The sequence below is a fragment of the Pandoraea sp. LA3 genome, from assembly GCF_022696215.1.
Lineage (GTDB): Bacteria > Pseudomonadota > Gammaproteobacteria > Burkholderiales > Burkholderiaceae > Pandoraea > Pandoraea capi.
Map to the genome: position 1 here is coordinate 57,387 of NZ_PTPY01000031.1, position 57,671 is coordinate 115,057.

Annotated in this window: 53 protein-coding genes (2 of these 53 cut by a window edge); 20 read left to right on the forward strand and 33 right to left on the reverse strand. The window is 62.4% G+C overall.

All coding sequences use genetic code 11. The features are described from left to right. Positions 1-199, reverse strand: partial view of a TetR/AcrR family transcriptional regulator gene (locus tag C5N93_RS12280; RefSeq protein WP_069341702.1) — the 5' portion only. The gene continues 440 nt to the left of window position 1, outside the view; 199 of the gene's 639 nt are visible here — the first part of the coding sequence; it begins with the start codon at positions 197-199; the stop codon falls past the left edge of the window. Positions 200-303: 104 nt separating this feature from the next. On the opposite strand from C5N93_RS12280, the gene rsxB reads away from it, so the two are divergent. Beyond that, positions 304-1,212, forward strand: a complete 909-nt coding sequence (gene rsxB, locus C5N93_RS12285; RefSeq protein ID WP_242559469.1) for an electron transport complex subunit RsxB — start codon at positions 304-306, stop codon at positions 1,210-1,212. Positions 1,213-1,284: 72 nt separating this feature from the next. Further along, a complete protein-coding gene (gene nth / locus C5N93_RS12290; RefSeq protein ID WP_150721452.1) occupies positions 1,285-1,929 on the forward strand; it encodes an endonuclease III in 645 nt (214 codons plus the stop codon). Positions 1,930-2,065: 136 nt separating this feature from the next. On the opposite strand, the gene C5N93_RS12295 is transcribed toward nth, so the two are convergent. Together C5N93_RS12295 and C5N93_RS12300 are read right to left on the reverse strand one after the other, a co-directional pair. Further along, complete coding sequence (locus C5N93_RS12295) at positions 2,066-2,659, reverse strand: malonic semialdehyde reductase (protein WP_242559470.1); 594 nt, start codon at positions 2,657-2,659, stop codon at positions 2,066-2,068. Between the two features lie 102 nt (positions 2,660-2,761). After that, positions 2,762-3,676: a DMT family transporter gene (locus tag C5N93_RS12300; RefSeq protein WP_242559471.1), complete on the reverse strand. Its 915-nt coding sequence runs from the start codon at positions 3,674-3,676 to the stop codon at positions 2,762-2,764. Between the two features lie 244 nt (positions 3,677-3,920). On the opposite strand from C5N93_RS12300, the gene C5N93_RS12305 reads away from it, so the two are divergent. Beyond that, positions 3,921-4,352 carry a DUF1841 family protein gene (locus C5N93_RS12305; protein WP_150721450.1) on the forward strand — a complete coding sequence of 144 codons (432 nt, stop codon included), beginning with the start codon at positions 3,921-3,923 and terminating at the stop codon, positions 4,350-4,352. 163 nt (positions 4,353-4,515) lie between these two features. Here the strand turns inward: C5N93_RS12305 and C5N93_RS12310 are convergent, their stop codons facing one another. Together C5N93_RS12310 and C5N93_RS12315 are read right to left on the reverse strand one after the other, a co-directional pair. Further along, on the reverse strand, positions 4,516-4,929 hold the full coding sequence (locus tag C5N93_RS12310; protein ID WP_242559472.1) for a c-type cytochrome: 414 nt from the start codon (positions 4,927-4,929) through the stop codon (positions 4,516-4,518). A gap of 25 nt (positions 4,930-4,954) precedes the next feature. Then, on the reverse strand, positions 4,955-5,314 hold the full coding sequence (locus tag C5N93_RS12315; RefSeq protein WP_069341708.1) for a cytochrome c: 360 nt from the start codon (positions 5,312-5,314) through the stop codon (positions 4,955-4,957). A gap of 281 nt (positions 5,315-5,595) precedes the next feature. Here C5N93_RS12315 and C5N93_RS12320 point away from each other — a divergent pair, with 281 nt between their 5' ends. From C5N93_RS12320 to C5N93_RS12335, 4 genes are all read left to right on the forward strand, one after another. Next, on the forward strand, positions 5,596-6,438 hold the full coding sequence (locus tag C5N93_RS12320) for a MoxR family ATPase (RefSeq protein WP_242559473.1): 843 nt from the start codon (positions 5,596-5,598) through the stop codon (positions 6,436-6,438). A gap of 13 nt (positions 6,439-6,451) precedes the next feature. Then, the gene (locus tag C5N93_RS12325) at positions 6,452-7,627 is read left to right on the forward strand and encodes a VWA domain-containing protein (RefSeq protein WP_242559474.1); all 1,176 of its coding nucleotides are present in this window, start codon (positions 6,452-6,454) and stop codon (positions 7,625-7,627) included. 137 nt (positions 7,628-7,764) lie between these two features. After that, the gene (locus C5N93_RS12330) at positions 7,765-8,967 is read left to right on the forward strand and encodes a benzoate/H(+) symporter BenE family transporter (RefSeq protein WP_242559475.1); all 1,203 of its coding nucleotides are present in this window, start codon (positions 7,765-7,767) and stop codon (positions 8,965-8,967) included. Between the two features lie 87 nt (positions 8,968-9,054). Beyond that, complete coding sequence (locus tag C5N93_RS12335) at positions 9,055-9,393, forward strand: DUF2322 family protein (protein ID WP_242559686.1); 339 nt, start codon at positions 9,055-9,057, stop codon at positions 9,391-9,393. A 114-nt stretch (positions 9,394-9,507) separates the two neighbouring features. Here C5N93_RS12335 and C5N93_RS12340 read toward each other — a convergent pair whose 3' ends face one another. The 5 genes from C5N93_RS12340 to C5N93_RS12360 form a co-directional block, all read right to left on the reverse strand. Further along, a complete protein-coding gene (locus C5N93_RS12340; protein WP_242559476.1) occupies positions 9,508-10,350 on the reverse strand; it encodes a spermidine synthase in 843 nt (280 codons plus the stop codon). Between the two features lie 118 nt (positions 10,351-10,468). After that, a complete protein-coding gene (locus C5N93_RS12345) occupies positions 10,469-11,011 on the reverse strand; it encodes a DNA-deoxyinosine glycosylase (protein ID WP_242559477.1) in 543 nt (180 codons plus the stop codon). A 5-nt stretch (positions 11,012-11,016) separates the two neighbouring features. Beyond that, the gene (locus C5N93_RS12350) at positions 11,017-11,613 is read right to left on the reverse strand and encodes a chorismate lyase (RefSeq protein ID WP_242559478.1); all 597 of its coding nucleotides are present in this window, start codon (positions 11,611-11,613) and stop codon (positions 11,017-11,019) included. 192 nt (positions 11,614-11,805) lie between these two features. Further along, positions 11,806-13,692 (reverse strand): molecular chaperone HtpG, encoded by a 1,887-nt coding sequence (gene htpG / locus C5N93_RS12355; protein WP_150721443.1) that lies wholly within the window; start codon positions 13,690-13,692, stop codon positions 11,806-11,808. A 368-nt stretch (positions 13,693-14,060) separates the two neighbouring features. Next, positions 14,061-15,506, reverse strand: a complete 1,446-nt coding sequence (locus C5N93_RS12360; protein WP_242559479.1) for a PLP-dependent aminotransferase family protein — start codon at positions 15,504-15,506, stop codon at positions 14,061-14,063. Positions 15,507-15,784: 278 nt separating this feature from the next. Between C5N93_RS12360 and C5N93_RS12365 the strand changes: the two genes are divergently transcribed. The 5 genes from C5N93_RS12365 (at position 15,785) to C5N93_RS12385 (ending at position 19,952) form a co-directional block, all read left to right on the forward strand. Beyond that, a complete protein-coding gene (locus tag C5N93_RS12365) occupies positions 15,785-16,147 on the forward strand; it encodes a DUF2917 domain-containing protein (RefSeq protein WP_242559480.1) in 363 nt (120 codons plus the stop codon). Between the two features lie 176 nt (positions 16,148-16,323). Next, positions 16,324-17,019, forward strand: a complete 696-nt coding sequence (locus C5N93_RS12370) for a VOC family protein (RefSeq protein ID WP_242559481.1) — start codon at positions 16,324-16,326, stop codon at positions 17,017-17,019. A 71-nt stretch (positions 17,020-17,090) separates the two neighbouring features. After that, positions 17,091-17,987 carry a DMT family transporter gene (locus tag C5N93_RS12375; RefSeq protein ID WP_242559482.1) on the forward strand — a complete coding sequence of 299 codons (897 nt, stop codon included), beginning with the start codon at positions 17,091-17,093 and terminating at the stop codon, positions 17,985-17,987. Between the two features lie 141 nt (positions 17,988-18,128). Next, entirely contained in the window at positions 18,129-19,319 is a 1,191-nt protein-coding gene (locus C5N93_RS12380) for a PLP-dependent aminotransferase family protein (protein ID WP_242559483.1), read from the forward strand. A gap of 177 nt (positions 19,320-19,496) precedes the next feature. Further along, positions 19,497-19,952, forward strand: coding sequence for a RidA family protein (locus tag C5N93_RS12385; RefSeq protein WP_069341721.1), 456 nt, complete (start codon positions 19,497-19,499; stop codon positions 19,950-19,952). A 199-nt stretch (positions 19,953-20,151) separates the two neighbouring features. Here C5N93_RS12385 and C5N93_RS12390 read toward each other — a convergent pair whose 3' ends face one another. Continuing rightward, complete coding sequence (locus tag C5N93_RS12390) at positions 20,152-21,420, reverse strand: MFS transporter (RefSeq protein ID WP_242559484.1); 1,269 nt, start codon at positions 21,418-21,420, stop codon at positions 20,152-20,154. Positions 21,421-21,551: 131 nt separating this feature from the next. Between C5N93_RS12390 and C5N93_RS12395 the strand changes: the two genes are divergently transcribed. After that, complete coding sequence (locus C5N93_RS12395) at positions 21,552-22,475, forward strand: LysR substrate-binding domain-containing protein (RefSeq protein WP_242559485.1); 924 nt, start codon at positions 21,552-21,554, stop codon at positions 22,473-22,475. Positions 22,476-22,526: 51 nt separating this feature from the next. Here C5N93_RS12395 and C5N93_RS12400 read toward each other — a convergent pair whose 3' ends face one another. From C5N93_RS12400 to C5N93_RS12440, 9 genes are all read right to left on the reverse strand, one after another. Continuing rightward, positions 22,527-22,979, reverse strand: a complete 453-nt coding sequence (locus C5N93_RS12400) for a CopD family protein (protein ID WP_069341724.1) — start codon at positions 22,977-22,979, stop codon at positions 22,527-22,529. 11 nt (positions 22,980-22,990) lie between these two features. Then, positions 22,991-25,327, reverse strand: coding sequence for a DNA topoisomerase IV subunit A (gene parC, locus C5N93_RS12405; protein WP_242559486.1), 2,337 nt, complete (start codon positions 25,325-25,327; stop codon positions 22,991-22,993). A gap of 217 nt (positions 25,328-25,544) precedes the next feature. Further along, positions 25,545-26,390, reverse strand: a complete 846-nt coding sequence (locus C5N93_RS12410) for a lytic transglycosylase domain-containing protein (RefSeq protein WP_242559487.1) — start codon at positions 26,388-26,390, stop codon at positions 25,545-25,547. A 73-nt stretch (positions 26,391-26,463) separates the two neighbouring features. After that, a complete protein-coding gene (locus tag C5N93_RS12415; protein WP_242559488.1) occupies positions 26,464-26,883 on the reverse strand; it encodes a DUF4399 domain-containing protein in 420 nt (139 codons plus the stop codon). Between the two features lie 160 nt (positions 26,884-27,043). After that, entirely contained in the window at positions 27,044-29,023 is a 1,980-nt protein-coding gene (locus tag C5N93_RS12420) for a DNA topoisomerase IV subunit B (RefSeq protein ID WP_069341727.1), read from the reverse strand. A 343-nt stretch (positions 29,024-29,366) separates the two neighbouring features. Further along, on the reverse strand, positions 29,367-31,298 hold the full coding sequence (locus C5N93_RS12425; protein WP_242559489.1) for an ATP-binding cassette domain-containing protein: 1,932 nt from the start codon (positions 31,296-31,298) through the stop codon (positions 29,367-29,369). 144 nt (positions 31,299-31,442) lie between these two features. Next, positions 31,443-31,916, reverse strand: coding sequence for a GNAT family N-acetyltransferase (locus C5N93_RS12430; protein WP_242559490.1), 474 nt, complete (start codon positions 31,914-31,916; stop codon positions 31,443-31,445). A gap of 166 nt (positions 31,917-32,082) precedes the next feature. Further along, positions 32,083-32,316: a hypothetical protein gene (locus tag C5N93_RS12435; protein WP_069341730.1), complete on the reverse strand. Its 234-nt coding sequence runs from the start codon at positions 32,314-32,316 to the stop codon at positions 32,083-32,085. 545 nt (positions 32,317-32,861) lie between these two features. Beyond that, positions 32,862-33,377, reverse strand: a complete 516-nt coding sequence (locus tag C5N93_RS12440) for a hypothetical protein (RefSeq protein ID WP_242559491.1) — start codon at positions 33,375-33,377, stop codon at positions 32,862-32,864. Positions 33,378-33,534: 157 nt separating this feature from the next. Here C5N93_RS12440 and C5N93_RS12445 point away from each other — a divergent pair, with 157 nt between their 5' ends. The 3 genes from C5N93_RS12445 (at position 33,535) to C5N93_RS12455 (ending at position 36,819) form a co-directional block, all read left to right on the forward strand. Further along, positions 33,535-33,735: a hypothetical protein gene (locus C5N93_RS12445; protein WP_242559492.1), complete on the forward strand. Its 201-nt coding sequence runs from the start codon at positions 33,535-33,537 to the stop codon at positions 33,733-33,735. A gap of 154 nt (positions 33,736-33,889) precedes the next feature. After that, on the forward strand, positions 33,890-35,608 hold the full coding sequence (locus C5N93_RS12450; protein WP_150721427.1) for a glutamine--tRNA ligase/YqeY domain fusion protein: 1,719 nt from the start codon (positions 33,890-33,892) through the stop codon (positions 35,606-35,608). Between the two features lie 125 nt (positions 35,609-35,733). Continuing rightward, complete coding sequence (locus C5N93_RS12455) at positions 35,734-36,819, forward strand: urea transporter (protein WP_242559493.1); 1,086 nt, start codon at positions 35,734-35,736, stop codon at positions 36,817-36,819. 339 nt (positions 36,820-37,158) lie between these two features. On the opposite strand, the gene C5N93_RS12460 is transcribed toward C5N93_RS12455, so the two are convergent. Continuing rightward, positions 37,159-38,649, reverse strand: coding sequence for a deoxyribodipyrimidine photo-lyase (locus tag C5N93_RS12460; protein ID WP_242559494.1), 1,491 nt, complete (start codon positions 38,647-38,649; stop codon positions 37,159-37,161). A 252-nt stretch (positions 38,650-38,901) separates the two neighbouring features. On the opposite strand from C5N93_RS12460, the gene C5N93_RS12465 reads away from it, so the two are divergent. After that, complete coding sequence (locus C5N93_RS12465) at positions 38,902-39,237, forward strand: hypothetical protein (RefSeq protein ID WP_242559495.1); 336 nt, start codon at positions 38,902-38,904, stop codon at positions 39,235-39,237. Between the two features lie 256 nt (positions 39,238-39,493). On the opposite strand, the gene C5N93_RS12470 is transcribed toward C5N93_RS12465, so the two are convergent. The 9 genes from C5N93_RS12470 to C5N93_RS12510 form a co-directional block, all read right to left on the reverse strand. Then, positions 39,494-40,003: an MgtC/SapB family protein gene (locus C5N93_RS12470; protein WP_069341737.1), complete on the reverse strand. Its 510-nt coding sequence runs from the start codon at positions 40,001-40,003 to the stop codon at positions 39,494-39,496. Positions 40,004-40,028: 25 nt separating this feature from the next. Next, entirely contained in the window at positions 40,029-41,222 is a 1,194-nt protein-coding gene (dinB, locus tag C5N93_RS12475; protein ID WP_242559496.1) for a DNA polymerase IV, read from the reverse strand. 71 nt (positions 41,223-41,293) lie between these two features. After that, entirely contained in the window at positions 41,294-42,022 is a 729-nt protein-coding gene (locus tag C5N93_RS12480; protein ID WP_242559497.1) for a hypothetical protein, read from the reverse strand. A gap of 279 nt (positions 42,023-42,301) precedes the next feature. Then, entirely contained in the window at positions 42,302-43,384 is a 1,083-nt protein-coding gene (locus C5N93_RS12485) for a CaiB/BaiF CoA-transferase family protein (protein WP_242559498.1), read from the reverse strand. 115 nt (positions 43,385-43,499) lie between these two features. Then, positions 43,500-44,783, reverse strand: coding sequence for a CaiB/BaiF CoA-transferase family protein (locus C5N93_RS12490; RefSeq protein ID WP_242559499.1), 1,284 nt, complete (start codon positions 44,781-44,783; stop codon positions 43,500-43,502). 3 nt (positions 44,784-44,786) lie between these two features. Next, entirely contained in the window at positions 44,787-46,814 is a 2,028-nt protein-coding gene (locus tag C5N93_RS12495; protein ID WP_242559500.1) for an aconitase family protein, read from the reverse strand. Positions 46,815-46,942: 128 nt separating this feature from the next. Further along, entirely contained in the window at positions 46,943-48,019 is a 1,077-nt protein-coding gene (locus C5N93_RS12500) for an ABC transporter substrate-binding protein (RefSeq protein ID WP_242559501.1), read from the reverse strand. Positions 48,020-48,209: 190 nt separating this feature from the next. Continuing rightward, positions 48,210-49,151 (reverse strand): LysR substrate-binding domain-containing protein, encoded by a 942-nt coding sequence (locus C5N93_RS12505; RefSeq protein WP_150721418.1) that lies wholly within the window; start codon positions 49,149-49,151, stop codon positions 48,210-48,212. A 598-nt stretch (positions 49,152-49,749) separates the two neighbouring features. Then, positions 49,750-51,339, reverse strand: coding sequence for an iron ABC transporter permease (locus C5N93_RS12510; protein WP_347403303.1), 1,590 nt, complete (start codon positions 51,337-51,339; stop codon positions 49,750-49,752). Between the two features lie 622 nt (positions 51,340-51,961). On the opposite strand from C5N93_RS12510, the gene C5N93_RS12515 reads away from it, so the two are divergent. Genes C5N93_RS12515 through C5N93_RS12525 form a run of 3 tightly spaced genes read left to right on the forward strand, consistent with a single transcriptional unit; the run spans position 51,962 to position 54,410 of the window. Continuing rightward, on the forward strand, positions 51,962-53,071 hold the full coding sequence (locus C5N93_RS12515) for an ABC transporter ATP-binding protein (protein WP_242559503.1): 1,110 nt from the start codon (positions 51,962-51,964) through the stop codon (positions 53,069-53,071). A 59-nt stretch (positions 53,072-53,130) separates the two neighbouring features. Continuing rightward, positions 53,131-53,925 (forward strand): thymidylate synthase, encoded by a 795-nt coding sequence (locus C5N93_RS12520; protein WP_242559504.1) that lies wholly within the window; start codon positions 53,131-53,133, stop codon positions 53,923-53,925. Continuing rightward, positions 53,922-54,410, forward strand: a complete 489-nt coding sequence (locus C5N93_RS12525) for a dihydrofolate reductase (protein WP_150721415.1) — start codon at positions 53,922-53,924, stop codon at positions 54,408-54,410. Before C5N93_RS12520 ends, C5N93_RS12525 begins: the two co-directional genes overlap by 4 nt. A gap of 28 nt (positions 54,411-54,438) precedes the next feature. Here the strand turns inward: C5N93_RS12525 and C5N93_RS12530 are convergent, their stop codons facing one another. From C5N93_RS12530 to C5N93_RS12540, 3 genes are all read right to left on the reverse strand, one after another. Next, positions 54,439-55,893: a sensor domain-containing diguanylate cyclase gene (locus tag C5N93_RS12530; RefSeq protein WP_242559505.1), complete on the reverse strand. Its 1,455-nt coding sequence runs from the start codon at positions 55,891-55,893 to the stop codon at positions 54,439-54,441. A 288-nt stretch (positions 55,894-56,181) separates the two neighbouring features. Further along, a complete protein-coding gene (locus tag C5N93_RS12535) occupies positions 56,182-56,895 on the reverse strand; it encodes an ABC transporter ATP-binding protein (RefSeq protein WP_069341746.1) in 714 nt (237 codons plus the stop codon). Further along, on the reverse strand, positions 56,892-57,671 hold the 3' portion of the coding sequence (locus C5N93_RS12540) for an ABC transporter ATP-binding protein (protein WP_069341747.1). 21 nt of this gene lie beyond the right edge of the window; 780 of the gene's 801 nt are visible here — the last part of the coding sequence; the start codon falls outside the window, past its right edge — the gene reads right to left on this strand; the stop codon is at positions 56,892-56,894. Before C5N93_RS12540 ends, C5N93_RS12535 begins: the two co-directional genes overlap by 4 nt.

Genomic DNA, 57,671 nt, shown 5'->3' on the forward strand with positions numbered 1-57,671 from the left:
CAAGCACTGCCAGATATAGCTGGTCCTTGTTGCCGAAGTAGTAATAGAGCATGCGCTCGTTGATCTCGGCTCGCCGTGCAATGCTGTCCACGCGCGCACCACTCGAACCACGTTCCGCAAACTCCTCGATCGCAGCGGCAAGAATCCGCTGGCGGGTGCGTTCCGGGTCACGTTTGATCTTGGTTTCTAGTGTTGTCATGATCGGCCGGTCGTTCTCATCGGGCGGAATTATGGCACAACGGTTTCAGTGTTTCTGCAAAATGCAGGATAATTCGACTTTCTGCCGAATCCCCCACAAAAGACGTGTCCGAAGTCAGCGCGCTCGCTCAGCGCATCGATGCCCTATTGCCCCAGACGCAATGCACCAAATGCGGTTACGCCGGTTGCCGTCCGTACGCCGACGCCATCGCCAGTGGGCAAGCCAGCTATAACCAGTGCCCGCCGGGCGGCGCCGAAGGCGTGGAACGTCTTGCGAAGCTGCTCGGCCGCCCCGTCATTCCGCTTAACCCGGAGAACGGCGTCGAGCGACCGCGTCCTCGTGCCGTCATCGACGAATCATTGTGCATCGGTTGCACATTGTGTATTCAGGCCTGCCCGGTCGACGCCATCGCCGGTGCCGCAAAACTGATGCATACGGTGATCGCCGATCGCTGCACGGGCTGCGATCTCTGCGTACCGCCCTGCCCGGTCGATTGCATCGAGATGGTACCGGTCACCGGGGATCGCACGGGCTGGGACGCCTGGTCGCCGGCACTGGCCGACGAGGCACGCACCCATTTCGAAGCGCATCAGGCGCGTCTGGCCAAAGACAAAGCCGAGCGCGAGGCGCGTCTCGCCGCACGGACAGCGCGTGTCGAACCGGGTGCAGCGGGTGCACCGACTCCACCGGCCACGCCCACCGCGTCGCCAGGAAACACGGTCGCAACGCAATCCACGCAGACCGCTGCGGCCGTACCAGTGGCACCACAAGGCACTTCGCAAACGCCCCCGGCGGCCGATGACGCTGCGGCAGCCGCCGCACGCAAGCAGGCGATCATTCAAGCGGCGCTGGAACGCGCCCGTCAGAAGAAGGCGGCACTGGCTGCCGAAGGTCTCGGCCCGAAGAACACCGAAAATGTTTCTGCATCGGTGCAGGCACAGATCGACGAGGCGCAAGCGCGTCGCAGGCGACTGGGGCTTGAAACCGACAGCCCGGACAACGACAAGGCCTGAACGAGCGGCACCACGCTTGGACGCCATCCCCATCAATAACAAGACAGACGCCACCCCACACGCGCCCCCGCCATGAACGACGCCAAACGCCGCGCCCTGTTCGAGACGCTGCAACAGCTCAATCCGACGCCGACGACCGAACTGGAATACACGTCGCCATTCGAACTGCTGATCGCCGTGCTGCTCTCGGCGCAGGCTACCGACGTCTCCGTGAACAAGGCGACGCGCAAGCTTTACGCCGTGGCGAACACCCCGGCCAAGATGCTTGCCCTCGGCGAAGCTGGCGTGTCTGATTTCATCAAGACGATCGGCCTGTATCGCACGAAGGCCAAAAACGTCATCGCGACCTGTCAGTTGCTGCTCGACGTGCATGGCGGTGAGGTACCGCGATCCCGCGAGGCGCTGGAATCATTGCCTGGGGTTGGCCGCAAGACCGCGAACGTCGTACTCAATACGGCGTTTGGCGAGGATACGATTGCCGTCGATACGCATATCTTCCGTGTCGCCAATCGTACCGGTCTGGCGCCTGGCAAGGATCCGCTGGCCGTGGAACTGGCGTTGGAGCGCTTCACCCCGCGCGAATTCAAGCACGACGCGCATCACTGGCTCATTCTGCACGGCCGCTACGTATGCAAGGCACGCAAACCGGAGTGCTGGCACTGCGCCATCGAACCGCTGTGCGACTTCCGGCCCAAGACGCCCGCCCCAAAGGTCTGATACGGCACCGGCGACGCGTCACGGCACAACGTACCCACGCACGAACCTTAAAACGACAACGGGCGGCCCGATAGCGGGACCGCCCGTTTTGTCTTGCACTCGCCCACGAAGTGCTGCGGCGTGCGCAGACAGCGCGTTAGATGATGCGTGCCGCTTCGTCGAACGACAGACGCGGATTGCGGGGGAACAGTTTGCTCTGATCGCCGTAGCCCAGATTACAGATGAAGTTCACACGCCATTCGGTGCCAGCAAAGAACGTATCGTTGACCTTCTGCGCGTCGAAGCCGGCCATCGGACCGCAATCGAGGCCCAGTGCACGTGCTGCGAGGATGAAATACCCACCTTGCAGCGAACTGTTCATGTGCGCCGCGCCGGCAGCCTTGGCGGCGTCCCCCGAGAACATCGGCACCATCTTTTCAGCACCGTTCGGGAACAGCTTGGGCAGGTGTTCGTAGAACTTCAGGTCATAAGCGATGATCGCCGTCACCGGCGCGGTACGCGTCTTGTCGACGTTGCCGGGCGCCATGCACTCGAGCAGCTTCGCCTTGGCTTCCGGACTCTTCACGAACACGATACGGGCGGGCGTGGTGTTGGCCGAGGTCGGCCCCCATTTCACGAGGTCATAGAGTTCGCGCAGCGTTTCGTCGCTGACCGGCTTGTCGAGCCACACGTTGTGCGTGCGGGCATCGGTGAACAGTTGGGCGACAGCTTCTTTGGCAATGGTGCTCATGACGGTTGACCTCTGGTGTTGAACGTCGAACGAATGGCAAACGATGGGCGATTGTACCGTCGTCGCATGGCAGGCGCTGGCGAGCCAAAAATCGCAGAAGGATCAGGCACTTGCGGTGTTCGTCGTGTCTGCCGAAGCACCTCGAGCCGAAAGCCAGACCACGCCGGCCAGAATCAGCGCCCCACCGCCCAACTGCGCGACGGTGAGCGTTTCACCCAGCAGCATGGCCGCGAGCAGCACGGTCACCACGGGCTCCAGCGTCGAGAGCATCGAGGCGCGTCCGGCGCCGAGGCGCTGCAAACCGGCGAAGAACGTCAGGATCGCGATGACCGTCGAGCACACAGCAATTGCGGTTAGCGCGGCCCACCCCATGGCGCCGTCCGGCCAGTGCAGCGGCAACCCACGCCAAGCCCGAACCGCCGCGATCGCACCAAACGACACCGTCGCCGCCAGGCAGACGAGCGTGGCAGTCGCCCGGGCATCCACGCCGCGCGTCACACGCGCGCCGACGACGATATACCCCGAATAAATCAAGGCCGACGCCACAGCCAGCGCCATACCGAGCGGTTGGCCGTGTCCGCCTCCGACCGTCAAGGCGGTGCCAAACGAGCACAGCACCAACGCGCCGATCTTTACCGGGGTGAGACGTTCATGTAGAAAAATCGCGGCCAGAATCGTTACGAAAACGGGGTACAGATACAACAGCAATGCGACGAGCGAAGCCTGCGCATACTGGAGCGCCCCGAAGAAACAAAGCGATTGCCCCACGTAGCCAATGCCCCCCATCAGGGCGATATGCAGCGACTGACGCCGCGAAGGGAAACGCACCTGCTGTATCCGGCACCAGACGAGCAGCAACACCGTTGCCACGAAAAAACGGAACAGCAGCATCGCGAACATGTCGGCGCCGGAAGCGGCCGCGCCGCGCGCAAAGATGGCCATGGCGCCGAACGCCGCCGCCGACACCGCAATCAGCGCAATGCCGCCGCGTGCGGATGGCGCTGGTGACGTAGGCACGGGCGGCGCATCGCCAAGCGCCGGGGGAGTGACTGGGCTGCGGGGGCTTTGCGGCATGATTGAGCAAATTGAGCGACAATACGGCGTGTTTTTCTTGCGTTATCGGCGTGATCCGGTCATTCCCGGACCGCCGGGCAGTTTGCGGCAATACGCGCACTGCGGCTCCCCGCGGGCGGATGCGCCATTGTAGTCACGGTAAGGCACGCCGCAAGATGCCCGAAAAAAGAACCCCCACGGAGTCCCCATGTTCAATCCGAGCCGCGACGAAGTCCGGCAATTCTTCTGCACCACCTGGCAAAAGCAGCGCAGCGGCGGCATTCTCACGCCGCTCGAAACGATTGCCGCCGACTGGATCCAGGAACATCCCGAATATCACGAAGCGCTCGCCGATACGGAAGACGCCAGCGGGCGCGATTACTCGCCGGAAGCCGGGCAGACCAACCCGTTCCTGCATCTGTCGATGCACCTGGCGATCAGCGAGCAGGTCTCGATCGACCAGCCGCCGGGCATCCGCGCGGCGTATGAAAAGCTGACCCATCGGCTCGACTCGCCGCACGAAGCACAGCACCGCATCATGGAATGCCTGGGACAAACGCTCTGGGAAGCACAGCGCAGCGGCCAACCGCCCGATTCAGACGCGTATCTGCAACGCATCGAACAACAGGCGTCGCGCTGAGCGAGCCCCTCGGCGTCACTCGGAACGACGGGAACCGCACCTACCGCAACCGACGCCGATGAATATGCGATAGACGTGATGCCCGGAAGGAAAGCAAACGACGGCTGCCGCTACGGCAACCGTCGTTTTTTTACGTCCGGCGCCATGACAGGCGCTCGCAAGCTTACTTCCTGGTGACGAGATCGCCCGGCAGCGATTCGATATAGGCCGAAATGTCCTTGAGTTCTTGCGACGTAAACGGACGCGGCTTGCCGTCCTTACCGATCGTCGCAGGATTGGACATGACCTGCGTCTTCATGATTGCGTTGCTACGCCCATACACGGTGCTGGTTTCGTTCTGATACGCACGCAAGGCGTTATAGACGTAGTCAGCGTACTGACCAGCCAGCTTGGGGTATTCGGGGGTAATGGGCGCGTTCAAATTGGCGCCGTGGCAGCTCGCACACATTCCCTTGTCGACGAGCGCCTTACCATTAGCGACGTTACCTGCGGCCATGGCCGAACCGCTAAGCGAAGCGAGCACCGCACCGAGCGTGAGCGACACCGCAGCAGCGGCCTTTGCCATCGAATGCTTCATCTTGTTCTCCTCAGCCACGCACGATTTACTTTTGGGGATTGACCGGCGACGACGCCGTCTGCGCAGCGTAGTACGCGGCGATGTTGACGATGTCCTGATCGCTCAGCGTCTGCGCAATGGCATGCATGGTCGAGAACTTGCGGTCGCCCTTCTTGTATTCGTTCAGTGCGTTCTCGATGTATTTGGCATTCTGCCCGCCGATACGCGGCACCCGGTAAACCTCGGGAAACGCGGTGCGATAGTCGGGAATGCCGTGGCAGCCAATGCACATGGCAACCTTGCTCTTCGCGGCGTCGAGATCGGGCTTGAGCTCTGCCGCATGCGCCGCAGACATCAGCGACGTGCTGCCAAGCGCCAGCGCCATCATCGTGAGGAACTTTTTCATGGTCTTCTTGGGAACGTTTTTGGTTGGAATACCGGCCCGCAACACGCAGGTCGACGTCCTGGCTCCAAGGCCGTCGACCCGTGAAAAAAGCAATCGATTGTAACCCACACCCTCCCGGGCGCAAACTCGGTGCTGACCCGCACAGTTCTCCGAAGTTTTTCTGCAAGCCTTTGATGTCAAAACACATTTTCAACGCCCGAGCGAGCCATATGCGCAATGTCTTATACTGAACTTTTTCCCTGCCCGGCCGGTTGGCCGGCTGTTTGCGGACGGCACCGACAATGCGCTTTGAAGGCTCTTCCCAATACGTCGCCACCGACGACCTCAAGCTCGCCGTGAACGCGGCATCCACGCTGCAACGACCGCTGCTCATCAAGGGCGAACCGGGCACCGGCAAGACCATGCTGGCGGAGGAAGTCGCTGCCGCGCTCGATATGCCGTTGCTGCAATGGCACGTCAAATCCACGACCAAGGCACAGCAAGGCCTGTACGAGTACGACGCCGTCTCGCGCCTGCGCGATTCGCAACTGGGCGACGAGCGTGTGCGCGACATCGCCAACTACATCGTCAAGGGCGTACTCTGGCAAGCCTTCGAGGCCGATCATCCGGTCGTGTTGCTCATCGACGAAATCGACAAGGCCGACATCGAGTTTCCGAACGACCTGCTGCGCGAACTCGACCGCATGGAGTTCTACGTTTACGAGACGCGTGAGCTGATCAAGGCACGTCACCGTCCGCTCGTCATCATCACGTCGAACAACGAAAAGGAGCTGCCGGACGCCTTCCTGCGCCGCTGCTTCTTCCACTACATCAAGTTCCCGGATCCGGCGACCATGCAGTCGATCATCGACGTGCATTTCCCCAATATCCGCCGCGAACTGGTGAGTGCGGCCATGGCCACGTTCTTCGAAGTGCGTGAAATTCCCGGACTGAAGAAGAAGCCATCGACGTCGGAACTCATCGACTGGCTCAAGCTGTTGATGGCCGAAGAGATCGACCCCGAAGCGTTGCGTAGCGCCGATAACAAGCTGGCGATCCCGCCGCTGGCCGGCGCGCTGCTCAAGAACGAACAGGACATGCATCTGTTCGAGCGACTCGTGTTCATGAATCGCGCCAACCGGTAAGCGTACCCACGTCATGCTGATCGACTTTTTCTACACATTGCGCGCGGCGAAACTGCCGGTCTCGGTGAAGGAGTATCTGACGTTGCTCGAAGCGTTGCAGCGTCAGGTCATCGCACCTTCGCTCGATGACTTCTACTATCTGGCGCGTCTCTCGCTCATCAAGGACGAGAAGCACTACGACAAGTTCGATCAGGCCTTCGGCGCCTACTTCAAAGGCGTACAGCAGATGGTGGATGCGTCGGGGGAAGTCCCGCTCGACTGGCTCAAGAAACGTATGCAACGCGAGTTGTCCCCGGAGGACAAGGCACGCATTCAGGCGCTAGGTGGGCTAGACAAGCTCATGGAACGTCTGCAGCAACTGTTCGACGAGCAGAAAGGCCGGCACGAAGGCGGCAACAAGTGGATCGGCACGGGGGGAACGTCGCCGTTCGGCAACGGCGGATTCAACCCGGAAGGCATTCGCATCGGCGGCGAAAGCAACGGCAATCGCTCCGCAGTCAAAGTATGGGACCAACGGACGTACCGCGACTACGACGACACCGTCGAACTCGGCACCCGCAACATCAAGGTCGCACTGCGGCGTCTACGCAAGTTTGCGCGTGAAGGCGCCGCCGAGGAACTGGATCTCGATGACACCATTCGCTCGACGGCAGCCAACGCGGGCTGGCTCGATCTGAAGCTCGTGCCCGAGCGCCACAACAACGTGAAAGTGTTGATGCTGCTCGACGTCGGCGGCTCGATGGACGATCACATCGCCCGCACGGAAGAACTGTTTTCGGCGGCGAAATCGGAATTCAAGCATCTCGAGTTCTACTACTTCCACAACTGCGTCTACGACTACCTGTGGCGGCAGAACCGACGCCGTCACAATGAGCGCTTCGAGACGTGGGACGTGCTGCGCAAGTACCCGTCGGATTACAAGCTGATCTTCGTGGGCGACGCGACGATGAGCCCGTACGAAGTGCTGCAGCCGGGCGGCTCGGTCGAGTACAACAACAAGGAAGCTGGCGCCGTCTGGCTGCGGCGCTTCATCGATCGCTTCCCGCATCACGCGTGGCTCAACCCGGAACCGGAAGGCATCTGGCAGTATCGCCAGTCGATTTCGGTGATCCGCCAGCTGTTTGCGAATCGCATGTATCCCATTACGCTGGCGGGACTGGAGTCGGCGATGCGGGTACTCAGCAAGTAACCGTCCCTCTTCCACTCCCGCCGAACCGATGCCGGACGCCTGTCCGGCACACGGGGCTTTTGCTGCCCGCCGCAAATCTGTATCGTTTGGCAAGCGGCAATCACAACAACAACGTAACGACAGAGACATACGCCATCATGACGTCCAGCACGACTCCCGTGACGCCGCCACCTTTGCGCCCCCTCGCGGACACCTCGCCGTCAGCCATCGTGGCCGGCTTCGTCGCGATGATGACGGGCTACACCAGCTCGCTCGTCCTCATGTTTCAGGCGGGGCAAGCCGCGCATCTTACGTCTGCGCAGATTTCATCGTGGATCTGGGCGCTGTCCATCGGCATGGGCGTGACGACTGTCGGGCTCTCGCTGCGGTACCGCACGCCGGTCGTCGTGGCGTGGTCGACCCCGGGCGCAGCACTCCTGATCACCTCACTGCCCGGCGTGCCGTACGGCGAGGCCATCGGGGCCTTCATCGTCTGCAATGCGCTCATTGCCATTTGCGGGCTGACAGGCGGTTTCGAGACGATCATGCGGCGCGTGCCGCCAGCGCTGGCGTCGGCCTTGCTCGCTGGCATTCTGTTCCGCATCGGACTCGAGATCTTCGTCGCGGCACAACATCAGACGGCACTGGTGTTGTCGATGTTCTTCACGTATCTCGTCATCAAGCGCTTCGCATCGCGTTACGCCATTCTGCTGGCCCTGATCGTGGGAACGGCCGTTGCCGGTGGGCTTGGCCTGCTCGACTTCAGCCACTTCGACATCTCGCTCGCGAAGCCGGTCTGGACCACGCCTGCGTTCTCGCTGTCGGCAACGATCAGCATCGCGATTCCGTTGTTCGTCGTGGCGATGGCCTCGCAGAATGTGCCAGGCCTGGCCGTGCTCCGGGCCGACGGCTACAAGGTGCCGGCGTCACCCTTGATTTCGACCACGGGAATTGCGTCGGTGCTGCTGGCGCCGTTCGGCTCGCACGGCATCCATCTGGCGGCCATCACGGCGGCCATCTGCACCGGAAGAGAGGCACACGAAGATCCGGCCAAGCGCTATACGGCTGCCGTGTGGTCCGGCGTCTTTTATCTGATCGCGGGCACGTTCGGCGCGACCATCGCTGCCCTGTTCGCCGCATTTCCCAAGGCGCTTGTGGTCTCCATTGCGGCGCTCGCGCTGTTCGGGTCGATCATGAACGGCCTGGCCAACGCCATGCACGACACTCGCCAGCGCGAAGCGGCGCTCATCACGTTCATGGTGACGGCGTCGGGCCTGACGCTGCTGTCCATCGGCTCCGCATTCTGGGGGTTGATTGCGGGCGTGGTGACGCTGGCGATTCTGGAATGGCGTCGCACGTGAACCCGCGCGGGCCGAGGTGATACCATTCGGCCCGCAACGTTTTCCAATCACTTTTGACGTAACCGCAGGAGCAGCAGAACCATGGCAGTGATCGAACCGACCCCGGTCTTCAAGGACAATCTGGCATTGATGGCCGCCATCGGCAGTGTCGAGGGTATCGCCCGTATCGATTTGCGCGACGGCAGCGGCGCCGTGGTGGGCACCATCGAAAACGCACCGGGCAAGCAAGGCTCGCTCGCCGTCTACCACTATCTGAAGCAAGCCTTCGGCACGCTTGACGCGAAGGCTGCCGAGCACGCGCTGGCCGTCTTTGGCGAGCACACTGCCGATGCCCGCAACCGTCCGGGCGCACACCCGAACGTCGACCGTCTGCTGGCTATCGTCGCTGGCGGCGAAGCGCTGACGATCGAGGAAGTCACGGCCTGATACCTGACACGTGGCGTCCAACGGGCAATAAAAAAGCCAGCCGATCGGCTGGCTTTTTTACGTACGCCACAAGCAAACGCCATCGGCGCAGTCATGCTTGGTACGCGATACGCGTCAGACCGTAAGTACCGGGCCACCGTCGCCGTTGGTCTCACGCAGTTGCTTGACCCAACGCTTGGCGGGCAGGCCGGTGGCCGCTTCCACGACCTTGGCGCGCGCTTCCACGTCCTTCCACTCCACCGACAGCAGCGGACCGTTGAAGGCCAGCACGATCACATTGCCGTCGTGGACTTCCGGAAACTCGATCACCCGATTGTCGAACGCCTGACGCAGACGACGGATGTTCTTCGGATAGCTGTCGTGATCGCCGAAAAGATTCATCGTCAGCATGCCCGGTTCGCGCAGCGCTGCGCGGCAGGCCTTGTAGAACGCGGGGGTGTCATGCACCGGGCCGCGGGCGGTGGCGTCGTACAGGTCGACTTGCAACACGTCGATGGTCCCGTGATTCGCGGCATTCGTGACGAAATCCCAGGCGTCGGCTTCAAGCACCTTCAGGCGGCGCGAATCGCTCGGCAGATCGAACATCGTCCGCGCGGCCACGACCACGGCCGGGTTCAGTTCGACAGCCGTGACTTGCGTGCGCGGGAACTGCTTGGCGGAAAACTTCGTGATCGAGCCCGTGCCCAGGCCGAGCTGCACCACGTGCTTCGGTACGTGCATGAACAGCAACCACGCCATCATCTGCTGCGCGTATTCCAGCTCGATGCGATCGGGCTTGGACAAACGCATCGCGCCTTGCACCCACTCCGTGCCGAAGTGCAGGTAACGCACGCCACCAATTTCGGAGAACGTCACCGGCGCGAAACGCGGCTTGTATGCGGGACGCGGGGAACGGGCGGCACGATCGTCGGCGACGAACGCTTCGGCTTCGATGGATTTGCGTTTGATGAGGGTCATGTGTCCTTCAGTAAAGCTCGGGAAATTCCGATGGGTTCGCATTGTACCGGGTTCGGGATCCAGTCCCGGCGGTGACAGTACGTTTGGTGCGCATACGCTCTGTGGTGGTGTCCGCAAATCATGCGGATGTCATCGATCCGGGCTCACCGAGCCACTCGCGCAACGCAAGCCAGGCGTCGCGCTTCGTAGCGAACGGAATCGTATAGGCCGGGCTGCTGGAAGGTAGCAACACCACCGGCAATGTCGCCCTGCCCCCGCCTTGCGCTAGCGCGCGTTGACCGATGCGGGCGGCGGTCCCGCCATTGAACGCCACGGCGCGCAACGACGGCAACGTCTCAATCAATCCGACGAGGTCACTCCCCGCATGCAAGCGGATATTGCTGTCGAGGCTCCCCTCGCGGCGCGCCTGCGCCACCACATCCCAAAGTCCAACGCCATGCGCGCGCAGCACGTCGAGCCGGGCCTCGTACGCCAGTGTCGGCAGCGGCACGCCGATCACGTCGCCGACCAGATGCCAGAAACGATTTTGCGGATGCGCGTAGTACTGCTGCTGCGCCAGCGACACTTCACCCGGCAGGCTGCCAAGAATCAGCACGCGTGTATTCGCATCCACGACGGGTGGAAAGTTGCGCTTCAGTGCCGGGATGGGAGATGTGGACATGCCGCTTAGTCCTTCACCGTCTCACGATGCGTGGCTTGAAGGCGGCGCCAGAAGCGCGGCAAGAACGCTTCCGTCACGAGCAATGGCGCGCCATGCCGCAGAAACACCGAGCGACGTGCCCACAGGCGCGCGTTCGGATGCGTACCCACCAGCGGGTCACGTGCATCACGACGCGCGCGAGTGTGCAGCAGATGTCGCGGCCCCAACGGGCTGGACACCAACACGGAGCGCGTGACGGTGGGGTCGTGATAAAGCAGATCGGCAAGCGGTCGTGTACGCAAGCGACGCATCGCCTGCCAGATCGAACGGCTGTAAGTGAGCGGCGTAACGCTGTGCGCGACGACAACGGGTTCGTCGTCCACAAGCAGAATGACGTCGCGCGCCCACATGGGGGTACGCAACGGCACGCCGATGGCACGGCACTGATCCGCATCGGCGGGCATGACCCGCTCAGCCACGACGCGCACGCTCACACGGCCTAGCGCGGACAGATGCCGCGTGAGTGCGCCGCCCCGGGTCAACCAGTCCTTGTGACGACGCGAAAGCGCCGGTGCCGGGACAGCCTGCCAGCGCCGCCCGCTTACTTCGAATCGGAAAGTCATGGCTCGGCATTATAAAGGCGTCACGCGACAACGCGCCGTGCACCATGGCGGCCGCGGATGTCCGCCCGACACCGCACAGTCAATGGCTGCGGACCGACGCGCCCCATGAAAAAACCCCCGCGACATTTCGTCACGGGGGCTTTTCATGGCACGGTGGAGCGACTTGGGTGCCGCTCAGCGGAACCGGTGAAATCAGCGCGCGGAGAGCAACAGTGCGTTGGTCCGCTTCACGAACGCCGCCGGGTCTTCCAGACTGCCGCCTTCAGCGAGCAATGCCTGATCGAACAGCAGTTGCGTCCAGTCCGCCAGATCGGCGCTCTCGGCATTCAGACGCTGGATCAGCGCGTGCTCCGGATTGATCTCGAGAATCGGGCGGAATTCGGGCATCTTCTGCCCGGCCGCCTTCATCAGACGCTGGAGCGTGCCGCTCATATCGTTCTCGTCCGACACCAGACAAGACGGCGAATCGGTCAGACGGAACGTGACACGCACGTCCTTCGCCTTGTCCGCGAGCACTTCCTTCATCTTTTCGACGAGCGGCTTGAGGTCGTCGCTGGTCTTCTCCTGCGCTTCCTTCTCACCGGCATCTTCCAGCGCGCCGAGGTCCAGATCGCCACGCGCTACGCTCACGAGCGCCTTGCCGTCGAAGTCGTGCACGTAGGACAACATCCACTCGTCTACGCGATCGGTCAGCAGCAGCACTTCCACCCCCTTCTTGCGGAACACCTCAAGATGCGGGCTGTGGCTTGCGGCCACCCAGCTCTCTGCCGTCACATAGTAGATCTTGTCCTGACCTTCCTTCATGCGGCCGACGTAATCCGCCAGCGACACGTTTTGTTCGGCCGAATCATTGTGCGTGCTGGCAAAGCGCAGCAGCTTGGCGATACGCTCGCGGTTGGCCTGATCCTCACCGGTGCCTTCCTTAAGTACCTGACCGAAGGCGCCCCAGAACTGGGTGTACTTGTCCTGCTGGTTCTCGGCCAGATCCTCGAGCAGGCCGAGCACACGCTTGGCACAGCCCTCGCGAATGGCCTTCACATCGCGGCTCTCCTGAAGGATTTCGCGCGAGACGTTCAACGGCAGATCGGCGGAATCGACGACCCCACGCACGAAGCGCAGGTAATTCGGAAGCAGCTGCTCGGCGTCGTCCATGATGAACACGCGCTTGACGTACAGTTTCAAGCCGCCTTGCGAATTACGGTCCCAGAGATCGTACGGCGCATGACCCGGCACATACAGCAGTTGCGTGTATTCGCTGCGGCCCTCTACGCGGTTATGAGTCCACGCAAGCGGCGGTTGCATGTCGTGGGCAATGTGCTGGTAGAACTGCGTGTACTGCTCGTCCGTAATCTCGCTCTTGCTGCGGGTCCACAGTGCGCTGGCCTGATTGACGGTTTCGTCGGCCTCGGCAGGCTCCATTGCCTGTTTTTCTTCGTTCCACGCTTCACCGCGCATCACGATGGGCAGTGAAATATGGTCCGAATACTTGCGGATGATCGACTGCAATTGCCACGACGAAAGCAGCTCGTCTTCGCCTTCGCGCAGATGCAGCGTGATCGCCGTGCCGCGCGGTGCGCGCTCGATGGTTTCGACCGAGAAGTCGCCTTCGCCCGTCGACGACCAGCGCACGCCCTCTGCGGCGGGCAGACCGGCACGGCGCGATTCGACCGTCATGCGATCGGCGACGATGAACCCCGAGTAGAAGCCCACGCCGAACTGCCCGATCAGGGCGGCGTCCTTTTGCTGATCGCCCGACAGACGCGAGAAAAACTCCTTGGTACCGGACTTGGCAATCGTGCCGAGGTGCGCGATGGCTTCCTCACGGCTCATGCCGATGCCGTTGTCTTCGATGGTGACAGTGCGGGCGTCCTTGTCGAACGACACGCGAATCTTGAGTTCCGGATCCTGCTCGTACAGCGCGCCGTCGTTGATCGCTTCGAAACGCAGCTTGTCAGCGGCATCCGAGGCGTTGGAGATCAGTTCGCGCAGGAAGATTTCCTTGTTGCTGTACAGCGAATGAATCATCAGTTGCAGAAGTTGTTTGACTTCTGCCTGAAAGCTCATGGTTTCTTGCGCCATGGTCGGGAACCCTCATGAATCGGTGAGATGGATGAAATGTCGACTCGGACCGCCGCCGGGCGCACTTGCGCGCGCGCTGCCGCAATGGCGGTACACGTCGGAACATGGGACTGGCCGGCTGCATTTCAAGGCCGACAGGAGGGTTATTTTGCCGATGCTGGCCCAACATGGTCGTGAAATGCGGCAAGACCCGGCAAAAACCCAAAGCGCTCGACCATGGGGCCAGCGCCAGAGACGACGTGAATACGGTGCCGCGAACGACAGGAACGGTGGAATCAGTGGAATCAGCCCGCACCCTGAGGATCATCGGTACGCAGGCACGCCCTACCAACCGATCGGTCGGCCCTCCGATCGCACCGTGGCGGATATCACGCCGCCAGTTCGAGCTGCCGCGACAGGAACGACAGCATCGACGGATCGCTGGAGCATGTGATGTTCATGCGCATCCACGTACTCGGCGTCTGTCGCGGCGAAAACAACGCACCGGGCGCAAACAGAAATCCTGCCTCGTGACCGGCAGCCGCAATGGCGTTCGTATCGATCCCCGTGTCGACCCAGAGAAACATGCCGGACGTCGGCTCCCCGAACATCCGCAATCCGATTCGCTCCAGATGCCGTCGCGTACCATCGCGCACCTCGTCGAGTCGCGTGCGCAAACGCTCGACGTGACGTCGATAGTGCCCCTCGGTCAACGCCTTGTAGACGATGCGCTCGTTGATCTCCGGCGTGGTCGAACTCGATAGCATTTTGTGATCGACAAACGTCTTCGCCAACTCCGGCGAACAGGCCACGAACGCCACGCGAAGATTGGCGGCGAGCGTCTTCGAGAAGCTGCCCATGTAGATCACGCGCTTGAGCTGATCCAGACTCGCCAGACGCGCCACCTGCTGATGCGGCGGACACAGATCGCAGTAGATGTCGTCCTCCAGCACCATGAAGTCGTACTGCTCCGCCAGCCGCAGAATCTGGAACGCACGCGCCGGGGTAAGCGACGTGCCGGTCGGGTTGTGAAGAATCGAATTGAGGATGAGCAACTTGGGGCGATGTTGCTGAACCAGTCGCTCCAGCGCCTGCATGTCGAGCCCATCCGGTGTGTACGGCACGCCGATCGTATGCGCGCCTTGCGACGCGATTCGTCCGAACATGACGAACCACGCGGGATCCCCCACGAGCACCGTATCCCCTGCGCTAACGTACAGCCGCAACAGGAAGTCCACTGCTTGCGTAATGCCCGACGTCAGCACGATCTGCTCCGGACGCGCGCCGATCTCGAGCTCCGCAAGCTGCGTCTGCAACTGCATGCGCAGCGGTAGAAAACCGTGCGGATTGCCGCTCTGAAGCAGATGCGCGCTCGACTGCCGGCTCATGGACCGCATGGCAGACGTCATCATGTCCGCATCGAGCCAGCCGGGCGGCAGGTACCCCATTCCCGGGCCGCGTTCGGGCGCGACCTGATGCAGCATGCTGCGGACCAGCCAGGCCACATCGAGCGGCCCTTGCGCCACCATCGGCGCCGCAACGTTCTGCGGCGGCACCGCCGGACGCTCACGCACGTAAAAGCCCGAACCCCGCCGTGCTTCGAGATAGCCCTGCGCGACCAGCCGCTCATACGCTTCCACGACCGAGAACCGCGATACGCCCTTGTCTTCGGCCAGCGAGCGGATCGACGGCATCCGCATGCCCGGCAGAAAGACGCGCTCCTCGATACGCAAGCGCGCCCAATGCACCAGTTGATCGACGAGCGTCATGCGCGCCGTATCGAGCGCTGCGTTGTCCGCCAGAATCAACGGAGAAATACGGTTCGTTGTCGTCATCGTCGTCCACCTTGTGGCGCGCCGCACGAGCGCAGCCATCCCTAACAGAACGCACCGGTCGTGCCGATGCGGACATTTGCGAAAGTCACCGATTGGCATCCCCCGCCAGGTTGACACGTTCCTATGCCAAAAGTGTCAGCCCGAAGTCGCTATGGGTCGCCACTCTACGCTAGTCAAATTCCCTGTCAATGCCGAACTGTACCGAAAACTCCCTCGACATCTGTATCGGTACTGTACCGGAGTTAACCGATAAAGTGTCCTCTCAACTGGAGACCGCCATGCGTGAAATCCGACTCTTCGAGCTAGACCCGGGACAGACCGTCTTCTGGCAAAGCCCGGCTATCGAACCGCCTCAGTCGCTGCAAGTGTTGCAGGGCGTACTGTGGCTGACCGTGGAAGGCGAACCGGTCGACCACTGGCTGCGTGCGGGCGAGAGCTTCGAGATTCGGGGTGGTCAGCGCGTGTGGCTCGGTACCTGGCAAGACGGCGCCCGCATGCGCGTGAGCCAGCCCGCCAAGACGCTTTGCGCGTCAGGTGGCAGCGGCCTGCTTCGTAACGGATGGCGTCTGGCATGGCGTGAAATCGCCGCCCGCGTACCGCGTCTGACGAATCGGCAGGCGACGCCACTTTCTCGCGGGTAAGACGGTGGTGCGCCACAACGCGTGGACAAGCGGATCGGCGCACGACATCGGCACGGATCGCCCAACGCACGCCCGACAAATCCCGGGATGCGCAAACCTCACGTAGCGGACATGTCACAGGTAAGCTATCGCCTTTGCGGCGCAGTTTTTGCCGCGCGACTTCGCCAGAACCGAATATGACCGCACTGAACGCCTCCGGGCCTTTGAAACTCGATCACCTCGTCGTTGCCGCACAAACGCTGGAAGCGGGGGAAGCGCATGTCATCGAGCAACTTGGCCTCACCGATGTCGTGCCGCAACGCGGCGGCAAGCATGCCCGGATGGGAACGCATAACAGCTTGCTGGGACTGTGGGGTGGCACGTATCTGGAGATCATCGCGATCGATCCGGACGCACCGGCCCCGAGTCGTGCGCGCTGGTTCGGACTTGACGACGAGACGGTACAGGCACGCCTTGCCCGGGGCCCGTACCTTGCGCACTGGGTGGCGCGCGTCGATCGACCGCGTTCGCTACCTCGCTGGCAAGCGCAATATCCGCAGCGGCTGGCGCCGGTAATGGCCATGCAGCGCGGGGCACTGACCTGGCAGATCGGTGTACCCGACGACGGCAGTCTTCCGTCGTGGCAAGGCGCAGGACAGGGGCTGCTGCCTACGCTGATCCAGTGGGATACGCAGCAGCATCCGGCCGATGCCTTGCCGCCCGCAGACTGCGCGGTCACATCGTTGCGTGGCTTTCACCCGCAGGCAACGGTGATCGCAGAACAACTGCAATGGCTGGGCGCCGATGCGCTCGTCAACGTGGAAGCGACATTGGTCGAGCCCTCGCTCGCCGCAGAAATCGAAACCCCGAACGGTCCTCGCACCTTGCGTTAGACCTTATCGATCCCAACGCCCGGCCACAGCGCATGGCGGGCGGATCATTACCAGAACCACGAGGCGACACCATGAATTCGCGTGAATCCCGGGGCATGCTGATCGGATTGATCGGCGTGCTCATCTTCAGTCTGACGTTGCCCATGACGCGCATCGTCGTAGCGGAAGTCAACCCGCTGCTCAATGGACTGGGACGCGCGCTGGTGGCAGCGGTATTCGCCGGGGCGTTGCTTTGGTGGCGCAAGGAGCCATGGCCCACCCGGTCGCAGCTCAAGAGTCTTGCCATCACTTCGCTCGGCGTCATCGTCGCCTTCCCGGTGTTCTCGGCTTGGGCGATGAAGACGATCCCGGCCTCACATGGCGCCGTCGTCAACGGCTTGCAGCCGTTCTTCGTCGCGATTTACGCTTACTGGCTCGGTGGCGAGCGCCCGTCGCGCGGCTTCTGGGTCTTCGCGCTGCTCGGCAGCGCACTGGTGATCGCTTTCGCGCTGCGCGCCGGGGGCGGTAGTCTGCATGCTGCGGACGGCCTGATGCTGCTCGCCGTCGTCATCGGCGCACTGGGCTACGCAGAAGGCGGCAAACTCGCCCGCGAGATGGGTGGCTGGCAAGTCATCTGCTGGGCACTCGTGGTGTCGACCCCGGTGCTGCTGTTGCCTGTGGGATGGCTTGCATGGCAGCAACCCTGGCCGGTGAGCGGCCGCGCCTGGGGCGCATTCGCCTACGTGACGCTCTTCTCCCAGTTCATCGGTTTCTTCGCCTGGTACGCCGGCCTCGCCATGGGCGGTATCGCGCGTGTCGGCCAAGTACAATTGCTACAGATTTTCTTCACGATTGCGCTGTCCGCCCTCTTTTTCGGCGAACAGGTCGATGCCGTCACGTGGCTGTTTGCCGCGGGCGTCGTGATGACGATCGCACTCGGCAAGAACATGAAGATCGGCGCTTCGCGACTCACGGGCAAACCGGTCTGACGACACACCACGGCGCATGCGATCCCTGCGCCGTGACGTGTCAGCCCCCTGGCGTTGCGCCTGCCCCCAAGCGCTCGGCACCCGCAACGCCCGATACTCGCGGCTCACGCAGAAAAGCCGCACATTCCAAGCGAGACCATCATGCACGATTGGCAATATTCCGAACGCGCCCGCAATCTGACCAGCTCGGCCATTCGCGAAATTCTCAAGGTCACCGAGCGCCCCGAAGTCATCTCGTTCGCTGGCGGCCTGCCCTCCCCGGCGACTTTCCCCGTCGCACAGATGCGTGCGGCCGCAGAGCGCGTTCTCACCGAGTCGCCGCAGACTGCGCTGCAATACAGCGCGACCGAGGGGTTTGCCCCGCTGCGCGAATGGATCGCCAGGCGTTACTCACGCGACGGCCTGACGCTCTCGCCCGACAACGTACTGATCACCACCGGATCGCAGCAAGGTCTCGATCTGATCGGCAAGATCTTCATCGATGAGGGCAGCCGGGTGCTCGTCGAAGCGCCGAGTTATCTGGGGGCACTGCAATCGTTCTCGCTGTTCGCGCCGAAATACGTGCCGGTGCCGACCGACGATCATGGCCTGCTTCCCGAGGCGCTCACGCCGGAACTGGTGAAAGGCGCCCGCTTCCTGTACGCCATGCCGAACTTCCAGAATCCGACGGGACGTCGCTTGCCCATGGCGCGTCGTGAAGCATTGGCGGCCGTGGCCAAGCGCGACGGTCTGGCGATCATCGAAGACGACCCCTATGGCGAACTTGACTACGAAGGCCAGCGCCTGCCGAGCCTCCTGTCGCTTGCGCCCGAGCATGTACTCCATATGGGCTCGTTCTCCAAGATTCTCGCCCCGGGGCTGCGACTCGGCTTCATCATCGGCCCGACGGCGGTGATTGCCAAGCTCGTCCAGGCCAAGCAGGCGGCGGACTTGCACACGCCCAGCGTCACGCAGCGCATCGCCTACGAAGTCGTGAAAGACGGTTTTCTCGACACGCATATCCCGTCGATTCGCACGCTTTACGCCGCACAGGCGCAAGCGATGCTCGCATCGCTGAAGCAGCACATGCCCGCCGGAGCCACGTGGACCACGCCTGCGGGCGGCATGTTCATCTGGTTGACATTGCCCGCTGGCATCGACACCATGCAGCTACTGGAAAAAGCGATTGCGCAGAATGTCGCGTTCGTGCCCGGCGCGCCGTTTTATGTCGGCACGCCGCAAACGAACACGCTGCGATTGTCGTTCGTGACGGTGCCGCCCGAGAAGATCGAGATCGGTATCGCACGCCTGGGGGCATTGATTGCAGACGCCGCGACCCGACGCGCTGCCTGATTCGCCACCCGCGCGGCAGCGACCCGTACCCCGACTTGCGCTGATTGGCCCGAGCCCGCCTCGGGCCAATTGCCAAGGGACCGACGGGAATCGCGCAACCCATCGCCGAACCAGCCCCACCGATCGCATCGATGAATCGATCGGCCCGATTTCACCGTATCTGCAAGGAAGCCGTACATGTCCGTCTACGACAAACTCAAGCAACTCGGTATCGAACTGCCGACCTCCGCCGCCCCGGCCGCTGCCTACGTCATGGCCGCTCAGACCGGCAACACCGTTTTCCTCTCGGGTCACCTGCCGAAGAAAGACGGCAAGGTCTGGACCGGCAAGCTCGGTCAGGACGTGAGCGTCGAAGACGGCAAGGCCGCCGCACGTGCTGTCGCGATCGAGCTGATCGCCACGCTGCATGCGCACACGGGTGACCTGAACAAGGTCAAGCGCATCGTGAAGCTGATGAGCCTCGTGAACTCGACGCAGGAATTCACCGACCAGCATCTGGTGACGAACGGTGCGTCGGAACTGTTCGGTGAAGTGTTCGGCGACGCCGGCAAGCACGCCCGTTCGGCATTTGGCGTCGCACAGATTCCGCTGGGCGCCTGTGTCGAGATCGAACTGATCGCCGAGCTCGCGTAAGCACTGCGTCCACCGTGCGCAGGCGTTCGCGGGACGGGCTAGAGGTAACGCTCTCGAGCGCGCCGACATGCTGCCGCGACGACGACATTCGATGTCGCACCGTCAGCGCAATCGACATCGTCGTCCCGCGAATATGACAACAGCCACCCTCGGGTGGCTGTTGTGTTTTGCAGCGGTGTCGAACTCGCTTCGACGTCGATCAGACCGGCTTGCCCGATCCGTACGCACGCCGCATCGCGATGGCGACGGCCAATGAAATCACCACCGCGACGCACAGCAAGGCGACCACACCGTGCCAGCCGTTCGACTTGAGCATCACACCAGAGAAGCTGCCGAGCAGGCTGGAGCCGAGGTAATAAAAGAACAGATACAACGCCGACGCGATCGCCCGCCCTTCTGTCGCGCGCCGTCCGACCCAACTGCTCGCAACGGTATGGGCACCGAAGAAGCCGAACGTAAAGATCGCCAGTCCGGCCACCACGCCCAGCACCTGCGGCGACAACATCGTCACAAGCCCGACCATCGCCAACGCCACGAGCGCCCAGAGCAGGCGTGGACCCCCCGCGCGATCCGAGAGCGGCCCCGCGATGAACGAGCCGGCCACCCCAATCAGATACATCGCGAAAATGGCGCCGATGGCCGCATGCGGCAGATGGAACGGGGCTGCCGACAAATGGAAGCCGAGATAGTTGTAGATGCTCACGAAGCTGCCCATCATCAGCCCGGCGAACAGATACAGGCCAAGCAGCGCCGGATCGCCCAGATGGCGGCGGGCATGACCGAGCGCCTCGCGCACGGGCATGTGGCGCGGCGTGAAGCGGCGTGAATGAGGCAAGCTGCGGGCGAATTCGAGTCCCATCGCCAGGCAGACGAGTCCGATCAGCGCGACGGACACACGCCACGAGAACATGTCGGCGACGAAAGCGGCCATTACCCGGCCCGCCATCCCGCCCAGAATGTTGCCGCCGATGTAGAGGCCCATCGACATGCCGAGCGAGCGTTGATCGATCTCTTCGCTGAGGTAGGCCATGGCAATGGCGGGCAAGCCCGACAGGGCGAGCCCCTTGAGCGCCGCCAGAATGACGATCGTCTCGAAGTTGGTCGAGAACGCACTCGCCAGCGTCAGCACCGACGAACTGAGCAACGCAATGGTCATCATGCGCTTGCGACTCACGCGGTCTGCGGCGACACACGTCACGAGCAGGCCAAGCGCCATCATCATCGTTGCCGCAGACACCGACCAACTCGCCTGCGCGGGACTGATGCCGAACGTCGTCGTCAGCAGCGGCAGCAGCGATTGCATGCAGTAGAGCTGCGCGAACGTTGAAAAACCGCCGAAAAAGAGCGCCCGGCTGATAACGGCGTATTCACGCGTGCCACGGGCGACGCCCGCAGGAAGTTTCGGGGCAGACGCGCCAGCGACGGACGCACCGCCGGTAGCAAGAGGGAGGGAATTCGTTGATGCCATGGAGATGGCTCGCCTCGCGCGAACCAAGGGTGAAATGTATACAACGAATGATAGGTTTGCCCTTACATCGCGTCCAATATATATTTAAGCGACTTTTCTATATATAAAACAGATCAATTGAGGCTCGAAGCATGGAACTGCGTCATCTCCGCTACTTCGTGACGGTCGCCGAGGAACTGCATTTCAGCCGTGCAGCCCAGAAGCTCAACATCGGGCAACCGCCGCTGTCGATGCAGATCCGCGCACTGGAAGATGAGTTGGGCGTGCCGCTCTTCGAGCGCTCGCAGCGACGCGTCTTCCTCACTGCCGCGGGGCGCGCGTTCCTCGTGCGGGCACGCCAGATTCTGGCCGATGCCGACGCTGCGCGCCTCGAAGTGCAGCAAATTGCCGGACTCGACGCCGGTGAGTTACGCATCGCCTTTACGACGTCGGCGCCGATGACGAATCTCATGAAACGCGTGCTCACGAGCTACCGTCAGCGGTATCCACGCGTCACGCTCACGCTGAGCGAGTCGCCCTCGGAGAATCAGCGCGAGGCACTGGTCGCTCGCACGCTCGACATCGGTCTGTTGCGCCAGGCAGAAGATGCGCCGCCGGTCGCAGGCCTGAGTTTCGAGACATTGATCGATGAGGCGCTGGTCGTGGTCTTGCATCAAGGGCATCGACTCGCGCGGCGGGCCAGCCTGTCGATTGCCGATCTGGCTGACGAAGCCTTCATCATGCATCCCCACGGCGTGGGCACGGCGATCGACGGTCAGATTCGGGGCATGTGCGAGCGCGCTGGTTTTACACCGCGTGTCGTGCAGGAGGCGCGCGAGTCCACGACGATTGTCGCGCTCGCGGCAAGTGGATTGGGTGTGGCGATCCTACCGGCAGCGGTGCGTTGCATCCAGATCGAAGGGGCGCACTTCATGGATGTCAGCGAACCCGATGCCCATGCACCGTTGCTCCTGGGAAAGCGCCGCGACGACAATAGCCCGCTTGTTCAGGCTTTCGTGGCGATGTGCCACGAAGTGGCCGGCCATCTCCGCGAGGAGCGTCAGCCAGCCACGTGATGCCGCCAATCTTGCGATCGGATGTGATCAGCGCGACTGGCATCAACCGTATCAGCCGCGCAGCGACGCCGCCAGACCGATCACCACGATCCCCAGCACGAGATTCAGAATCACGAGCCGGCGAATGCCGTTGACGGCCGCAGCCCCGTCGGGCCAGGACTGCGCCTGCACCGCGCGTTGCAGACGCGGGAACAGGGCGAAACGGATGTGCCCGAAGACCAGCATCATCAGCACACCGATCCCCGCCATGGCATGCACGGGCCAACGGGCATGCAAACCGCCCATGCCCATCATCATGTGCCCGCCGGAGAGCAGAATCAGCACGATGGCAACGCCGACCCACGTGAAAAAGCGCGTGAACGCCGCTTCCCACAACGGCAGACGTTGCTGGGGCGAGAGCTCCGACGACGCCGGACGCAGACACACCAGCGCGAAGAACATTCCACCGATCCAGACGGCGACACTGACCAGATGCAGGAACAGGCTGAAGGCGTAGACACTCATGCGTGATCCTCTCAGGATGCGGTAGGCACGGCCGGCAACACCGGCTCAAGCGAACGCGGTTTGAACGTCGCAAACTTCACTGCCGGTGCACGGCCCTTGCGAGCGCGCTTGCCGATGTTCGGTGCCAGCGATGCACCCGAGAGCGTCTCGGACTGCAACTTGCCACCCCGTACCTCACCGTACACCGTGACACCCGCTTCGCTGATCGGTACGACCGACACCAGCGTCTGCTTGCTTTCGAGACCGATCAGCGTGACACCACGTCCGCCCCCGGTGAGCGCCTTCATTTCGTCCATGCCGAATACGAGCAGACGTCCATCGCTCGACAGACAGGCCACGGCACTCGCCCCCTGCCAGATCGGCGTGGGCGCCAGCGGCTCGGCACCGTCATCGATCGTCATGAACGACTTGCCAGCCTTCACGCGGCTGACCATATCGCCCAGTTTGGTCGTGAAGCCAAAGCCAGCCGTCGTGGCCAGCAACAGCGGTTGCTCGCCCGAGGCCGCGTAGTAGTGCAACAGACGTGAACCCGATTCGAGTTCGATCAGCGAGGTCAGCGGCACGCCGTCGCCACGCCCCCCCGGCAAGAGCGCCACCGCGACCGAATAGACACGGCCGTTGCTGCCCCATGCAATCAACGGATCGACCGTCCGGCATTCGAAGGCGCCATACAGCGAGTCGCCCTGCTTGAACGAGAAACCCTGCGCGTCCAGGCCGTGGCCCTTGAGCGCCCGGACCCAACCCTTGGCAGAAACGACGACGGTCACCGGCTCATCGACGACGCGTGCTTCGGCCACCGCACGCTTCTCCTCCTGAATCAAGGTGCGACGCTCGTCGCCGAATTGCTTGGCGTCGGTTTCGATTTCCTTGATGATCAGGCGCTTCATCGTGCTCTCGTTGGCGAGCAGGTCTTCGAGCTTCGCCTTCTCGTCGCGCAACGACGCGAGTTCCTGCTCGATCTTGATCGCTTCCAGACGCGCCAACTGACGCAGGCGAATTTCCAGAATGTCTTCGGCCTGACGCTCGCTCAGCTTGAACGATGCCATCAGCGCGGCCTTCGGCTCGTCCGACTCGCGAATGATACGAATGACTTCGTCGATATTCAGGAAGACGATCATGCGGCCTTCGAGAATATGGATGCGGTCGTCGACCTTGCCCAGACGGTGACGCGTGCGACGCGTGACGGTCTCGAAGCGGAAGCCGATCCATTCGGTAATGATGTCGCGCAACGACTTCTGGCCCGGACGTCCATCGGCGCCCACCATCACAAGGTTCACCGACGCACTCGACTCCAGGCTCGTGTGCGCGAGCAGCATCGTGATGAATTCCTGCTGATCGATGCGGCTCGATTTCGGCTCGAACACGAGACGCACCGGGGCGTCCTTACCCGACTCGTCGCGCACGGCATCGAGCATTGCCAGCATCGATTGCTTCAGGTTCTGCTGCTCGGGCGTGAGCGACTTCTTGCCGAGCTTGACCTTCGGATTCGTCAGCTCCTCGATTTCCTCGAGCACCTTCTGACCGGAGGTATTCGGCGGCAATTCATACACCACCGCCTGCCACTGACCGCGCGCCATTTCTTCGATCTTCCAGCGCGCCCGCATCTTGAGACTGCCACGGCCGCTCTCGTAAGCGGCGCGAATCTCTGCCGCGCTCGAGATCAGTTGCCCGCCGCCCGGGAAGTCCGGCCCCTGCACGTGGGTCATCAGCTCGGCATCGTCGAGCTTGGGATTGCGGATCAGGGCGACGGCAGCCGACGCGACTTCGCGCAAGTTATGCGAGGGGATTTCCGTGGCCAGACCAACCGCGATCCCCGAGGCGCCGTTGAGCAGCACGAACGGCAGGCGTGCCGGCAACAAGCGCGGCTCCTCCGTGGAGCCGTCGTAGTTCGGCACGAAATCGACCGTGCCCGCATCGATCTCGTCGAGCAGCAGCTTCGCGATCGGCGTCAGACGCGCTTCGGTGTATCGCATTGCCGCCGCGCCGTCGCCATCGCGCGAGCCGAAGTTGCCCTGACCGTCGATGAGCGGATAGCGCATCGAGAAGTCCTGCGCGAGACGCACCAGGGCGTCATACGCGGACTGGTCGCCGTGCGGGTGGAATTTACCGAGCACATCGCCGACGACGCGTGCCGACTTCACCGGCTTGGCGTCGGACGCAAGGCCCATTTCGTTCATCGCGAACAGGATGCGGCGCTGTACCGGCTTCTGACCATCGCAGACGTCCGGCAGGGCGCGGCCCTTGACCACGCTGATCGCGTAGTCCAAATAAGCGCGCTCGGCATACGCGCCGAGCGTTAGCGTGTCGTCATCCGACGGTTGCGTAAAGAGATCTTCTACTTGTTCCATAAAACCTGTGGGTTTGCTGCGAACGTTTGACGAGAGTTCGGGAGGACGTTGACCGCGAGATCATACCAAGCTCGCCGGTACATTTCGGCAAAAACCCGTCCGAATGGCAAAGCGAGATGTGATTTTGGGATCGACGGCGGGTGAAACTACCGGAATTCCGACCGCGATTCGGAAGATTCCGAGCCGCCATGCGGCATGCCGCATGCGGGATGCGGCCTCAGTCGGTGGCGGGCGGCGCCGACAACCCGGAGGGTACCGATTCACGCCCGGAGGCGTTCGGCATAGTAGCAGGCACCACGGGCAGGCCTGTCGGTGCGCCCAGAATGACGTGTATGCGGCCGTCGCGCGAGCCGTTCACGCGGGCATTGCCGAACTTCCCGGCGCCGGTCCTGACGACATTCCCGCCCGGCATGCCGTCTGCTTCGGGATTGAAACGTCGATACAGTTCGAGCACGGCTGCCACGTAATCACGCGTTTCCGCATAAGGCGGAATCTGATCCGCGTGCCGGGCGACAGCGCCCTCACCTGCGTTGTACGACGCGAGCACCAGCTCGAGACGGTCGGGATATCGCGCTTGCAGGTCGCGCAAGTAGCGTGCGCCTGTCAGCACATTGGTACGCGGATCGGTGAGTTTCTGGGCCACCGTGCGGCGAGCGTCCGAACGTACCCCGTAACGCTCCCCGGTGGTCGGCAGCACCTGCATCAATCCCACCGCGCCTTTGGGTGACACGGCATCGCTATCGAATCCCGACTCAGCCGCAATCACGGCTTTCAGCAACGCGGCGTCGACATGAAATTTCTGCGCTGCCTGTGAGATCACGGGCGCCAGTTTTTTCAGATTGGGATGACGGGCAAGCGCGTCGTACAGACGCGAACGATCGGTGGTGCTGACCGCACCGCCCTGCTGCTGAGTGCGCAAATCGACGTCGCCGCCATTACCGACCACCAGCCGATAGCGCGCATCGAGCTTGCGCGCCGCCAGGTGAGCGACACCATTTTCGTCGACGTAACCGTAAAGCTCGGCGTGTGCGAGTGGCGTCGCGGCAAGCAGCAAAGCTGCCAACGCGGGACCTGCGAACTGCCGCAGAGAGAACTTTCGGCGGATCGCGCTAAGGCGCTCCGCCGTCGAAACTGGATTATTGCTGACCTTTGACATGCACCTTGATCGTCTGGCTCATGGCCGGACCGTACGACTGGTGCGCACCGTTGGCGAATTGCATCGTCAGGGTGTGATCGCCAGGCGTCAGATTGACGCTCGTCTCGGTCTGTCCTTTGCCGAAATGCAGGTGCGTGTCGTCGGTTGGAACGACCTGACCTGCCGGAACCGGATCGCCGTCGATGATGAGATGGTGATGGCCGGTGTCGGACGTCATGTCGCCCGCCGGTTTGATCGCCATTCCCGCGACGCCGAACTTGACCACGACCGGGTTCGAAACCGTCGCTCCATCAGCAGGGGCAACGAAGAAGACGCGCGGCTGGGCCGACTGTGCCAAGGCGGTAACGCTTGCACCAGCAAGCAACATCGGCACGAAAATGCAACGCATAGAACGCAACATAACGCGACTCCCGGTAGGGTGAAGGCTGGATTATCCCACTATGTGAGCGCTCACGCTGGTTTGCCCTGCGTGAGCGCGGCGAAAATGCGATGAATGGACACTTTCCGACACGCCGACACCCCACCCATCGCCCGCCAGACGCGGGCCTACGGCATTCCGCTCAGATATCGGCTTCCACTTCGTTGCCCTTGGCTTCGAGCCAGCTACGGCGCTGCGCCGCCTCGCCCTTGCCCATGAGCATGTTCATCCGGGACACGGTTGCGTCGAAATCGAGATGCCCCAGAGCCACGGGGCTCAAGCGCCGCGTGTCGGGATTCATCGTCGTCTCCCAGAGTTGCTCGGCACTCATCTCGCCCAGCCCCTTGAAGCGGCTGATGGACCATGCCGATTCGCGAACACCGTCCTTGCGCAGCTTGTCGAGAATCGCTTCGAGTTCGCCTTCGTCTAGCGCGTAGAGCTTTTGCGCGGGCTTCTTGCCGCGTGCCGGGGCGTCGACACGATACAACGGCGGGCGCGCCACGAACACGTGCCCCGTCGCGATCAGTTGCGGGAAGTGCCGGAAGAAGAGCGTCAGCAGCAGCACCTGAATGTGCGAGCCATCCACGTCCGCATCGGAGAGGATGCAGATCTTGCCATAACGCAAATTCGACAAATCGGGCGTGTCGTTCGCGCCATGCGGATCGACGCCGATCGCCACCGCGATATCGTGCACTTCGTTGTTCGCAAATAGCCGGTCGCGCTCGGTCTCCCACGTATTGAGGACCTTGCCGCGCAACGGCAGAATCGCCTGAAACTCTTTGTCACGCCCCATCTTCGCCGAACCACCCGCCGAGTCGCCCTCGACGAGGAACAGTTCGTTGCGCGTGATGTCTTCCGTCTCGCAATCCGTGAGCTTGCCCGGCAGAACGGCGACGCCCGAACTCTTTTTCTTTTCGATCTTCTGGCCGGCACGCGTACGCGCCTGCGCCTGACGAATCACGAGTTCGGCAAGCTTCTTGCCATGCTCGACGTGATGATTGAGCCACAACTCGAGCGCCGGGCGTGTAAAGGACGACACGAGACGCACCGCATCACGACTGTTCAGGCGCTCCTTGATCTGCCCCTGAAACTGCGGGTCGAGCACCTTTGCCGAGAGCACGAACGACACGCGCGAGAACACGTCTTCGGGCAGCAGCTTCACGCCCTTGGGCTGAAGATTGTGCAATTCGATAAAGCCGCGCACGGCCTGGAACAGCCCTTCGCGCAACCCTGATTCGTGCGTGCCGCCTGCGGGCGTCGGAATCAGGTTGACGTAGGACTCGCGCACCTGTGCGCCGTCCTCCGTCCAGGCCACGACCCACGCAGCGCCTTCGCCTTCGGCAAAACTGTCTTCGCTGCCGTCGGCAAAACGCTCGCCTTCGAAGAGCGGAATGAGCGGTTCTGCGCCACCCAGCGATTCGACGAGATAGCCGCGCAGGCCATGCTCGTAAAACCACGTCTGCTCTTCACCGTTCTTTTCCTGACGCAACGTCACACGCACGCCGGGCAGCAGCACGGCCTTCGAGCGCAGCAGACGTTGCAGCTCACCCAGCGGCAGCGCCGGGCTATCGAAGTACTTGGCGTCCGGCCACACGGTCACGCGCGTACCGCTCTTCTTCTCGCCGCGTTGCGCCGCACGCGAGTGGAGCGCGACGTCGACGTTGCCGCCGTCGGCAAATTCGAGTTCCGAGACCTGACCGTCACGCCAGACCGTCACGGCCAGTCGCGTCGCGAGTGCGTTCGTCACCGACACACCAACGCCGTGCAAGCCGCCCGAGAACGTGTAAGCGCCGCCCGCGGCCTTATCGAACTTGCCGCCCGCGTGCAGACGCGTGAACACGATTTCCACGACCGGCACACCCTCTTCCGGGTGGATGCCGACGGGAATGCCACGGCCATCGTCCTCGACACTCACCGAACCGTCTTTGTTCAGCGTGACGAGAATCTGCTTGCCATAGCCGCCAAGCGCTTCGTCAGAAGCGTTGTCGATGACTTCCTGAATGATGTGCAGCGGATTTTCGGTGCGGGTGTACATGCCCGGGCGCTGCTTGACCGGCTCAAGGCCCTTCAGGACCTTGATGGACGCTTCGCTGTACTGGGCAGGCGTATTTTTTTTCGACATAGCGTGACTGAATTGGGGTTCGACGCCCGGCGATTATCCACATTTCCTGTGGACAACCACGGGGAAAACCCATTAACACATGACAAAAGTGACGCCGGATCAACGACTTGTGTTGCGGCGCCCACATAATGGGCACTCGGGTGTTCGTGCGGCGACGGCCAATGCTCCGGCAGACGCCCGACGCCCGATGAATCGCGGCCTATTGTACTGTCACTCGCGGCGCGCTCAAGTGACATCGCCAGCCGCCTCATGACATCCATCGTGACACCCAACGAAACGCGGCCGGAAAACCGGCCGTCGTTTCAGTTGTCCGCGACACGGCGGTTCACGTGAGCCAACGGGCTTACGCGCCCTCGCCGCGCTGCTTGGCTTCGAGCACTTCCCAGCGTTCGAGCGCTTCGAGCAACTCCAGTTCAATCGCTTCGAAACGTTCGGACAACGCCGCACCCGCTGCCGGATCTTTCACAAAGATCGAACCGTCTTCGATCGTGGCTGCGGCCGCTTTCTGCTCGTTTTCGAGCGACGCAATGCGCTCCGGCAATCCATCGAGTTCGCGTTGCTCCTTGTAACTGAGCTTGACGGTACGATTCGTGCCCCGCTTGGGCGCGCTCGCCGTTTCCTTCGGCGTGTCGTCCGCCGGCGCACGTTGCGCGGCAAGAGCCGCCGAACGCTCGCTCTGCACCTGCCAGTCGGTAAAGCCACCGACATACTCCCGCCAGTTGCCGTCGCCCTCCGCAGCGATGACCGACGTCACCACGTTGTCGAGGAACGTACGGTCGTGGCTCACGAGGAACACCGTCCCGCTATATTCCTCAAGCAATTCTTCGAGCAGCTCAAGTGTCGGAATGTCGAGGTCGTTGGTCGGTTCGTCGAGCACCAGCACATTGGCCGGACGCGCGAACAACCGGGCAAGCAGCAAACGGTTGCGCTCACCGCCGGAAAGCGACTTCACCGGGGAGCGCGCGCGTTCCGGGGAAAACAGGAAGTCGCCGAGATAGCTCATGACGTGCTTGCGCGCGCCGTTGATCTCGATCCAGTCGCTGCCCGGGCTGATGGTGTCGAGCAGACTGCGCTCCGGATCGAGTTGCGCGCGCATCTGATCGAAGTACGCCACCTGAAGGTTCGTGCCGACGCGAATCTGGCCGCTGTCCGGCGTGATCTCTCCAAGGATGAGCTTGAGCATCGTCGTCTTGCCGACCCCGTTGGGGCCGACGAGACCGACCTTGTCGCCACGCATGAGCGTCGCGGAAAAGTCGCGCACGATGACGCGCCCGCCGTAGGCCTTCGTCACGTTGGTGAGTTCGGCCACGATCTTGCCCGACTTTTCCGCCTGCGCCACATCCATGCGCACGTTGCCCTGCTGCTCGCGACGTTCGGCACGTTCGCTGCGCATCGTCTTCAGACGTTCGATACGCGACACGCTTCGCGTGCGACGCGCCTCGACGCCCTTGCGAATCCACACTTCCTCCTGCGCGAGCAGCTTGTCGAACTTCGCGTTCTCCACGCGTTCGATTTCCAACTGCTCGGCCTTACGTTCCTGATACTGCGTAAAGTTGCCCGGGTACGAGAGCAAACGCCCCCGGTCGAGCTCGACGATGCGCGTGGCGACCCGATCCAGAAAGCTCCGGTCGTGGGTAATGAACAGCAACGCGCCGCGATAGTTGAGGAGCAACTCTTCAAGCCAGCGGATCGCGTCGAAATCGAGGTGGTTGGTCGGTTCGTCTAGCAGCAACACATCGGGCTTCGCGACCCACGCCTGCGCGAGCGAGACCCGCTTCTGCATCCCGCCGGAGAGCGCGCCGACGCGGGCGTGCCCGTCGAGTCCGAGCTGCGCGATGGTCGTCTCCACACGTGTCTTGAGTTGCCACGCATCGGCCGCATCGAGCGACGATTGCAGCGAGTTCAGACGGGCAAGCAGGGCATCATGTTCGGCACCCTCCGGGGCCACCGACAGCGCTTCTGCCGTGCGGTCGTATTCGGAGAGCAGGACGTGCGAGTCACCGAGCCCCAACGCGACGGCGTCGAACACCGACTGCTCGGGATCGAACTCCGGCTCCTGCTGGACGTAGACCGTATGCAGCCCGGCCTGACGCGCCACCAGACCGTCGTCCGGGGACGTGAGTCCGGCCACGATCTTGAGCAGCGACGACTTGCCGGCGCCGTTACGGCCGATAAGCCCGACGCGCTCACCGGCTTCGAGTGAAAAATCGGCATTGTCGAGCAATGCGTGGTGACCGAACGCCAGTTGGGCGCCGGTGATGGAGTACAAGGCCATGTGTCGGGGAAAGTCTCTGGAACGCGTGAACTGCGGTGGGAGATATTGTAGTGCCGGGCGCGATGGCCCGGCCGATAAAGCGTGATACTGCGCGAATATGTGCTCGGTGATGGCGACGGTGTTACCGCGCTCGCCGGCATCGAATCAGGCGTTGCGCGGTGCTGCACGCACCATTTCGATATGCATGATGCCGTCTTCATCGTAGGGCTCACTGGCTTTGACGAAGCCGAATCCGCCGTAAAACGCCTCTAGATGCGCCTGGGCACCGATACGCAACGCCGCCATCGGCCACTGCGCGTCGGCAATCGCGACGGCCCGCGCGAGCAGTTCCCGGCCAAGCCCGGTCCCCCGATGGGACGACGCCGTGATGACACGCCCGATCGAGGCCTCCTCATAGGCCAACCCGGGGGGCAGCAATCGCAGATAGGCAGCGATCTGCGCCCCATCCGAGGTGCTCGTCGTGGCTTGCGCCACCAGGTGGAGGCTTTGCGGATCACGTCCGTCGATGTCCTGGTACGGGCAGTTTTGCTCGACCACGAACACCGCGTTTCGTGCGGCCAGAATGCGATAGAGCAGCGCGCTGCCCAACTCATCGAACGACTTGCACATCCATTCCATTGCCGACGCTCCGCCCTTTGCCGAGGGAAATCGTGAGAAAGGCGGGACTATAGCACCGTCGCAAAGCGACGATGCCGGGATCGCGCACATGGGATGAATAGGGGGAAGACGAAAAAGACGAACGAGAAAAGCGAACGAGGCAGTCGAGCGGGGAATGTCCCGGGACTTACTGGTAAAAGACGATACCTTGCTCGATGTCGGCGCGGGCGTTGCGCTCGGCGTCGTCGAGGGCGTTACCCTGCGTGGCGAAGCCGTAGGCCGTCTGCACCTGATAGGCACCCACTTTTTCCAGACCCTTCTGGGTCGGACGATGAATCTCGTAGAACGCGTCCCAACGGGCATTGTCTCGCTCGATGGCATGGACGCTGTACTGGAATTCTTGATATTGCGTTGTTTTCATTTTGTATCCTTCTTTACTGCAAGAAAATTGACTAATAACTATCCCTCTCGAATCGGCTTACGGTGATGAGAGTGCAAATTTGCACAAATGTTTCCGTGAAGTGCACGCAGCGTAGCTGTCGAATATGACAGTCACGCGACAAAAAAGTGACTGACATACGACAACCGACGCGACTGAACGTTGCACACGGCGCAAGTCCGCATGCGCACCGACGACGCGAAAAAACAAGGCGCAATCCGGGCGTTCTGTACGACTTCCTGTTTCGGGGAACGGTGTCGTCCGTCCTTTCGGAACGGCGACTTGAACGACCAAGCGTTCAGGGTGACATGCGTCGGCACCGTACGTGCGACACATCTGTAGTGATTTTCGTGCCGCGCGTTTGGCCGACGCCGGGCAGATGTCTTATCTGCCGGGCATTTCATGCCACGAGAAACTGCCTCAAGCAAACCCGAAGTTGACGGGCGGATGAATGCAGTTGGCGAATGATAGCAGAAAACGATCCGGCTTGCACCAAAGTGCGCCAACGCCCGCCGGATGGCGCTGGACTACGGTGTCGACTTGTCGTCGTCCATTTGCCGCAATACCCAGTACATATACCCTGCGAACGCGCCGAAGATCACGTGACCCGCCACCATCGTCCACCCGCGCGACTCCATGAACCACGGGAACATCTGGGTCATCACATAGAAATTGACGACATAGACGATCAGGCCGAAGACGCCGCCGGCAATCGACACGGTCGCGACGTCGGAATCGAGCCGGAACGGCGCGATGATCGCCCCGAGCACCACGCCCAGCACGACACCGATGGCCGCATGCACCATCAATGCCATGGCGACGATCGACACGTCGAACGTGGCCGGCTGCGACAGAATGCCCGGCCCGAGCACGATGGCCGCCACCATACGGGGCGGCACCCATGGGCTCTGGCCCGAGACGAGCAGCACCATGAGCATTTCGACAGCGGAGAAGAAGGCGCAGGCCACAAAACCGGCAACGGCCGCAGCGGCCCAGTCCGGCGAGCGGTGCGTATAGCGATGCGAGCTGAGATGCAGTTCCATGATCTCCTCCATTGAGGGTCAGGCACAGAGCCGCCGGCCACGCCGACAGTGTTTCCAGCATAGGACACAATCCGGGAAACGTGTCCGCGCACACCGATCCCTTCCTTATACTTGCCCCTGGGCCTCGCATTGGGTGGGGCGCATAGGGAGATGTCTCATGGCTAATACGTCAAGCTTTCTCGCTCTACTCGTCAGCATCGTGCTGATCGGTGTCCCGGTGTGGCGCATTCTTCGACGGCTCGGCTTTTCCCCCTGGCTCACGGTGCTGGCCTTCATTCCGATCGTCAACATCATTTCACTCTGGCTGCTCTCGTACGCCAACTGGCCCAGCCAACGCGCCCCGACGCAAACGCCCTGATCCCACCGGTCAGGCCGCAGGAGGCAATAGGACGCGGCATCGCGGCTCGATGCCGTGTCCTGAATTGCGACGTCGCGTGGCGTGGAGATGACGCTCTCCCGTGGTGCAGTGCGGTACGGTAGAATATTCGCCAAACTCCGAACACTGGACAGGCATGAGCACAGAGCTGAGCGCGGCATCCAATTTCATCCGCAACATCATTGACGAAGACAATCGCTCGGGCAAATGGGGCCAGCGCGTCGAAACGCGCTTCCCGCCGGAGCCGAACGGCTATCTGCATATCGGTCACGCAAAAGCCATTTGTGTGAACTTCGGTATCGCCCGCGACTACGATGGCGTGTGCCATCTGCGCTTCGACGACACCAACCCCGAGAAAGAAGAAACCGAATACGTCGACTCGATCATCGACATGGTCAAGTGGCTCGGTTTCAGCTATCAGACGCCGCAGAAAGAACATCTCTACTTCGCGAGCGACTATTTCGAGCAGCTCTATCAAGCGGCCGAGATGCTGATTCAGCGCGGCAAGGCGTATGTCGACAGCCAGAGCGCCGACGACATGCGCGCCAATCGCGGCACGCTCGTCGAGCCCGGCAAGGACTCGCCGTTCCGCAATCGCACCGTCGAAGAAAACCTCGACCTGTTCCGCCGTATGCGTGCGGGCGAGTTCGCCGACGGTACGCATGTGCTGCGCGCGAAGATCGACATGGCGTCGCCCAACATCAACTTGCGCGACCCGGCCATCTATCGTATCCGTCACGCACATCACCATCGTACGGGCGACGCCTGGTGCATCTACCCGATGTACACGTACGCGCACCCGCTCGAAGACGCCATCGAGAACATCACCCACAGCTTGTGTACGCTGGAGTTCGAAGACCAGCGTCCGTTCTACGACTGGGTGCTCGGTGAGCTGGCAGACGCGGGCATGTTCAGCCGCCCCACGCCGCAGCAGATCGAATTCGCCCGTCTGCAACTGACCTACGCGATCACGAGCAAGCGCAAGCTGCGTCAGTTGGTGGACGAAAAGCACGTCGACGGCTGGGACGACCCGCGCATGCCGACGCTCGTAGGCCTGCGCCGTCGCGGCTTCTCGCCCGAGAGCCTGCAACTGTTCTGCGATCGTATCGGCGTGGCCAAGTCGGCGTCGTGGATCGACATGAGCATTCTCGAACAGGCCCTGCGCGACGACCTCGACCCGAAGGCGCCGCGCGCCACGGCAGTGCTCGATCCGCTCAAACTCATCATCGACAACTACCCGGAAGGCAAGCAGGAAGACTGTCAGGCACCGGTGCATCCGCACTTCCCTGAGCGCGGCGTGCGTACTTTCCCGATCTCGCGCGAGCTGTGGATCGAGCGCGAAGACTTCCAGGCCGAGCCGGTCAAAGGCTTCTTCCGTCTCTTCCCGGGCAACAAGGTTCGCCTGCGCTACGGGTACGTGGTGGAGTGCACTGGCTTCGATACCGATGCCGACGGCAACGTGAGCGCCGTGCATTGCAACTACTTCGAAGACAGCCGTTCGGGCACGCCGGGCGCTGACAACTACAAGGTCAAGGGCAACATTCACTGGGTGAGCGCGCCGCACGCACTGGCGGCGGAAGTGCGCATTTACGACCGTCTGTTCCTCGACCCGAACCCGGATGCCGGCGACAAGAATTTCCTCGACGCCATCAATCCGAACGCCAAGCGGGTCACGCAGGCTTATGTCGAGCCGGGCATGCTGAACTTCGCGCCGGAAGATCGCGTGCAGTTCGAGCGTCACGGTTACTTCGTGGCGGACCGTCACGATTCGGTGCCGGGCAAGCCGGTCTTCAACCGGATCGTCTCGCTCAAGGACAGCTGGGCAGTGAAACCGGCCAAGGGCGGCGGCAAGTAAGCTCTGCGCCTGACATCAGTTGAACAAAACCCGCGCCCTCGTGCGCGGGTTTTGCATTTCCGGGACGGTGGATCGGGGCTTTCGGCCGCTCAAATACCGACTATAACGAGGCCACATACCCGACGATGACGGTTCGGCGTAAGCTCGCCGCCATCGCTGCGTTGCTGTCACTGGCCGATCCGACGACCGCGCGCGAGCCTCCTCTCACGTCCGCCTACGTCGCTGTCGTTTCCCTCATGTCCGTGCCCCGCTCGCCCATCGTAACGCCCCCGCCCACGTCGAAAGCCTCATCGTCGCTGGCCAGCGAGCGTCGATGGATGATTGCAGAGATGCGTGGGGGCATGGCCAACTTCGCGCAAATCTACTTCATGCCGTCGCCCGGCATCGGTGCGTTGCTTCTGGCCGTGCTCGCGCTAGCCGACCTGTCGGCCGCCATGACGGGGTTGGCAGCGAGCGCGAGCGCCTCGGGTTTTGCCATCGCACTGCGGATGCCGCGAGACCGGCGTCGGGCGGGCCTGATCGGCTATAACGGGGCGCTGACCGGGATTGCCTTCGGCGCCTTGTGGCAACCGGATGCCAGCCTTGCCGCCTGGCTCACGCTATGCGTGGGCATGAGCGTCGTCGCGACGGCCATCCTCGCTCGATACCGGATTCCCGCGCTGACTGGCCCCTTTGTGGTCGCCATGACCATGACATGGGCCCTCCGACCCTGGCTGGATCTGCTCCCCCGCAGCGGCGCTCTGGCGTGCGATGCAGGCACGCCCGGCTTCGTCTTCTGCGCTGTCGGACAAGTCGTCTTCATCGCGCCGCTGGTGCTGGGTCTGCTCACCTGGTACGTGCTGGCGCTCGGGAATGTGCGTGCGACGCTCTGGGCGTTGATCGCTGCCATGACCGTCTGGATGATCTTTACCTTGATGGCAACGCCTTGGCCCTCCATGACTGTTCAGATGGGAGGCGCCGGCGTCAATGCCTTCCTTGCCGCGCTTGGATTAGGGGTTTTCGGGCGCCCTCCAAAGCTTCGCCTGCTTGGCGCGATGCTGGCCGCGACGATCTGCGTGGTACTGGGCACATGGCTCGCGCCATTGCGATGGCCATACTTCACCTTGCCGTTCAATCTGGCCGTCTGGCTTGTCCTTGGGATCGGCGCATGGCGTGGACATCAGGCGAAACAAAAGGCCAAACAAGAGACCAGGCAAAAAGCGACGGCATAAAAAAATGCCCGGAACGCTTACGTTCCGGGCACTCGCTCAACGCGAACCCCGTGGTTCGAAGCTGCCGTCTATGCGGCCAAGGATTAACTCCAGCTTCCCCGTGTGGTTTTGGCCTGCCCTTGCTCGTTTCAGAGCATTTTGAGCACATCTGCTGTTGTAGTACTGCTTCCTCCCTGACGCTCACTAACGCCCCCCGACGTTGCGAACCGATATCGAAGCCCAGGCCTCTTGCGTGCCATACCCGTATCAACGGCCGACCACGGAAAAAGTTGACCGGGGTATACACGTATCTGCGCACGTATCTGCGTGGATTCGCACTGGGCAGAATTTACCCCGCGATCATTCGTCTTCGGCCCCGGCCTCGCTGGACACCGCGGGCGTCTTCACCACGGCGTATCTCGCCAACGTTTCCTTGCGCGCCACGTCGTGCGCCACCAACGGGTGCGGATAGTCGCGTCCGAGCGTCACCTTGGCGTCTCGTAGTACTTCAGCGTCGACACGCCACGGTGCATGAATCGCCTTGTCCGACAAGTCGGCCAGTTCCGGGACGTATTTCCGGATAAAGCGGCCCTCCGGGTCGAACTTCTCCGACTGCGTGACCGGATTGAAAATTCGAAAGTACGGTTGCGCGTCGCAACCGGTAGAGGCGGCCCATTGCCAGCCCCCGTTGTTTGCCGCCAGATCGAAGTCGTTCAACTGACGCGCGAAGTACGCCTCCCCGCGCCGCCAGTCGATCCCGAGATCCTTGACCAGAAAGCTGGCCGTCACCATGCGCAGCCGATTGTGCATGTAACCGGTCTGATTGATCTGACGCATGGCCGCGTCTACCAGGGGGTAGCCCGTGCGCCCGTCGCACCACGCCTGAAAAAGTGCGTCGGCTGCCTTGCCGGACGCCCACTCGATCGCATCGTAGGCCGGCTTGAAGGCGTTACCGACGACATCCGGATGATGGTGCAGGATCATGAAATAGAACTCACGCCAGATCAGTTCGCTGAGCCACGTCTTCGCGCCATTCCCAGCGTCGCCGCCACGCAGCATGGCGGCATGCGCCTCACGCGCCAGCGTCCGGATCGATACCGTGCCGAAACGAAGATGCACCGACAGATAGCTCGGTCCCTTCACGGCCGGGTAATCGCGCCGCTCGTGGTAGTGCGACATGCGCGGCAGGAAGTCGTCGAGCAACTGGCGCGCCCCCGCCTCGCCCGCAGGCACCGCCATACGGCGTGACGTCGGCACGTCGAATCCGAGAGACGCCAGCGAAGGCAGTTTGCCGTGACCGTGCGGCGGCTTCGCCAGACGTTTCAGGTCTGTCGGGCGTCCATGCGGCGCCAGGTCGACCGGACGCACCTGCTTGAGCCAGGCGCGTGAATACGGCGTAAAGACGCTGTAGGGTTCGCCCTGCGCCGTCAGGATCTCGTTCATCTCGAAGATCACCTGATCCTTGACCAGTTCGAACGCCACGTCCGAATCCGCCAGGGTGCGGGCGACGGATCGGTCGCGAGCGACGGCGGCCGGCTCATAATCGCGGCCGGCAAATACCGCCTGCACCCCCAACGATTTGGCCAACGCCGGAATTTCCGTCGACGGATCACCATGCCGGACGATCAACCCACCGCCCGCGTCGGCGAAGGTCTTCGCCAACTCGCCGACGCTGTCGTGAATGAACGCAACGCGACGGTCGTCTCGCGGCAGTTCGTCGAGGATCGTCGTATCGAAAACGAATGCGACGTAGACCTCGCCACAGGTCGCTAGCGCTTGCGCCAGCGTCGCATTGTCAGAGCAACGCAGATCGCGTCGCAGCCATACCAGCCCTTTTTGGAATTCGCTCATGTCTGATTGGCGCGACAGGTGTGCGCCGTCATCGGGTTAAGTCGCAGGTGCCTTGCGGAATCCGGGACGAATCCGCCAAATCCCGTACCATAGCGAGATCATGAACTTTACGCCATCGGCCTCGATTACCTCATGACTCGGAAGTTTCCGATTTTGGCCTGTTCCCGCCACGTTGTACCGACCCTGTGCAGCGCCGTTGCCGTGCTGATCCTTGCAGGGTGTGCAACGCCTTCGAAGCCTCACGGCGATTCGATGACTACACGCCAGACGAGCCCGGACGCCGCGACGCTGCGTGAGCGGCATCTGGCCGCCGCCGATGCTGCCGCCGATCAGTACCGCACCTGCCTTTACGGTCACGTCGCCCGTTACGTCAATCTCGTGCCGGACCCGATCCGTCTGGCCGACGAAGCCACCACCGAATGCGCACCGATTACCGAGCGTTTTCGCCGCGAACGTCAGGCCGCCATCGTGACGTACACCTCAGCATCGGACGCCGCGCAACAAGCCGACGCCGCCACCGTCACCCTTCAGACCGACGGTCTTCGTGTCGCTCGCGCACGTGCCACCGAGTTGCGCGCGCTTCAATGACATGAAGCGCCTATTTCAATCGCGCGCTTCGGTTACGTAGTCACCCGAACGTGCTTTCCCTAATCGGGCAAGCCCCGATTGGCGAAACACAGGCAGGTGACCAAAATGAAATCGCCCTCTTACGTCCTTTTGGGGGTACTGCGACAACGTCATTTGCCCGCTTCGGCGGGCATTTTTCTTCGGCATCCACAAGAATATGCCCAGGACGTTCAGGGCGGGGAGACTGCGATGTGCGTCTTCTGCAAACGCGTCGACGTTACTTGTCGTCGTGCGCACGCGGCACCGTCGCGTCCGCGTCCGGTGAGTGCTTTTCCGGCTCGTCGTGTCCTAGCCAACGGTGCGCGAGCGATTCGATACGCCCGCCGAGCGCCAGCACGATAAGCAGCAGCACCATGGCCACCAACGCAATATGCCAGCGACCGAGGCCGCAAATGATGCCGATTCCGGTCGTGCTCCACAGCGCTGCGGCTGTCGTAAAACCATGGACCGAAGCCCCATGACTCGGCCGGATGATGCATCCCGCACCGAGGAACCCGATCCCCGCGACGATACCTTGCACGACGCGACTCACTGACGATCCGTCGTACGGCAGCGCCGTCCCCGGAAACGGCACCACGGCGAGCACGAACAACGCCGATCCGAAGGAAACGATAGCCAGTGTCCGCAGGCCGACCGACTTGTGATGCAGGTTCCGATTGAGCCCGACCAATCCGCCGAGGATCAACGCGGCAGTCAGCCGCAGTGTGACTTCGATGATCTCCGCCATCCCTCACCTCACGCGTCTATGCAGTTCAAGCCTGCGTGGGTGCATTATCGCCCGATGCAGACGATGAGTGCGTCGATTCATCCGGTCCATCATGGCCGTCGTCCCAATCGTCGAACAAGCGTAACTGGCGCGTTGCCTGCGCTTCAAGCAGCCGGACCCCAACGCCCATCAGCCGAACCGGACGGCGCTTTCGCCCCACGGCTTCAGCCAGCAATTCGCGGCACTGCCCCGGATCGACACCCAGCGCCCCCGCCTCCGCTGTCGTCCGTGAAAAGTCGGCAAAACGAATCTTGACGAACACCTTGGCAATCGCCAGCGGCTCATTGCGTCGGGCTCGACCAATTCGCTCGGTCAACTGACGAAGCAAGGGTTCGAGCGCCGTCTCGCACTCAGCCAATGTCCGCAGGTCACGCGTGTATGTCGTCTCGACGCTAATCGACTTGCGTTCGCGGTCCGGGCTGACCTCCCGGGTATCGATCCCGCGGCAGCGCTCGAACAAGCGCTGTCCGAACACACCAAAGCGCTCGGTGAGATCGGCCATCGAATGGCTGCGCAGGTCGGCGCACGAATCCACCCCAAGCGCACGAAGTTTCTCGGCCGTGACCTTGCCAACGCCGAATAGTCGCTCGACAGGCAGGACCGCAACGAAGGCATCGACTTCGGCAGGCTTCACGACGAACATACCGTCAGGCTTGCGCCAGTCGCTGGCAATCTTGGCGATGAATTTGTTGGGTGCGACGCCGGCCGATACCGTCAACCCAACCTCAGCGGCGACGCGCGCCCGGATCTCGCGGGCGATAAGCGTGGCAGATCCGCCGCAGTGCTCGCTGTCGGTGACATCGAGATACGCCTCGTCCAGCGACAACGGTTCGACCAGCTCCGTGTAGTCACGATAGATCGCCATGATCCGTTTGGACGCTTCCTGATAGCGCTGCATCGTCGGCGCAACGATGCGAAGCGTCGGGCAGAGTTTCATGGCCTGCGCGGAAGGCATGGCGGAACGCACGCCAAACGCGCGCGCCTCGTAGTTGCATGTCGCCACCACGCCGCGCTGATCCGGCTGACCGCCCACCGCCAGCGGAATCCCACGCAGCGACGGGTCGTCACGCATCTCTACGGAAGCGTAAAAACAATCGGCGTCGCAATGAATAATCTTGCGCAGAGGGGCTGAAGGGTCTGTCATGGCGGGTGGCGGAAACACTGTGCAAATATACAGCATTCGCACACATTCCGCGTCCCATCGGTAACGTTTGTCCGACCTATCTCATCCGCGCCACGAGCGTCGCCGGATCACCGTACCGGCAAGAACTGAAGGAACTGCGCCCCCAGCAAGTTCTGAACGTAGCCGATACCGGCCCGACGGTACTTCTCGTCGAGCATCTCGGCGAGAAGATCGAGCCGACCGATGATCTTGCCGAACTCACGCTCGAAACTCACATTGCGCACATCGCCGATTTCATTCGCCAGCAGCAGCGGCTTGCCCGTCATATCGCGACGGCTCGCCAGTAACCACGCAGCGATTTCTACATTACGGGCCGCGTTGAAAATGCGTTGCGCGTCCAATCCGTCGCTGAGATAGAACACCGTCGTGCCGCCATGCGCGGCGATGATCGTGTCCGACAGGCTGAAGACGAAAGCGGCGACCCGATCGCCGCTAAAGGTCGGATCCAGTGACAGCGACAAGGCCTTCACATCACGCAAATCCTTAAGTGCCGCCAGCGTACGACGTCCCTCGACGGCAGCACGCAACTGCGCCATGGCGTCGGCCTGCGTCGCCGCCCCGCCCTTGTGCCATTCACGGGGATTGCGCTTGTAGAGCTTGTCCGCGAGCAGATACAGGCTCTCGAGATTCGCCCGCATGCCCAGCGTCGCCATGCGGTTGATGTCCGTCTGCGCCAGATCGGCCGTCGTCATCGATGTCGAACGGACCTTGCCTCGATCCGTCGGCGCGTCCTGATACGACGCGCATCCAGCACACGTCACGATGGCAACCACAGCACTCGCGACGACGGTGCTCACCCACCGCTGTCGCGCAGTGGGGATCGGCCATTGCCGTGGTCTGAGCGAAGCAAGCCGTCGAGTCATAGCGGAGTGGTCTTTGGTCAGCAAAGACTCTACGCGATCGAAGCCCCCGACTCGCGTCTAGCGGCCATGAAAAATTGTGACATTCGGTAACGCCTCGCGGCGCTAACACCTGTCATCGCCAGCGTGCACTCGCTGGCATGTGCCCCTCGCCGCTACGATTGCGGCCCCATCCCTCCCTCGCACAACACCCCTCGCTCCCCTCTACTATCCGCATCACGGCAGCAGTGCCCCTCTCGTTTGCGCAAACAGCGGATGCTCGATCGCTTCCTCAAGCCGAAGTACAAGTGTCACACAACAATCGACGTCAGCAAAACGTGCGGTCCAGTCGGCTTGCGACGCACTGCCAAACACGGCAGCCAATTCGGCCTGAAGCGCCATAGCGTCCGAACCGCCGATCGTTTGCCCTAACGACCAGTGACGCGCCTTCCAATCGCTCCGTTCGAGCACATCGCACAACGTCTCCCAAAACTTCAGTTCGAGTGCGCCAACGGCCATGTGACGGTCATCGAGTGTGCGGTACACCCGATAGCACGGCACGCCGCCATTGAGCAGATCCTTGCCCGCGCGTGAAGCACTGCCCTGACGATGCAGCGCGACCGCTGGAACGATGTTCGAGCGAAACACTTCGTGTGTCATCGAGATGTCCAGCCAACGCCCGCGTCCGGTGCGTTGCGCCGCGACGAGCGCCGCCAGCACTGCTTGTACTGCAGCCTGCCCGCCGCCATAAAGGTCGCCGATCTGGAAGTTCGGAACGATTGGCGCGTCGCTCGCGTCGGCCAGTTGATCGAGTACGCCCGCATAACCGATGTAGTTGATATCGTGTCCGGCCGCTTGCGACATCGGTCCCTGTTGTCCGTAACCGGAGATCGATGCCATCACCAACGATGGCCGCACCCCTACGAGCGTTTCGAAATCGAACCCCAGACGCGCCATCACACCGGGCCGGAACCCTTCAAGCAGGACGTCCGCGCGGGCAACATGCGCAAGAAAACGCGTGCGATCTCCCGCATTCTTGAGATCCAGCCGCTCGACAGTTTTTCCACGATTCAGGAGTCGCCAGAATGCTCCGGGTGCCGACTCCCCCTCTCTGAGCATCATCTCGCGGGCATAATCGCCCGCGCCCGTGTCCTCGATCTTGATGACGTGCGCCCCCATTTCCGCGAGGCGCTGACCGGCGAGAGGTCCCGGCAGCAGCCGCGTCAGATCGAGCACGGTTACGCCGGATAACGGTTTGTCTGAGGCGTCAGGCAATGCGGACGTTTGACGGGCGTTCTGGGCATCGAGCGTGTCGGTCATAGCGTGATGGTGGAGGCAAGGTGACGGTGGATGTCCATACCGTACCGCGCTCGCCCATCGAGCCGCAAGCAGACAACACGCCGACGCGCCTCGGAAAACTCCGAGAAATCGGCGCTCACCCCTGATTCGCGCCGTCTTTCCACAAAACGGGACCGGCGGGGTCGCCCGCGCCGGATGCATCGTCCGGCGTCGATCCGTCCACCGGTCCCGCCACCACCCCCTCGCTCAACAGACGCGCAATCTGGCTATCGGGATATCCCAGATCGCGCAAAATCTCGTTCGTATGCTCGCCCGATGTCGGCAACGGGCGCCGCGCGGGCAGACGCTGCCCGGCCATCGTGATCGGCAGCAATGGCACCTGCGTCTGCTCGCCGTCATCGGTCGTCAGATCGCCCAGTCCGCCACTTGCGAGCAAATGCGGATCGTCGAACAACGCTTCCGGTTTGACGATCGGCGCGAATGGCAAGCCGTGGCGCTCGAATGCCGCCGCGAGATAGCTGGCGTCGAAACCCTGCATCATGTCCCGCAACATCGGCAGCAACCAGTCGCGCGCCATCACGCGATCGTTATTGGTTGCCAGACGGGGATCGTCCGCCAGGTCGTGCCGCCCGAACACGTCGCAGAAAATGCGCCACTGGCTGTCACTCACGACGGCCAGGAAAATCTGCACACCGTCGCGCGCCGTGAAGACGTCGTACACGCCCCACGCAGACACGCGTGCCGGCATCGGATCGGGTGCGACACCGGTGACAGCGTACTGTTGCATGTGTTGCGCCGCGAGCAGCACGCAATTCTCGAAAAGCGCACCCTGTACTTCCTGCCCGCGTCCCGTCGTCTTGCGTTCGTAAAGCGCCGCCAACGCAGCGAGCGCACCGAACACGCCGCCCATGATGTCGTTGACCGACGTCCCCGCACGCAACGGTTGGCCCGGCGGCCCCGTCATGTACGCAAGTCCCGCCATCATCTGCACGACCTCATCGAGTGCCGTACGAACTGCGTATGGCCCCGGCAGGAAACCTTTGAGAGAGACGTAGACAAGGGCCGGATTCAAGCGAGACAACGTGGCGTAATCCAGCCCGATCTGGCGCATGCGCCCCGGCTTGAAGTTCTCCGTGAGCACGTCGGCGGTACTGACCAACCGCAAGATAAGTTCACGGCCTTCGGGGCGCGTCACGTCGACGGCGAGGCTACGCTTGTTACGGTTGAATGTTCGGAAAAAGCCAGCACCGGTGCCGAGCAAGCGCCGCGTAGCGTCTCCCCCGACCGGCTCTACCTTGATGACGTCGGCGCCGAGATCGCCTAGCACCATGCCGCATGCCGGGCCCATCACCATATGCGAAAACTCCACGACACGAATGCCTTTGAGCGGCATCGGCGCCGTGGGGAATGCGTCCTGCATCGGCTAACCTCCGGAACTGACTCGCGAGGCCTCGCCCCCACACCGCGGCGACACGCGCGCCAGGTGGGTCGCGAATCCGTCGCGTCGTAATTGATCGAAGCCCACGATGTACCCCGCCAAGGCACTCGCCGCCACCGTGGCCGGACTGCCCAGCCACATTTGTCCCGGCCCGGATCGACCGGGGAAATTACGGTTCTGGGCGCTGATGACTACGTCGTCCGCTGCCGTCGACACGCCGGGACCTGCGTTGACACAAGCACCGCAACCGGGCGAGAGCATCGTCACGCCTGCGGCCCTGAACACTTCCGCGTAACCCTGTGCTTCGCACCAGCGACGCACGTCTTCGCTTCCATATTGCAGATAGAAGCGCACGCCATCGGCGACACGATGCCCCTGCGACAGGCCCCATGACAGCACGTCGTGACACGCGCGCAGATCGTCGCGCTTGCTGCCCGTACACGAGCCACCGTACGCAATGTCGATGGGCACGGCGGCCGACAGCTCGGTGAGCGCGACACCGTTGCCCGGATCCCCCGGACTCGCCACCATCGCGCCGACCCGCCCGCAGTCAATCTCGATCACATGCGCATACGACGCCTGCGTATCACTCGTCATCCACGTATCTAACGTGACATCGATACCGCGTCGCTCGCGCAAGTAGCGTACGGTCTCGTGATCCGGTACGACCAACCCCGTCAGCCCGCCGATCTCGGCCACCATGTTGGTGAGCGTGGCCCGTTCATCGGTCGACAAGTGCGCCACCGCTTCGCCGGAAAATTCGATGATCTGCCCGATGGCGCGGCCATCGCGGATGTACGGTAAGTGCAGCAGATGCAGGGCGAGATCCTTGGCGCCGACGCCCGTCGGCAAGCGAGAACGGAGGTGGACGAGGCACGTACCCGGCACCGCAAGTCGTGCGTCTCCCGTCAACCAGGCATTCGCCATCTCCGTGGCGCCCACGCCAAAGGCGAAGGCGCCGACCGCGCCGCAATGGGGCGTGTGAGAGTCCGTACCGACGATGATCTGCCCCGGTAACGCATAGCGTTCCAGCATCAGCGCATGGCAGATCCCCTCGGAGCCGCCGCCCGCTGCACGTCCGTGCAAACGCACGTCGTGCTGCGTACAGAACTCGCGCTGAACGGTGCCCAACCGCCGAGCGGCGTCTACGATTTGCGTTGAGCGGCTGCCATTGGCGGACAGCGCGTCGAGATGCGTCAAATGATCTTCGAAGCAAAGAACGGTCGACGGATCATGCAACGCCGGTATTTCGTCTCCAAAAGCGTGACGCAGGAAGCTGACGGCCATCGGTGTCACGTACTCGTGGGAGAAGCGCCAGCTTGCGGGGACGAACACCGCATCTCCCGCCCGTACGCGGTCAACGCCCAGTGCTCGCGCGATGATTTTTTCGCCGTAAGTCATGGCGCCCGGCGCATGCGCAGGTTGCGGCGGCACGATGTCTCCGGACAGTCTGCGGCGCGTATAGCCGAACAACCCGCCGCTACGGACAATGGCCTCGCCCAACGGATCGCAGTCTTCGAGAAACGCCTCGATGGGAATCGCCTCGCCGCGCTGCAAGCGCTCGGCAAGGGCAAGATCGGTGGACATCAGGAGACCGAGATTCTGGCAATTCTGCGCATAGATGCGCTCGAAACTCTCGGCAATCACGATACGGATGCCGGCACACCACTCGGCGAATGGGCTGGCCTCGCGCGACGACCCTTTGCCGCGACGCAACCCCGCCACCGACAACGCGAAGCCCCCTTCACGCACCGCCTTTGGCTTGACCGGGAAGACGCCCGTCGGATCGGCCGTGTCCTCGCTGCATCGCAAACCCGCATAAACGTAATCGCCAAGCGATTCGTCGAATGCAAGACATGCCCGGGCGGGCGTCATTTCGTCGGTGGATATCTGATCGCGCAGCGGACTCGCTTCGGCACGCGTCAGGTCTTCCCCCGCCAGTTGACGGACCATCGCATCGGCCCGGTCGCTCAACCACAGTACCCGGCCGTTCAATTGCACGGTGGCTTGCATAAGATCGCTCCTCGAATGTTCCCGCATGGGTTCACCCGTTTCGATCGCAAGTTGCGTGCCGAGGCAGCCGGCGACAGCGAGGAAAAAGTGAGGTCATGACATCCAAACGCGTGTTCGTCGACCGACGCTCAGGGATACTGGCGATTCGCCTGTGCGGCAAACGTATTCGTCCACGTATCCCCCAGGCGGATTTGCGACGGTTTGACCTCCGGGGAGAACGAGGCCAGCGCTTTGAGTGCTGTCGCCGGTCCATCGGTCGGCATCAGACCATCCGGAGAGAACGCCTCGCGGCAGTTGGCGAAGGCTTTCAGGTAGAGCGTCTTGTCACCGAGCAGATAGGGTTCGGGCACCGTTTTGAGCAACTGCGCGGCCGTGGCCCGCTGTAACCACTTGTCGGCTCGCACGATGGCATTGGCCAGTGCCTGGACCGTTCTCGGATTCTTCTGGATGAAGTTCTGGGGCGCATACATGACAGCCGCAGGCATCGGACCGCCGAACATTGCGCGGGTCCCGGCTTGCGTACGCGTATCGATCAGCACCTTCACGTCGCCCGACTCCTGGAGCAACGTCATCATCGGATCCACGTTGGAAACGGCATCGATTTGTCCATTGCGGGTCGCGCCAATGACCGTGGCGTTGCTTCCGACGCCAACGATCGACACATCGGTCGGCTTGAGCCCGGCCTTCGTCAGCGCAACACTCACCAGCATGTGCGTACTTGAGCCGGGCGCGCTGACGCCTACCCGCATCCCTTTCAGGTCCTTGACCGACTTCACCTCTGCCGCCTTGCTCTTGACGACGCCCAGCACAAGTTGCGGCGCCGCACCAAGCACGACGAACGACTGGTAGGTCATGCCTTTGGTCTGCATGAGCAGCGTATGTTCGAAGGCGCCGGTGCCCACATCGGCACTCCCGCCAACGACCGCCTGCAACGCCTTCGACCCACCGGCAAAATCATCGATGGTGACGTCGAGCCCCTCGTCCTTGAAATAGCCGAGTTGCTCTGCGATCGTGAGGGGCAGGTAGTAGAGGCCGGGCTTTCCGCCGACGGCGATGGTGATCTTTGGTTTTTCGAGCGGTTGGGCCGGTGCAGCGGAGGCGCCGGCGCTCAGACTGAGTGCTATGAGGCCTAACGCCATCAGCGTAAGGACGAGAATCAGGCGTCCCACGGCTTCGCGCACGCGGCGCGCTTCGGCATGTGTCATCGCGTGTCTCCTCCCGCACTATGCGAGATACAGGCGCGCCCCGGCTCGTCGGCCGGAATCGCTATCGGCATCCAGAGCATCCGCTGACCGTGACATGGCGGCAAGTTGTGTTTCGGCATGCCAGACATCGCAGTTCACGATGCCTGCCTGCGAGGACTCGCACCCGCCGTAAGGACATGTCGCCTTTCCGTCACGCTTCGCCCGCCTCCGGCACGTTCCCCCCCGTTACGTTACGGGCGCACAAATGGTCCACCAGCATGCGGGACGCGACGGGCAACGCGTCGTAGCGGCGAACGCAGACGACCAGACGGCGCGCCGCCCACGGGTCGGTCAGCGGCACGATTCGCAAAGCTTCGCCGTCCGTCACCTGCGAATAAATACCAACGGCTTCCTTGGGCGCGATGGCAAGCCCGAGTTGAGCCCGCACCATGCGGCAGACCGCTTCGAACGTCGAGACGTGAATCCGAAACTTGACGGTTTTACCCTGCTCTGCGGCTAAGCGCCGGAATACGGTGTACATCGCGCTGTCCGGGTGAACGCCGATCTGATCGAAGTCCAGCGTTTCGATGAACGATAGCTGCGGTGCGCAGGCGAGTGGATGGTCGCGGTGGAGCACTGTCACGATCTGGTCGTGACGGTAAGGGAAGACTTCGACGTCACGCGTATCGACGGCATCCCAACAAATGCCGATATCAGTGGCCCCGTCGGCCACGCCGCGCACGACCTGAGCGCTGGTGTGCTCCTCCAGATCGACTTTCACGCCCTCGTGACGCCGCAGAAAGGCGCCAAGCTCGTCGGGCAATGTTTCGACAATCGAGGAAACGTTGGCGAAGATGCGGATGTGCCCACGTACGCCACTTGTGTACTCCGACAGGTCACCCTGCATCTTCTCAAGGCTGCGTAGTACGTTGCGCGCGTGATGCAGCAGCGCTTCGCCGGCGGGTGTGGCTCTGACACCCCACTTGTGACGCTGCAAGAGCGCGGAGCCGACCAGCGATTCAAGGTCGTTGATCCGCTTGCTGACGGCCGAAGGTGCAATGAACTCACGCTCCGCCGCCCGAGCGATGCTGCTCTCTTCGCAAACCGCGACGAACAACCGTAACGAGACGAGATCGATCCGCCATAGCGCCATGCCTATCTCCCGAAGGCACTGCATTGACAGCGATTTTGCGGCGCACGCGACAAAAACGTCACTCGGGGCCGCCCCTGACGATACGTGAAAACAACACTCAATTGACACGCAACGTCCGCGAACCCACGCGAACGGCCCCAAACGGAGCCACAACTGGCTGATAACGCATCAACCGTCGCGGGAGACAACCCTGAGCGGACGGCATCGTCAAAGGCGCAACGGTGCCGACATGACACGGAACCGACAGGGTCTCCTCAGGTTGCACGCTTCCCCCGGACGTCCTGCGTCCGGTGAAATGTCCTTGCGCCGATCCCTCCCAGGACAACCGCCTAGCGCATCGCCCCCGTCAGCAAAACGGCACTCCAGCCGCCGTCAGCCGTGTTGAGCGGTGCCTCGGGCGGTGGTGCCGTCGCCAAGGCCATGAACAGCCAACATTTGCAAATGATGATCGCAATCATTTTGTTGACGCTCAATCATCCCAGCTCGGTCGCCGGGTCTGATTTGACTATAGTGCGACGCTATCGACGCGGCAACTGTGAAACGTTTCTAGATTTAACAAAGCGGCACCGCGATGACGCACGCGGCGCATTTTGAGACCTCAAGGGCGACGTGCGATCGTGCGCGCCAGCACGAGTACCGGCAACAGTCCGACGAGAACCAGCGTCAAAGCGGGCACTGCCGCCTCAGCCAGACGCTCATCAGCGGCCAGGTGACTCGTGACCACAGCCAGCGTATCCATATTGAAAGGTCGCAACGCAAGCGTGGCGGGCAGCTCCTTCATGACGTCGACAAACACCAGCAAGGCGGCCGTCAGCACGCTCCCCCGCAACAATGGCAGATGAACCCGGCGCAACATCGCCCATCCCCCCACCCCGAGACTCCGGGCGCTGGCGTCGAGATTCGGTGCAATTCTGGCGAAGCCGGCATCCACGCTCTGGAGCGCGGCGGGCAGGAATCGAACCAGATAGGCATAAATCAACACGCCGCCGGTCCCGGCAAGCACCAGACCGTTAGCACCGAACGCATTGCCCAGCCAGGTATCCAGATGCAGAACCGGCGTGAGAATGCCTAACGCAATGACCGCCCCGGGAATCGCGTACCCCACCCCGACCAGCCGCACGGCGATACGCGTGATGCGCCCCGGCGCCAGTCGCTGCGCATAGCCAAGGACCAGCGCGAATACGCAAGCTACGACTGCGGCCACCGCCGCGAGCCGCACCGTATTGAAGACCCATTCGCCATAGCGCGGCCAGGGCACCTGATCCAGCTCGGACACCGCCAGTCGCACCATGATGAGTGCCGGAAGCACAAAGCCAATGACAAGCGGTAGCGCGCAAACGAGGGTCGCCAGACTGCCACGCAGCCCCTTGAGACGCGTACGGCGCGACGTTGTCGGCGCGCGTCCCGGCGCGCCGTAATAGCGCAGGCGCGTCCGGCTGCGTGCCTCGGCGACCAGAAGCAGCATGACCGCGAACAGCAAGCACGCGGACAGCTGTGCCGCCGCCACTCGGTCTCCCATCGAGAGCCAGGCGCGGTAAATACCTGTCGTGAAAGTGGGCACGCCGAAGTACGCCACGGCCCCGTAATCGGCCAGCGTCTCCATGAGGACCAATGCCACCCCGGCGACCAACGCCGGGCGCGCGAGCGGCAGTGCGACGCACACCAACGCACGAAGCGGCGTGCATCCCAGCGTACGCGCCGCTTCGAAGAAGCGTTGGCTGTGCTCCGTGAAGGCCGTACGGGCCAGCAAATACACGTAGGGATAGAAGGCACCGGCAAAGACCCAGGCCGCGCCATACCAGGAACGGATTTCGGGGAACCATGCCAGACGGTCGACCGCCAGCATCTGCCGCAAGCCCGTCTGCACCGGTCCCGCGAACTGGAGGAAGTCGGTGTACGCATAAGCGGTGACATACGCAGGCATCGCCAGTGGCAGGATGAGCGCCCACTCCAGCACGCGTCGTCCCGGAAAGGCGTAGTGCACGACCAGCCATGCGCTCGCCACGCCCATCACCAGCACGCCACCGCTCACTGCCAGCGAGATGCGTAGTGAATTCAGCGCGTACTCCGGTAACACCGTATCGACCATGTGCGTCAGGACCGCTCGGGTGTCAGCATCCCCCGCCCCCAGGGCCGCCAGAATGCCGAACATCGGCACGAGCACGATCAACGCCGGAATCCATGCCACCAGTCGCCAACCTGAAGCACTGAAAAGCCGATGGTGACGGCGGCGCGGCACGCGATGCGTCTCAAAATGGGTGGGTGACGTCGGCTGAGTCTGCGCGACGGGGTCAGGCGTGAGCGATGGTCGCCTTTGTGTCGCTTCCGGAGGCAATTCAGCGGGTAGCGTATCGGTAACGGCGCGTGACGGAGGCGTCGATGACATCGGCAAATCGTGGTTGGAGGCGGTAAGAGGAGTCCCGGGATCTAGGGGGTTCCGGAGATTTCGGGAAGTACAGCGTCAATCAGGATGCATCGTGGCTAGACAAATAGCGCTGCGCGGCAACGGTGCGTCAGCGCTGCGAAATGTGACCGTGGGTCACCACGACCCGACGCCCTTTGCGTATTACTGAACGGAACCGAAAATCATTCTCTGGTCTAAAGCGTTGTAAATTATACGCATTCCCATCTGCGCCTCTGACGCGGCCACGCCCGGAAAGTGCCCGATAAGCAAAAGTCGCCAACGAACCTACCAATCCACCAACGATGTCGAAGACGGCAAGTACGAGACCGTGTCCCGTACGCTAGCGCCGCTAACGCAACCAGCGTAACTAACGGTCAACCGCCCAGCGCAAACCTTCATCACGCCGATGCCACTGCCCTATCTACTGCTCGATCACATCTCCGTCAGCTATGACACCGCAGGACACGTCCACACAGCCGTACGCGACCTGTCGCTGTCCCTTGCGCGCGGGGAGATCGGGTGCCTTTTGGGCCCGTCTGGCTGCGGCAAGACGACCGTACTTCGGGCTGTCTGCGGCTTCGAACCGTTGGTCGGCGGAAGGATCGTGCTCGACGGTCATGAAGTCGCGAATGCCCAAATCAGCGAGCCGCCGGAGCGCCGCCACGTGGGCGTGGTGTTTCAGGACTATGCCCTATTCCCGCACCTGAACGTGACGCAGAACATCGGCTTCGGTCTGGGCCGCACACCACGCGGGGAACGTAAGGCCCGCGTCGAGATGCTTGCCGAACGTGTCGGTCTGTCAGGCGCACTGCGAAAATATCCCCACGAGTTGTCGGGCGGCCAGCAACAACGTGTGGCGCTTGCTCGCGCGCTGGCGCCCGCACCGGCGTTGCTGCTGCTGGACGAGCCCTTCTCGAATCTCGACCTCGATCTGCGTGAGCGCCTGGCCGTCGAAGTCCGCGAAATCATCCGTGCAAGCGGTGCCACGGCTATTCTGGTCACACACGATCAGCATGAGGCGTTCGCCATGGCCGACCGCATCGGTGTGATGCACGCGGGGGCGATTGCCCAGTGGTCTCCCGCGCGCGAACTCTGGCGCACGCCCGCCAATCGCGTGGTCGCGGACTTCATCGGTCGCGGGGCTCTGATTCCGGGTACGTTCCGCGGCAATGCGGACGGCGGCGGCATTTCGATGGAGCTAGGGGAAATTTCCGTTTCACCGGCGATAGCCGGCAAACTGCTGCGCAATGCCGCGAAAGACACCTATCCCGTCCATGTCGACGTCCTGCTGCGTGCAGACGACATCGCGCACGACCCGGCAAGCCCGTTCGAAGCCACGCTCGTACGACGCGCGTTTCGCGGCGCTGATCAGTTGTACACGCTGCGTCTGGCGTCCGGTATTGAGGTCATAGCGCGGGTCGATGGCGAGCTCGCGCACGAGGCAGGCGATCGCGTGGGACTGCGGCTCACGGTGCAACACCCGGTAGCATTCACCGCGAGTCCTGCCGTGGTCTGAGGCCCGGGAAGGACACTGTTACGCAGAGGCTGGTAAAATCCGGCAAAACGGATGGGCCTATGAAACAGTACCTCGACTTCATGCGCCATGTACTTGAACATGGCACAGACAAGACTGACCGCACCGGCACGGGCACACGCTCGGTGTTCGGCTATCAGATGCGCTTCGACCTGCAGGCAGGATTCCCGCTCGTCACCACGAAAAAAGTGCACATCAAGTCCATCGTGCACGAACTCCTCTGGTTCTTGCAGGGCAGCACCAATGTGCGCTATTTGCAGGAAAACGGTGTTTCCATCTGGAACGAATGGGCCGATGCCGACGGCGAACTCGGTCCGGTCTATGGCGCGCAATGGCGCTCGTGGCCGACACCGGATGGCGGCCATATCGACCAGATCACGCAGATCGTGGATCAGATTCGCTCGACGCCCGATTCGCGTCGCCTGATCGTATCCGCATGGAACGTCGGTGAGATCCCGCGAATGGCGTTGCCGCCGTGTCACGCGTTCTTCCAGTTCTACGTTGCAGACGGCAAGTTGTCCTGCCAGCTCTACCAACGTAGTGCCGACATCTTCCTCGGTGTGCCGTTCAACATCGCCAGCTACGCATTGCTCACGCACATGGTGGCGCAGCAAACCGGGCTGGACGTGGGCGATTTCATCTGGACCGGCGGCGACTGTCACCTGTACAACAACCACCTCGATCAGGTGCGCACGCAGCTCGAACGTGAACCGTTCCCGCTGCCGAAGCTTGAAATCGCGCGCAAGCCCGACTCAATCTTCGACTACAAATTCGAGGACTTCCATATCACCGGATACGAAGCGCATCCGCATATCAAGGCACCGGTGGCCGTATGACGATACTGACGCTGGTCGTCGCCCGCGCCGAGAATGGCGTGATCGGGCGCGATAACCAATTGCCCTGGCGCTTGCCGGAAGACCTCGCCCACTTCAAGCGCACCACGCTCGGCAAGCCCGTAGTGATGGGTCGCAAGACGTACGATTCGATCGGGCGTCCGCTGCCGGGGCGCCGCAATATCGTCGTATCGCGCAATCCGGATCTGAAGATTGAAGGATGCGAAGTGGCCGGTTCGCTGGTGGATGCGATGCGCATGTGTGTGGGCGCCGAGGAAATCTGCCTGATCGGCGGCGCGCAGTTGTACGCAGAATCGTTGGCGAGTGCCGACAAGGTCGTCGTGACGGAGATCGCCAAGGCCTTCGAAGGCGATGCCCACTTCCCGGATCTCTCGGCTGCGCAATGGCGCGAGACCGCGCGTGAAACCCATCACTCGCCCGCGCCGAACGATTTCGATTACTCGTTCGTTACGTACGAACGCGTCTGACACTGTCGCCCGGCTGTCCGGGCGATCCTCAGATGTTCAGGTTCACGCGCGGCACGTCAGCGGCCGCGCCATCGCCTTCACACACATTCCCGACCGACGCGCCCGTTGCCACGTAGACACGATCACGCCCCAAGCGTTTCGCTGCGTATAGCGCCTCATCGGCCAATGCAATCAACCGCTCCGGCGTATCTCGCGCATCCCCTTGCTGCGGTACGTGCGTTGCGCATCCGACGCTGACGGTCACGACACCCTGCGGTCCCGCCCCCGGGATCGCCAACGCACGTACGGTCTCCGTCACGCGCGTGGCTACAAAATGTGCGCCCTTGCCATTCGTCTCAGGCAACACGATCACGAACTCCTCTCCCCCGTAGCGCGCGACGAGATCGGTTGGGCGGTGCGTCGAGCGCATCAACGCCAGTGCAACGTGCTCAAGGCATTCGTCGCCCACGGGATGGCCATGTTCGTCGTTGTAGCGCTTGAAATGGTCGACATCGACCATCAGCAGCGACAGAGGATGTCCGGCGCGACGCGCTTGCTCGAAGTCACCGGGAAAACGATCGTTGAAGTAGCGGCGATTGTAGATGCCGGTCAGGGCATCGCGATTGCTGTACTCGATCAGGCGCAGATGCGCGCGCGTGAGTTCGCGATACAGGCGCGTCACCTCCCACACCAGCACGCAAACAAGGAGGCCCGGCGCCGACATGCTGAAAAAGCGGGCGAGATACCAGCCGAGCGAGAAGCGAACTGTGCTCATCAGGCTCAGCACGGTGTCCGTCACGCAAGCCAGTACGGCCAGTGCGACCCAAAGATCGAGAACAGTACGCAACCGCCCTACACCCAGCACGACACCGAGGGCCATGAGATTGAGCACGAGCAGAACGATGCCGGTTCCGCCGCCAGAGAAGTCGCCTGGCGCAGTGGCCGGCAACAAGGCCGGCGGTAGTCGCACGGTCAGCGCCGTCAAACACAGCAGCACGCCCACGACCCACGGTAGCCCCACGTAAAGCCAGAGGCGTTGGCCGACCGGGAGCAATTGGGTCACGAGCTTCGGCGTGAAATTCGATAGATAGAGGCGCTGCGAGAGCATCGCGATGACGACGAGCGTCGGGAATCCCGCATGCCAGAAGACCCAGATCCAGCCGGATGTCGTCGGATGGGCGCCAAACAATCCCGTGGGGGCGAAAAGTCCGGGGAACGTCAACAACTGCATCGCCACAGTCATCGCCGTAAAAGCGTAGGCACCGGCAAGCCAACCAAACACGGGCAAACGGCTGACCCGAAATTGCGCAGAAAGCAGATACGCCACGATCGCCGCCGTCGTGAACACGGTCAGCCCGCACATGGGCAGAAAGGGGGCGACGGCTGGCAGCATCGCGGTCGCTTGCGGTGCCGCCAGGATCAAGGCGGCGAGGATGACGATCGCCAGACAGCCGGCAAAAGCCCGCTGTCCGCGCGAAGCGTGCTCCATCAGAAAGCCGTCCATGGAATCTCTTCCTCCTGTCGAGCGCGATGCCGAATCGACGGAGCCTCGTCGGCGGCGTCGCCGTGAGTGCCCGCGGCCGAATAGCCGCAGCATGCACCAATTCCGACGGCCTGCCAACGTGCCTTGCGTTGGTGTTGCCTTTCGGCCTCCGTCCACAAAAAGAGAAACGGCGTCGACCAGCTATCTTCGAATAGCCCGTCGACGCCGTTGGCGTCACTTCATGGCATTGGCCGGTAACGTTCGAATATGCGTTTTGAACGCGCCTTCGTCCCGTGCCCCTTTCGGGACTTAACCGCCCAGATACGCCTCCAGCACACGCGGATTCCCGAGCAGATTCCGGCCAGTGTCCTCCAACACGACCTTGCCGGTCTCCAACACGTAACCGTGCTGAGCAATCTTGAGTGCCTGACGCACGTTCTGCTCGACCAGGAAGATGGTCAACCCATCGGCATTGATCTCCTTGAGCGTGGCGAAAATGCCCTGCACGATGATCGGCGCCAACCCCATCGACGGTTCGTCGAGCAACAACAGCTTCGGACGCGCCATCAGCGCACGGCCGATCGCCAGCATCTGTTGCTCACCGCCGGACAGATTGCCCGCCATCTGGTCGATACGCTCTGCGAGCCGCGGAAAACGCTCAAGCACCTTGTCCAGATCCGGCTTGATGTTCTGCTTGTCGCGTCGCGTGTACGCCCCCAGTTCGAGATTCTCGCGCACCGACATGGTGGTGAGCGTGGCACGCCCTTCTGCCACCTGCACCAACCCGCGCTGCACGATCTTGTTGGGCGCCAGGCCGCCAATGTCCTCACCTTCGAAGACAATGGTTCCCGCCTGCTTCTTGATGAGGCCGGACAGCGCAAGCAACGTGGTTGACTTGCCCGCACCGTTCGCGCCGACGAGCGACGTGATCTCATGCTCGCGCAACGCAAAGTCGACACCCTTCACGGCCTCGATATGCCCATAGGCTACTTTCAGGCCCTTCACTTCGAGCAGCGCGCTCATGCCTTGTCCTCCGCGCCAGCCGCCAGGGCCGCCACATCGTCATCGTCATCGCGGCCCAGATAGGCTTCAATGACCTGCGGATTGTTCTTGATCTCGTCCGGTTTGCCTTCGGCAATGATGCGGCCGAAGTTCAGCACGGCAATGCGCTCGCACAGCCCCATCACGAAGCGCATGTCGTGTTCGATCATGAAGATCGTGTAACCGCGCGCCTTGATGTTCTCGATCTCGCTCATCAGATCGACCTTCTCGCCGGTGTTCATGCCCGCGACCGGCTCGTCGAGCAACAGCAGTTTCGGCTCGGTTGCCAGCGCGCGCGCCAACTCCAGCTTGCGCTGATCGCCGTACGAGAGGTTGTCCGCAATGTCGTACGCCTTATGGTCGAGCTTGACCCACGAAAGCAGCTCGTGCGCACGCTCGCGCGAGCGCTTCTCCATATCGCGGAAGCCCGGCAACGACAGCAACAGCCCCGCCGGACCATACGTGAGATGGCGATGCATGCCGACCACGACGTTCTCGATCAGCGTCATCTCCTTGAAGATGCGGATGTTCTGGAACGTACGCGCAATACCGCGCTGCGTAATCCGGTGCGGCTTCTCGCCCACCAGACTCTCGCCGTTGAACGTGATGCTGCCGCCCGTGGGCTGCAACAGGCCGGTGATCAGGTTGAAAACGGTCGTCTTACCTGCACCGTTCGGGCCGATCAGGCCAAAGATCGTACCTTGCGGGACTTCGATGTTCACGTCCTGCAACACGTGAAGGCCACCGAAGCGCTTGGA

Bases quoted from the DNA above. Each gene is read 5' to 3' on its own strand.
- nth (WP_150721452.1), top strand. From the start codon at position 1,285: ATGAACGACGCCAAACGCCGCGCCCTGTTCGAGACGCTGCAACAGCTC.
- C5N93_RS12295 (WP_242559470.1), bottom strand. From the start codon at position 2,659: ATGAGCACCATTGCCAAAGAAGCTGTCGCCCAACTGTTCACCGATGCC.
- C5N93_RS12305 (WP_150721450.1), top strand. From the start codon at position 3,921: ATGTTCAATCCGAGCCGCGACGAAGTCCGGCAATTCTTCTGCACCACC.
- C5N93_RS12310 (WP_242559472.1), bottom strand. From the start codon at position 4,929: ATGAAGCATTCGATGGCAAAGGCCGCTGCTGCGGTGTCGCTCACGCTC.
- C5N93_RS12315 (WP_069341708.1), bottom strand. From the start codon at position 5,314: ATGAAAAAGTTCCTCACGATGATGGCGCTGGCGCTTGGCAGCACGTCG.
- C5N93_RS12320 (WP_242559473.1), top strand. From the start codon at position 5,596: ATGCGCTTTGAAGGCTCTTCCCAATACGTCGCCACCGACGACCTCAAG.
- C5N93_RS12325 (WP_242559474.1), top strand. From the start codon at position 6,452: ATGCTGATCGACTTTTTCTACACATTGCGCGCGGCGAAACTGCCGGTC.
- C5N93_RS12330 (WP_242559475.1), top strand. From the start codon at position 7,765: ATGACGTCCAGCACGACTCCCGTGACGCCGCCACCTTTGCGCCCCCTC.
- C5N93_RS12340 (WP_242559476.1), bottom strand. From the start codon at position 10,350: ATGACCCTCATCAAACGCAAATCCATCGAAGCCGAAGCGTTCGTCGCC.
- C5N93_RS12345 (WP_242559477.1), bottom strand. From the start codon at position 11,011: ATGTCCACATCTCCCATCCCGGCACTGAAGCGCAACTTTCCACCCGTC.
- C5N93_RS12350 (WP_242559478.1), bottom strand. From the start codon at position 11,613: ATGACTTTCCGATTCGAAGTAAGCGGGCGGCGCTGGCAGGCTGTCCCG.
- htpG (WP_150721443.1), bottom strand. From the start codon at position 13,692: ATGGCGCAAGAAACCATGAGCTTTCAGGCAGAAGTCAAACAACTTCTG.
- C5N93_RS12360 (WP_242559479.1), bottom strand. From the start codon at position 15,506: ATGACGACAACGAACCGTATTTCTCCGTTGATTCTGGCGGACAACGCA.
- C5N93_RS12365 (WP_242559480.1), top strand. From the start codon at position 15,785: ATGCGTGAAATCCGACTCTTCGAGCTAGACCCGGGACAGACCGTCTTC.
- C5N93_RS12370 (WP_242559481.1), top strand. From the start codon at position 16,324: ATGACCGCACTGAACGCCTCCGGGCCTTTGAAACTCGATCACCTCGTC.
- C5N93_RS12375 (WP_242559482.1), top strand. From the start codon at position 17,091: ATGAATTCGCGTGAATCCCGGGGCATGCTGATCGGATTGATCGGCGTG.
- C5N93_RS12380 (WP_242559483.1), top strand. From the start codon at position 18,129: ATGCACGATTGGCAATATTCCGAACGCGCCCGCAATCTGACCAGCTCG.
- C5N93_RS12385 (WP_069341721.1), top strand. From the start codon at position 19,497: ATGTCCGTCTACGACAAACTCAAGCAACTCGGTATCGAACTGCCGACC.
- C5N93_RS12390 (WP_242559484.1), bottom strand. From the start codon at position 21,420: ATGGCATCAACGAATTCCCTCCCTCTTGCTACCGGCGGTGCGTCCGTC.
- C5N93_RS12395 (WP_242559485.1), top strand. From the start codon at position 21,552: ATGGAACTGCGTCATCTCCGCTACTTCGTGACGGTCGCCGAGGAACTG.
- C5N93_RS12400 (WP_069341724.1), bottom strand. From the start codon at position 22,979: ATGAGTGTCTACGCCTTCAGCCTGTTCCTGCATCTGGTCAGTGTCGCC.
- parC (WP_242559486.1), bottom strand. From the start codon at position 25,327: ATGGAACAAGTAGAAGATCTCTTTACGCAACCGTCGGATGACGACACG.
- C5N93_RS12415 (WP_242559488.1), bottom strand. From the start codon at position 26,883: ATGTTGCGTTCTATGCGTTGCATTTTCGTGCCGATGTTGCTTGCTGGT.
- C5N93_RS12420 (WP_069341727.1), bottom strand. From the start codon at position 29,023: ATGTCGAAAAAAAATACGCCTGCCCAGTACAGCGAAGCGTCCATCAAG.
- C5N93_RS12425 (WP_242559489.1), bottom strand. From the start codon at position 31,298: ATGGCCTTGTACTCCATCACCGGCGCCCAACTGGCGTTCGGTCACCAC.
- C5N93_RS12430 (WP_242559490.1), bottom strand. From the start codon at position 31,916: ATGGAATGGATGTGCAAGTCGTTCGATGAGTTGGGCAGCGCGCTGCTC.
- C5N93_RS12435 (WP_069341730.1), bottom strand. From the start codon at position 32,316: ATGAAAACAACGCAATATCAAGAATTCCAGTACAGCGTCCATGCCATC.
- C5N93_RS12440 (WP_242559491.1), bottom strand. From the start codon at position 33,377: ATGGAACTGCATCTCAGCTCGCATCGCTATACGCACCGCTCGCCGGAC.
- C5N93_RS12445 (WP_242559492.1), top strand. From the start codon at position 33,535: ATGGCTAATACGTCAAGCTTTCTCGCTCTACTCGTCAGCATCGTGCTG.
- C5N93_RS12450 (WP_150721427.1), top strand. From the start codon at position 33,890: ATGAGCACAGAGCTGAGCGCGGCATCCAATTTCATCCGCAACATCATT.
- C5N93_RS12455 (WP_242559493.1), top strand. From the start codon at position 35,734: ATGACGGTTCGGCGTAAGCTCGCCGCCATCGCTGCGTTGCTGTCACTG.
- C5N93_RS12460 (WP_242559494.1), bottom strand. From the start codon at position 38,649: ATGAGCGAATTCCAAAAAGGGCTGGTATGGCTGCGACGCGATCTGCGT.
- C5N93_RS12465 (WP_242559495.1), top strand. From the start codon at position 38,902: ATGACTACACGCCAGACGAGCCCGGACGCCGCGACGCTGCGTGAGCGG.
- C5N93_RS12470 (WP_069341737.1), bottom strand. From the start codon at position 40,003: ATGGCGGAGATCATCGAAGTCACACTGCGGCTGACTGCCGCGTTGATC.
- dinB (WP_242559496.1), bottom strand. From the start codon at position 41,222: ATGCTGTATATTTGCACAGTGTTTCCGCCACCCGCCATGACAGACCCT.
- C5N93_RS12485 (WP_242559498.1), bottom strand. From the start codon at position 43,384: ATGACCGACACGCTCGATGCCCAGAACGCCCGTCAAACGTCCGCATTG.
- C5N93_RS12490 (WP_242559499.1), bottom strand. From the start codon at position 44,783: ATGCAGGACGCATTCCCCACGGCGCCGATGCCGCTCAAAGGCATTCGT.
- C5N93_RS12495 (WP_242559500.1), bottom strand. From the start codon at position 46,814: ATGCAAGCCACCGTGCAATTGAACGGCCGGGTACTGTGGTTGAGCGAC.
- C5N93_RS12500 (WP_242559501.1), bottom strand. From the start codon at position 48,019: ATGACACATGCCGAAGCGCGCCGCGTGCGCGAAGCCGTGGGACGCCTG.
- C5N93_RS12505 (WP_150721418.1), bottom strand. From the start codon at position 49,151: ATGGCGCTATGGCGGATCGATCTCGTCTCGTTACGGTTGTTCGTCGCG.
- C5N93_RS12515 (WP_242559503.1), top strand. From the start codon at position 51,962: ATGCCACTGCCCTATCTACTGCTCGATCACATCTCCGTCAGCTATGAC.
- C5N93_RS12520 (WP_242559504.1), top strand. From the start codon at position 53,131: ATGAAACAGTACCTCGACTTCATGCGCCATGTACTTGAACATGGCACA.
- C5N93_RS12525 (WP_150721415.1), top strand. From the start codon at position 53,922: ATGACGATACTGACGCTGGTCGTCGCCCGCGCCGAGAATGGCGTGATC.
- C5N93_RS12530 (WP_242559505.1), bottom strand. From the start codon at position 55,893: ATGGACGGCTTTCTGATGGAGCACGCTTCGCGCGGACAGCGGGCTTTT.
- C5N93_RS12535 (WP_069341746.1), bottom strand. From the start codon at position 56,895: ATGAGCGCGCTGCTCGAAGTGAAGGGCCTGAAAGTAGCCTATGGGCAT.